Origin of the sequence: Streptomyces sp. WZ-12 (genome assembly GCF_028898845.1) — a bacterium.
Lineage (GTDB): Bacteria > Actinomycetota > Actinomycetes > Streptomycetales > Streptomycetaceae > Streptomyces.
This window is the reverse complement of record NZ_CP118574.1, coordinates 4,289,453-4,346,844: the sequence shown is the minus strand read 5'-3', so window position 1 is coordinate 4,346,844 and position 57,392 is coordinate 4,289,453. Positions and strand designations below refer to the sequence as shown.

Below are 57,392 nucleotides of genomic sequence, written 5' to 3'. Positions count from 1 at the left end.
CCGGTGTGACCAAAGGAGTTGGGGCCGGTCATGGGGGTTGGTCTCAAACGCTGTTGTCGTTCCAATCTTGAGGGGTACCGCCGAACACGCTCTGGATGGTCGGCTGCGATTCCGAACCGGTGCGCGACACAATCACACGACGGGGCAACGGAGTTGAACTCCACCGGCGCGAGCACGTACAACTGCGGCAACAGGTCTCCTGGATCTCGGTTGGCTTCGTAACCCCGAGCTACCAAGAGGCCCTGTTCCCATACCCGAAGCCAACGTCGATCACCCGATCGAGACTCCCGTTCGACGCACACCCCTCAAGATCGGAACGACAACAGCGTCTGATATTCCCCTTCTTGCTTGAGAAGCCACTCGGCCCTGCCGGACCTCCTGCTTCAACTGGACGGCATGATCTGGAAGTTCCTCTGAGGGTCGCCGCATGATGCGCGCGAACTGGTCATTGTTTTTGTCAGGCACACTGCTCTCCCTCGCCGTCTAATGCAGGGCTGTAACTAGTGGGGCTGGAAATTGCGTCCGTGATTGGTGTCTGGCGGCCCCAGGCCTCCCATCGGGCGTGGCTAGTTGAGGTGCTGTTCGAGGTGGGGCGCAGCGCTCTGGGGCCTCCGCGGCGAATCGTGTGCTGGGGTGCGCCTCTGGTGCAGGCCAACTGGATTGTTCCCGCGGTGAGTTGACTCTTACATGCTACTGTCGTTGCCGCCTGCGACGCGTGGAGCGGAGCATGGTCGCTTCAGGGTCCTCCTGGGGTAGGCAACGTGGAGGCATGCTTTCTCACGCCGCAGACCATGCCGAGTGCCGCGTTGCCGCCGAAGACCACGCTGAGGCTTGCCCCAGAAGAGTCGGAGGGGATGCGCCTGACGGCTTGAGTCGTCCGACCTCCCGGGCACGGACCACACTGGTGTGGCACTCCGGGAGCGGGCGGGACGATCAGTAATTTCACTGTTCGGTCCTCTTTTGGCGTGCCCAACTACGCCCAGGAGGGCGATAGAACATGACTGCGATCTTTGAAGAGACGGCCGCCCCGCACGATCATGTACCTCCGCGACCGGTGGACAAGCTCCCCGAACTAGCTCCGATCGCTGCCCGCCGCAAGGCGGCTGAGAAGCTCATCGACACGTTCGATCTGGCGCCAGATGCGGCCGCGTGCGTCGCCAACGCCGTAGTGGACCCGGCCGAACTCCGTCGGTCGATTGAGACTCCGACAGCTCTGGCCATCACGGGGGGCACCCTCCTCGCTGTTCGGGCGCGCGTGTGGACCCGCCGCACACTGCCCGACATCCGCAACCCCCGCATCGGCGACGCCCGCCGCCATCCCATTGCGATCGAACCGGGGACGGACGAAGAGTCCCGGTTCGCGCCCGTTGACGACCCCACCAGTAACGGCATCACGCCACACCTCGAAGTCGAGATCGAATCAGCCGAGCACATGGCGTGGGCCTCGGCCCTCGCTGCCCGCGCTGTGCTCGACGCGAACGACTGGCGATACTCGATCCGCAACCAGGGCGTGCTGACTGAGGTATGGCTTGTCGCCAACCGTTACAGGCACACCGGTGAAGTAAGCCCTGACCTCTGGGCTATGACCACTGCCGAGGGATCGTCCCGCACTACTGCGGCCCACGACCTCCTTGGAGACGGCAACAGCGTTGACGTCGTCGTGAAGGCCGAGTCCGACACGTTCATGAGGGGCCGCATCAAGGAGCTGAACACAGCGTTCGAGCAGGGGCCAACAGTCAAGCAGTCCGAAGCGCTGCGTTGCGAGACCATGCCAGCGCTTATTCTCGTCGGCTATCGGCCCCTGCCTGGAGGACCCGACCGGTTCTCCTCCGCGGTCAAGTCGCTCGTAGCACTCCGGCATGTCGACGCACCGAAGGAGTGGGGTGAGGGGCCGGAGCTTGAGTCACTTGCGGACGAGGCACTGACCGTGATGGAGGATCGGGGGATCCTCACCCCTCTGCGCCGTAAGTGGTTGGCTGGCGCCATCAGCCGTTCTCAGGCCAAGACGGCCCATCTGCCGACTGACCCGGCTATCCGGGCAGCCGAGATCATCGCCTTGTTCACCAGTAACGACCAGGCTGGCCGTGACGCGATCCGTGACGCTGTCACCCGTCAGTCGACCCGCAAGCGCATTACAAAGAATGTCCGGGTGAAGCTTGCGGTGGCTCTGATTGTGAGGTCCGTGGGCGGCGAAGGAGGCAGCCCTGACCGGGTGCGTCGTTACATGCAGCACGGGTTCGTCTCGGTGCGCGACAACCACTTCAAGCCCACCCACCGCGACGCTGATGCTGTACTAGCCGATGCCCTCAACGAGTTCGACGACGATCCGGCGGGAGCGCCCGGCCAGGCTCGTCTCGAACTTGCTGCCCGAGCTACGTATCCGCTCATCGCCACGTTGTCGTTGTGGGCTGACCGAGGAACCAGTAACAACCCGAACGTCGATGACCGGCGCCGTCCGGGCGAGGTCATCGACACCATGCTCACGTCGCGCCTGGGAATTCATCAATTGCACCGAGCCGTCGTCGACCAAAACGATGGTCGTTCCGCACTTCGGGCTGTGAACGAAGACGGCAGTATCCGCCTCACGGAGGATCGCGCCCAGGATCAAACCCTCAGCGACGTATACCTGCGTTCGACGTTCCCGAAGGCCGGGTCGCCGAGCAGGCCCGCCTCTATGGACACCCCTGACGATGCTCTACGAGATGCTGCTGCTGCTCTCGGAGCCGCTGTGCGTCAGCTCGAAGAGGCCATGACTGCTTTGCGAGGCGTCAAGGCACCAGACGGAACAGACCACGTCGAGACAGTCGGCATCGACCTTAGCCACGTCAACGAATGGAAGGGCACCCTCGACACCGCAGGTGCCGACCTCGATTTCTGGGGTCGCATCTGGGAGCGGCGTAATCGGAGGGGAGGCCGCGTGAAGGCTCAGCGGGACGATAGGTGGGTAACCGAGTATCTCGACAATCCCGATGAGGCGGTCGAGGCGTGGGAGGACGCGGACGCTGCCGAGGTCGCTTCGTGACCCCAGGAAAGCTTGCGTCTCTCGCGGCGTATGCCGGTGATTGGCTTCACAGCGACGGGCCTTTCGGGCCAATCCCGTTCGGCCCAACGTCTGCTTCCACAGCAGGTAATGCTGTCTACGTTGTCTGTAGTTGGTCGGACCGAATTCTCTATGTCGGCTCCACCACCGTCGGCATCGCCACGCGGTTTGTCCAGCATGCCAGGGACGTGAGCAAGACGCTGGACTGGACTACCGCTTACGTCATTCCGCTCAAGGACGACACGCCGCTTCAGGATGTCCGTCGGATCGAGGGCCGTGTTGGTCTGGCTGTAGGGCCGGAGCGCAACAAGGCACTGCCTCGCATCACCGTAGCTCGCTGAGATCGTTGCTTCTCCCCGGTGCACCACCGGGGAGAAGAACTTCGCGTGCGGCAACGCTGCACGCATCTGCCCGGCCAGGGATTCCTCTTTGGAGGACTGAGTGCGGTGTGCCCCGTCGGCCAGCACGATGATGTTGCCCCGGGGCGACAGGTTATTGCCGGCATCGGCGAACTTGTGGACGGTCGTGGAGATGACGCCGCGCACGTCGTCGGCCAGCAGGGAGGCAACTCCTTGCTGGTGGGCAGGCTTGCGGAAGTAGGCGTCCCCAGGGCGGAGGTGACACCCCGGAGGTCTGCCGCACGAGATCTGTTCGGTCTGAGAGCAGGATGATGGTGGGCGACTCGGGGCGAGTGTCAGCCAGTAGCAGCGAGGCGGCGAACACCATCAGCAGCGTCTTCCCGCTGCCTTGGTGGTGCCAGATGAGCCCCTTCCGGCCGTTAATCTCGCGGGCGGCGTCGGCCCAACCGGACTTCGCGGTAAGGGACTTCGCCTCGACCCTCACCAGGGGCAGACTGTTGACCCAGTACACGAGGTCGAACCTGCGGGAGGTCTTGCCGGGGACGGTTATGGTCACCTCGACCGACACGACCAGCGTGTTGGCGGTCGGCTGCTCAAAGTCGATGACCTTCAAAGCGTGCCACACGCCGTCGGTGTCCCTGAACTCCTTATGCTCGCGCGGCAGGTTCATTACCTGCGCGTTGGCTCGTACCAGGCCGCCTTTGACGGCGTTGACCGTGCCGACGATCTCCTCGACCATCGCGTCCGCGTCGAATCCATCGATCACGCCTGGGGTGAGCCGGACGGTGGGGTCCCGCAGCTGACCGACGACCATCGTCTGCGTCGTCTCACGCGACAGCGACCTGCCCGCTGTGAAGTCCCAGCCCATCGGGAGGAGCCACTGGATCATCAGGTACTGGAACTCGCGTTCCCTGATGCCCTTCGCCGCGGCTCAGACCTCCAGTTTGGCGGACTTGATGTTGTGGGAAGTGCCACCGACAGGAGCTGGTCGGGTTTGAGAGGCTTACGGCGCTGCACGGTCCCGACGACCCTGCTCTGCATTTCAGCCCACAGCTGAGGTGTCCGACAGGCTCCACTGCCATCAGTTGGGGGTGTCCTTGCTCGTGTCCGGGGGGCGGTGTAGAAGCCGTGGAGTGTGATCGATCTCTCTGCTGGCCGGTTCAAGGAGTCGACTTGGGGCTGGTGCGGCCCGCACGTTGCGCGGAGCCTCATGTTGGCCGCTCAGGAGGATCTTGGTCTCGATGAGGTCGATGATCACGACCCTGGTGATCTGATCGTTGGCAGAGAGCAGTCGAAGCCTGACCGTGAAAGTCCACGGCTGTCCGCTCCGTGCAACTGAGACCAAAACTGAGACCACGAACGTCGAAGGGCCCCACCGCGAACGGTGGGGCCCTTCGACATCGTGCCCGGTGAGAGCACTGGCGGAGGATACGAGATTCGAACTCGTGAGGGGTTGCCCCCAACACGCTTTCCAACTGTCCGCACGGTCGTTCGGGGGCGTCCGTGGGGGTTCGGGCGGCAGGTCCGACGGGGCGGGCGTACGGCGGTGAACGGTGGCGTCCGTCAGTGCACTGGACAAGGACCAGGACAACGAACGGCGCTGAACGGGCCCGGGGCAGTCGAGGCAGAGAGCCAAAGAGTCCCGGGCTATCCGGCCCTGTTCATAACCGCCCGTGCGAGGTCTCCCATAGAAGTAACCACCGCCACGGCTCCAGCCTCGGCCAGTGCCGCGTCTTTGCCGGGCTTGTTCGCGTACCCGATCGCCTCCATGCCGGCAGCGTGGGCTGCCTCGACGTCGCGCACCGCATCACCAATGAAGATGCAGTCGCCCGGTTTCGCCTCGGCCGCCGCCATGGCTGCGGAGAGGAGCCGGGGAGACGGTTTCATGGACTTCGGCTCACCGTTTACCCTGCCGAACTGGCCGGCAACAAGCCGGTCAAGCCCGTGGGCGCTCAGGTAGCGCTCAATGGCGACGGTGGCGTTGTTGCTGACCATCCAGACCGAGCGCCCGCTCGCTGCACACGCCTCAAGGAAGTCCGAGCCCCCCGGTGTAGGCCGCGCCCTGTCGACGGCTTCCACCTCCAACTGAGCCAAGGTCTCGTCAGCGGCGGAGACCAGGTCTTCCCGCTCGTCAGCGATCCGACGAAGCATCGCCAGGGGGTCGGACTCCTCATGCCCTGGGGGCGGCCCATCGGGCCCCGACAACAGCTCGACCAGACGCCGTGCGACATCAGCCGCCGGGAAGCCCGCGAAAACCGAGCACACGGGACCGTCGAAGTCGAGGAGCACGTGCCGTGCGGGAGCGAGGACGGAGGCCAGTTCCTCCGGGGTCGCGCCGCTCATGCTTCACGCTCGAACGCGATGGTGTTCCAGATGCTCTCGAACCACCTTGTGGCCTGCTGGACGTACTGCGATCCCATGGACTCGCCGTCGGGGCCTGCCGCGTGGTGGAACAGCGAGGCGTCCTTGCCGGTGACGTCGTAGAAGGTGCGCGACTCGCCCGCCACCTCCATCGTGCGGTCACGCAGCGGATAGAAGCCGAAGAACACGTCGCGGCGGTTGAGGATGTAGAGCTTGAACAGGGACGTGGCTCGGTAGACCTTCACGTTCACCGATGCCTTCTCGACCAGCCCGAGCTCAGCCAGCACCTCGACCGAGTGCCGGATGCCGGCCGCGTTCGTCAGCGCGATGTCCCGGGCCCTATCGCGCAGCGCAGGATCATCTGCAAGCCCGTCGACCAGTGTCGGCACGGCCATCGGCGCCGTGGTGTCCGGCAGAAGAAGCCGGACCTCAATCGACTCGGGCCGGAGCCGACCAGCCCGGATCTTGTCGAGAGGTTCCTGCATAGCGCTGTGCAGCGTCTCGCTGCTGAATCCGGCGAAGTCGACCGTGACGTGAGGGTCAGCGAACGCCATTTCCAGGTGCGGCCGGAGGCCGACCGGCCGTTCTGTGCGCTCGCGCACGAAGGAGCCGGACCCCTTGCGGGTCACGATCAGCCCTTCGTCCCTGAGCATGTCGAGTGCTCGGGTCACCGTTCCACGGGCCACTTCGAATCGCTTGGCCAACTCGGGTCCTGAAGGCAACTGCTTCCCGGGCTCGAACTTCTTCGTGAGGATTTCCGCGCGAAGCACGCTGCTGACCTGCAAGTACGGCGGGCGGTCGTCGTTCGGGTCGAGGCTCATACCCCCATGCTACCCACCTGCCCAACCTGAGCGGCCTTGCCAACCATCTTGACCTGCTTAAGCAGGTTGCCTATGTTGGACACGTCGCCACCAAGGAAACGCGGAGGCGGCCCGGAGGCCCTTCTTTGGGCTGCACGGATGCGTGACCTGCACAGCAATGGGCTCCGCTTCGGCGGGGTCATGAGGCCCCGCTTTGGCGGGGGCGAGGGACCCCGGGCCCTTTGCATCCGGGAGGGCTTAGACCGAAAGGTCACGTCTCCATATGCCTGAAACGGGAGCTCGCTCCCGAAGGAGACACCGCATCACCGCCCCGATGGTCGTAGGCAGGGTTCGACTCCCTGCCGGGGTGATCGGGCGACCGCTTCTTGCGGTGTCGGCCCTCATTCCCAGTGCGGCGGCACTCCCGGACAAGGACAGCCCGCCGTGCCTGGTCTCTCTATCCCGACGCAGTCAGGAGTTCTTTCGATGACCGAGCGCACGATCCCTGTGGACGCCATCGGCCCGATCGCCCTGGACCTGGCGATGAACGCGGGCAGCATCCGCGTCGCCGTCGATCCGACGCTGATGCAGGCGCGAGTGGTGCTGAAGACCAACGCCACCTCGGGTCCGTCGGCCGATGCGATCCGCGACACCGCAGTGAGCCTGAACGGGCAGAACCTCAGGGTCCGTGTCCCGGACGCGGCCGGTGGCGTGAGCGGCAGCACCACCATCCGCATGGGTGGCAGCACTATGACGTTCTCCGGCGGCAGCGGCGTGCAGATCGTGGGCGGCAACGTCTACGTCTCCGGCAACGGCGGCGGCAAGGTCTTCATCAACGGCCGCGAGGTCACCGCCACCGGCCCGGCCGGCGACGCGGTCACCCCGATCACCGCCGAAGTCCACCTGCCTGCCAAGTCGGTGGCGCTGATCAGCACGCACACCGCCGACACCGTCATCACGGGCACGCTGGCGCGGCTTGAGTACGACGGCACCTCCGGCTCTCTGATCGCTGACCGCGTCGGCGACTTGGACGTCACGGCTACCAGCGGCAGCGTCATCGTCAACGAGGTCACCGGCCCGCTGGACGCCAACCTGACCTCCGGCAACCTCGGCATCGGCGCCTACAGCGGCCATGCCGCCCGGCTGAACCTCACCTCCGGCAACGTCCGCATGGCCGCGACGGAGCAGGCCACCGGCCGCCTCACGGTCAACGCCACCTCGGGCTGCGCGCGCATCACGGGCGCCTCGCACCTGAACGTCCGCCGCCGGGTCACCAGCGGCTACGTCCAGATCAGCTAGCACCCGCCCCGCGCCGTCCACCCCTTCACTCGGACAGGAGTCCGCCACCGTGCACGCTGCCACGTTCGCCGCTGTCTTCATCGCCCTGTACGTCGCCCACAGCGTGGGTGACCACTGGGTGCAGACCTCGCACCAGTCCGCACACAAGGGCCGTCCCGGTTGGGTCGGCCGCCTCGCGGACGCCCGGCACGTCGCCACCCTGACACTCACCAAGCTCGCCGTCCTCATCCCGGCCGCCGCGCTGCTGGGGTTGCACCTGTCGGTTCTCGGCATCGTCGCCGGGCTCATCGTCGACGCCGTCACGCACTGGTGGGCCGACCGGCGCACCACGCTCGCGTGGCTGGCCAAGGTGACCGGCAAGGGCGAGTTCTACCGGCTCGGTGCCCCGCGCGCCGGCCACGACGACAACCCGCACATCGGCACCGGCGCGTACGCGCTTGACCTTCTCTGCACCAACTCGGTTGCCGGACGCGTCGTGCGCTAGCGTGATGATGCACTCGCGCACGACCACGAATTAGCTGGTCAGAACTGGCAAGATCGATCCGAAACGGCGTTGGCCAGCGTGCTGCTCTCCTTTGATCCTTCCTCGATGCCTGACGCCGATGCATCTACGGCTGGCGGGGTGGTGGAGCTCACCCTCGCGACCTCGTCGGTGACCTCTACGAGCTTCCTGTTGAGATCGATCGATGCGGTGAGAGCATCCTGGAACTCGGCTAGACCTTCCCGCACGAATCGATCCATCTCGGGCGTGTACTCAGGCTCGGACGCAGTCATGTCACAACATCCCGTTTTTCTTGATCAGTTGGGCCAGATTAGAGCGAGCTCGACGCAGGTTCTGCCGTACGTTCACAGCTGGTACCCCCATCACCTCTGCAGTTTCGGCCGGGCTGCATCCGTCGAACTCGAATGCCATCACAGCCTGCTGCATTGGCGGCAACTGGCGCAGCAGCTGAATGATCTGAGACTGGCCGACAACATCATTGGTAGCGTCCTTCGCAGGATCCTCCGGTAGGCAGAAGACCAGCTCGTCTTTGCGGGTTTTGTGCAGCATGCGCTTCCACTTGCGATAGGCCACCGTGCGCAGCCAGGCGGTCCGCTCGCTCACCGAGTCCCACACGCCTGCGAGTTCGACGAAGGCGGATTGGACGGAGTCCTCCGCGTCCGGCTGTCGGGCACCACCTCTGATGAGGAAACCCACCAACCGAACGAACCACTCGCGGAACAACATCTCAAAGTCTTCATCGAAGTCGGGCCCCGGGCGCTCACCGACAGAACGCTCGTACTCCAGCCGTGCGTGCCTAAGCAGGTTGGCCCACGACGTCACCGTGCGTCGTCTATGGAGCAAGTTTCGGCGCTCCCGCTCCGTCATCCCACCCCACACGCCGGACGTGACGCGGTTGTCGAGAGCGTCGGCAAGGCATTCCATGCGCACGGAACAGCCGGTGCAGACTGCTTTGTCAGGAGTCAGCTCCAGTTCGCCGATGTACAGCTCGCCAGGGTTCGAGGTCTTGCAGGCGGCCTGGCGCGGCCAGTCATTCACCCACATGCTCAGCCCTCTTTTCCCTTCCCTGGTAGCTGGGGCCAACCTCGATAGTCGTCGTACCTTCTGGCTTCTCGATGATCCGGCTGCCCGCAGGCAGGGTCCGCACCACATCACGCCGCACGGTGCCCCGGAGCCGTTCCACCTGGACGCGGCCACGCACTCGTACCCATGTACGCAACAGATGCATCACATACCCCGCAACCGTAACGATCGCGGCGATCTCCAACTCTGACAACGCCTGCTCCGATCTCCAACAGAAGGACCAATCGGAGGTAGTGGCTTTAGGCACCGCGCCGCGTGACCTCATGTACCAAGATTTTTTGCAGGCTGACGGTCTGGCAGACCGAGTCATCCCATGGCCGACGTTGTTCAGCCGGGGCGATCTCGTCGGGGTGGGCGGTCTCCCAGGCCAGCACGGCCAGCCGAAGCCGGTCCAGCGCTCCATCTTTCCTGGGCCGGGTTGGCTGCCGGGTTCGCCTTCTCGGCAGGGACCCACGCGTTCTTGGAACGCCGCTGGCCGGTGCGCTGGATCCTGGAGCACACCGGCGCGACGAAGTTCGCCGCGCTCCGCGCGGCTGGACTCAATGGAATGTATTTGGCAGATCAGGCCCTGCACTCCGGAGCACTGCTCGTCTCCGCGCTGCTGATCACCCGTCTGTGACCTGGGGCCCTTGATGAGGAACAGCGGGAAGCCCGAGCGAGACAGGACCCTTGCGCTGGAAGCGTCGCGCCTGCTCGCGTTTGCTCCGCAGGAAGGTGAGGGTGAGGTCGAGTCCTTCGATCTCACCCTGCCAGCCCTCGGCGGTCGCCCGCTCGCGTCGGGTGAGGAGATCCTGCTCCAGTTCATCGAGCCGCGGGATCATCTTCGGGTTGATCGAGAGCATCGGGCAGCGGATGCAGGCGTGCTCGTGAGCGCAGGGTGTCCCGTAGGGCCGGCCGCAGGAGCCGAGTTCGACTCGCCGCTTGTCGAAGTGCTCCTCGAACTCCGTCCATTCCTCGGGGCTGGGCCGACGGTATTCCTCCTCGGGCCGTTCGGCCCGGCGCCGGGCGAGGAACTGGTGGTAGTTGCTGATCACGTCCTCGTCGAAGACCGCGACGTAGCCACGGGTGGTCCGGATATCGAGATGCCCGAGCAAGGCCGCGCCGATATGGATCGGCAGGCCGTTGTTGACCAATTCGGTGGCGAAGAGCCTGCGGAAGTCGTGGGGCGCGAACCGTACGTCCTTGAACTGCGGGTGGGTGAGGGCGAGTTCGTCGCAGGCTCTTCCGATCACGCGCCAGAGGGTGGTGCTGGACATGCCTCGCTGTGTGCCTCCGTGGAAGCTCTGGAACAGGTAGGGCAGTGGGTCGCTCCAGGTCTTTTCGTGCGGGTCATAGCGGACGCAGACCGGGACGGTTCCGTGCTCATTGCGGTGGCGGCGGATGACCTGGGCGATGACGTGGAAGAGCTCGGCGGGCATGGGGATGATCCGTTCGCGGTCGCTCTTGGACGGGGTGACGACGAGCAGAGCCACGACTTCACCGTTGGGCCGTTGGTATTGCCGGACGCTGAGATGCGTCAGCTCGGTCAGTTCTTCGGCCCGCAGGCCCGCCAGTCGCAAAGTCTCGACGACGGCCCACTGCCAGAAGGCAAGGCCCTCGTCCCGGGAGAGATGGACCAGTTCACCCGAGACACGGTTGACCGCGCGGACCGGCGGGCGGTTGTGCCGTTGGTCCTTGGTAGAGACCCGAAGCCAAGTGGCACCCTCGGCGGTGAATTCCTCACCGAGCTCGACCATCAGGGCCGCGTCCAGAAGGGTCCGCAGGCGGTGCCACTTGTCGTTGACGTGCTTCGACAGGATCGGCAGGAGAGGCTGGCGATCGCGGGTGCGGTTGGCCATACGCTCTTGCAGTCTGCGTCTGCGGACCTGGAACCATCGCAGGTCGGCGTCGCGGATCGGGCAGGGAGCGACCCACTTCGCCCAGCGCTCCGGCTCGGCGGCAGCCCAGCTTTGCAGGTCGAGGTAGAGCGCGCGGACGGCCATCATCGGCCCGTCGACGTCAAGCCGTGGCTTGCCGTCGGGCAGCACCATCAGCCATTCCTTCCACTGCGTGAACGTCTCCTCCGACAGCTTCAAGTCCTTCTGGCCAGGGTTGATCTTCTCGATCTGCTTCCAGAAGACCCGGACCAGCAGATTCGTCAGCTGCCGCAGGGTCGAGTAGTCCAAGCCCGCGGAGCGGCGGCGGATGTACTCGACCAGCAGGTCCCTCATCGCGCCGTTGTGGAGTTGGTGGCGGTCCACGGCCTCTTCGACGGGGACCTGGCCGCGGGTGACGGCACCGCGCAGGCTGCGGGGTGCCGACGCGGGGAAGTGGCCCATCTCGTGCAGGATCGGCCAGGCCAGAGTGCCGGCGAAGCTGGTCTTTTCTCCGGCCAGCTCGTGCTTGCGGGACTCGACGGCGTAGTGCAGCAGGGCCTCTGGGGTCAGGTCCTTCAGATCGATGCCGAAGACGGTCAACGCGCAGCAGACATCGAACTTGGTCCGGGTCCGGCGGGCCTGGCTGAGCGGCAACTGGTCGGCGCGTCGGCAGAACGCCTCCAGCAAAGGGTCTTGGGCGACCCCACGGAACCAGGGCGAGTAGTTGGAGAAGCGGTTGGAGCGGAAGCCCAGCAGGGTGGGACGCACCAGCCGCAGGGCGAAGGACTGCCCAGCCGCGCAGTTCAGCTTCCTGCGCAGTGGGGCGTCGTCGCCCGCGGCGTCCCCGACCGGCCGCCCCTCGTCATGCCCGGAGGCTTCCCACCGCTCCTGCCACGTCTCTCCCGGGAACGTGGCGAGGTAGCTGAGGAAGGCCCGCATGGAACCCCGTTGAACCCACTTCAGGGCCTCGGACTCCGAGAAGTGGTCAGCCGCGACGTCGACGATCTCCTCTATCGGCGCCGTGTCGAAGTCGCCCAGCGAGCGTGGCGGCCTGGACGGTGGCGGAGGCGGGGCCGGCAGGATCGCGGTCGGTGTGAACTTGCCGTCCGGGACAGGCCCCTCGGCCTGATGGCGGCGGACCCGATTGGTCGTCGGGCCCTTCAGCCGCATGCTGTTCCCGACCTTACTGCCCGGCACCGAACGCCGCCTCGATGTCGTCCGCCGCGTACTGGGTCGGCCACGAAACCGGCTGAACCGGCCGGGCGTAGTAGGCCCCGAGCTTGTCCAGCAGGTCGTCCAGGCCGACCGCCGTGTAGAGCTCGGTGGTGCTGATATGTGCGTGGCGCAAGATCGTCTGTACTTCGTGCAGCTTCAGCTCCGGATCGCGGGCCATCCGCTTCGCGGCCGTGTGTCGCAGGTCGTGCAGGGTCCAGTTCGCCCCGAGTACCTCGCAGGCCCGCTGGAAGATGCGGCGGGCCGCCCAGTAGGTGAGCGGGCGGGGCTCGCCACGGCGGGTCCGCCAGACCGGTGTCCCCTCCGGCGGCAGTCCGTCCTCTTCCAGGTAAGCGGCCAGGTAGGCCAAGCCCTCTGGGGAGGTCGGGACCGGCTGCCGGGCCCGGGTGCCCTTGGAGATTACCCAGAGCTGGCCCTTGGTCCAGTCGATGTCACCGAGGCCGACCCCCAACAGCTCGGACGCCCGGGACGCGGAGGCGAGGTAGTTCGACAACAGGGCCTTGTCCCGAACGCACTTCATCTGCGTGAACAGCTCGTCCCACTGGTCATCCGGGATGGACCGCGGATGCCGGACAGGCACCTTCGGACGCAGCCGGGCCCGTCGGTGCTGCTGGCGGACCTCCAACGGCGACCGGTGGGCAAGCGCGGCTCGTCGAGCCGCGCTCTCCGGGACCGGGTTGACCAACGGACCACGGCCGAACGGCTGGTGAAAGGCGTAGAAGCCGTGGACCACCGTCAGGTTATGGGCGATCGTCGACGGCGCGTATCCGGCCCGCAGGGTGGGCTTGCCCGTCTTCGGGTTCACGGATCCGGCCGGGTGGCTGCCGGGGCGTCGCCGTTGACGTTGAGGGTTGCGGGCGTGCCTCAGCCAACCAACCAGGGCGGCGGTCTCGGCTTCGGTGACCTGTTCCCACCCCACATCCAGGGCCCAAAGCACGCGGTGCCAGCGCAGCAGGTCATAGCCGTAGCTCCGACAGGTCGCCGTACTGGCGTCGCCGAGCATCCGGTCCCGCAGGTAGGCGCTGACCGGCTCGATCTCACGGTCGGCGGCGTCCACCACCAGCCACGGCAGCGACGGCGTCGTACCTACGATCACGGCGCCGACCTGCGGCAGCCGTACCCGCCCGTCAATCAGATCGCGATGAAGCGAAGGAGTCTCGTGCATCCCAGCATGCTCACCAAACACCGCCCCCGGGGCGACCAGATCAACCAGATAGTGCAGTTAACAGACCAGTCCTTCCACCACCTGTGGCTGCTGGTCGCCGCGCTGGTCATCGCCACCGTCTGACCTCTGATTCTTCGTGGGGCGGTCGCACTCCCGGACAAGGACAGCAGACCGCCCCGCGCCATCCCGACGTACCTGACAAGGAGAGATCCACCATGCGCATGCGCACTTTCGTCGCCGGTCAAGAAGCCGCAGACGAGAACGAGTTCGTGGAACTGGCCCTCGGCATCGACGTCGACCTGTTCCGTGGCCCGCTGGAGCAGGAGACGGCCGAGGAGCGGCGCGCTCGCCGGGACGTGGCTCGCGAGGTGCTGCGGGACCTGCGGGAGTCGGCGGACGCCGGTGACGAGGTCGCCGGGTGGGACGCCCTGTACGCCGACGCGCTGACCCGCACGGTGCCGTTCATCCGGGCCGCCCGCGACCAGCGAGCGGGAACGGGGGCAGCAGCGTGAAAGGCAAGACGGTCCTGCCCGCCGTGGCGATGACGGCGGTGTCGATGGTGCTCACCTTGGCCGTGGTGGTGATGTGGCTGGGCACGGCCGTGCCGTGGATGGTCGCGCTGGTCGTTGGTCTCGGCATCGACGGCGGTTGGCTGGCCACCCTCGCCTACGAGCGGCGGCTTGCCGCGCAGGGCGACCACTCCACGCCCGTCACGGTCGTCGGCTGGGCGTTCGGCGCGGTGGCGACTGGCGTCCTGGTCGCCCACGCGCTCACCAGCTCGTCGTCCGCTGCGTGGCTGGCGGTCTCCTGGCTCCCCCTTGCTGCCAAGGCCCTGTGGCTCGTCCATGGGCTGTGGGAGCGCACGGCCCTGACTCCGAGGGCGCTGGAGTCGATCCGGGGGATCCAGCAGGAGGCCCGGGATGAGGCGGCCGTGGCACGGGCTCGACTCCGGGCCGATGCGGCTACGGAGGAGACTCGGTTGACGGCCGTGACGGGTGCCGGGGCACGCGTCGCACGCGTCCAGGCCGCGACCGCCGTGACGCTTTCCAAGGCGTGGTCGACGCTGGAGACGGCGCGGGCGGGCGAGGAGACCGGCAAGGCGCTGACCAGCGTGACGACCCCCGTCACGCCGGGCGTCACACCGCGTTGGGAGCTTCCCGTGTGGGGCCCTAGCGAGCCGGTGCGGGTGCCCGCCCTGGAGGCAGTCGCCACCGACTCGGATGACGCGCTCGACGTGCTGGTGGAGGAGATTCGCACCAGCCGGACCCCGCCCCTGTCCTATCGCGAGATGTCCGCGCGGTTCCGGGCGGCCGGGCACTCCGCTTCCGAGGTTCGCTTGCGTGCCGCGTGGAAGCGCGTGGCCGCCTGATGGGCGCGCTGCCGGTGTTCCGGTGGCGCCTTGCTCCGGACGGCTACGCCACGCGCCGCCAACTGCGCGCCCGTGGCCTGCGGCCCGGTGGGCAGCCGGTGGTGGCGCAGCTCGAACGGCCGCGACGCCGCCGGCCCCCGCTGGTCGCCTACCTCTACCGGGTCGACTTGGCCAAGCCGGTCCGCCCGATGACGCCCGCCCGGTGGGCGGCGCTGGCCAAGGCCAATCGCGCCCGCCGCATCTGCCCGCAGTGCCGCGCTGAAGCGGGCTACGTGATCCCTCCCTCGCTGGGCGCCTGCGTGCCCTGCGCCTTCCCTGATCCCTCCCGCGCTGTGAGGAGTGCCTGATGGGCAAGCCCGACACCCGTCGCCTGGACAAGGCGATACAGCAGATCACCCGCAAGCTCGAAGCCGTCCGCAACCGCGAGTTGTGGCCGCTGGAGGGGCGTGAGCGCCGTGCCGTGCTGGGCGCCCTTGCCTCCGGCTCCTACAGCACGCACCGGGGCAACGGCTCCGGCCGCGCTGAACGCAAGCTGGACACCGCTTGGACGAGTGCCGAGACCCGGCTCGTCAGCGAACTCGCCGCCTTGAACACCGAGCGGCAGCGCGTGGTCAACGAGGCCGCCGCTGACCGCGCGGCGAAGAAGTCCTCGGGGTGGTGGTGAGCATGTTCCAGGCCGGAGACATCGTGCACATCGTCGCCTGTGAGGACGACCCCCGCGCCGTGGGCCGACGCGGCCGGGTCATCGATGAAGTCCCGCCGGGTCCGCTCACCGACGGCCGCTGGACCGTCCACGGCGCTGGCCTGCTGATCGGTCCCTTGCTGTGCCACACGCACGAGCTGCGCAAGGTCAGCGGCCAGCGCTAGCCCCCGCGCTGCCTTCCTGCGGCGCGGGGCTCCCCACGTGATGGGTTGAGCCCCGCGCCGCTCCCGCACACCTCCCGCCCTGATCAGGGCAGTTCAGGAGATCCTGTCGTGAGCAGCAACGTCGTTCGCCTGCACAAAGACCCCACCCCCGACCCCGACCGCGAACCGGCCCCCGTGACCACGCTGACCGTGGTCCTCGACCAGCCCGCCGCACCCCCGGTCCCGCTGTGGGTCCGCTCCGGCCGTGCCCTCAAGACCGCCGTCACGCACGAGAAGACGCGCACGGCCGCCCGTGGGGTGGCCCGGCACTCCCTGTACGTCGCCGGTGGCACGCGCATCGTGGCGCGCCGGGCGTGGGACGGTCGCACTGCCGCCCGCTACGAGCGCTACATGCGCACGGCTGAAGCCGCGGGGAACATCGAGGCGGCGGCCGAGTGGGAGGAGCGCGGGCAGCGCTTCCGCGAGGCCCGTCACCGCCGCCGCATGGACCTTCTTCACTCCCCGGTCGACGCTGCCAAGAGCGTCCTGGTCGGCACCTGCATGGGCGTCGGTGGCCTGGTCGCCCTCGGGATCGTCCTCGCGATCGCCAACAAGGACGTCACCGACGTCATCACCCCCATCAAGGCGGTGATCGACTTCATCGCCTTGATGATCACCATCGTCCAGGTGGTGTGGCCCTACGTGATCACCCTCGGGCCGCTGTTCGCCCTGCTGGGGCTATGGGCGGTGGGCCAGCATCAACAGGCCGCACCGCAGTGGGCGCTGCCCGCCAACGTCCGCTCCAACGAGGGTGAGCCGATCACCCCGTCGATCGTGGTCAAGGCCCTGCGGGACCTCGGGGTGCCCGCGCTACGCAACGCCATCAAGGAGATGGGCGACTCCGGCGCCTCGATGCTCGGCCCGATCACCATCGCCGGGTGCGGCGTCGAAGTCGACGTCACCCTGCCCTCCGGAGTGTCGACGAACGAGGTGCAACAGCGCCGCCGCAAGCTCGCGGAGAACCTGAGCCGGCACGAGCACGAAGTGTTCATCACCATCCCGACCGCAGCCCGCACGGTCCGGCTCTGGGTCGCCGACTCCGGTGCGCTCGATGAACCGATCGGCCCCTCTCCGCTGGTCACCGACGACACGCTGACCGCCGACTACGCCAAGGGTCGCGCCCCCTGGGGTCAGGATCTGCGCGGGGACGCGGCCGCGCTGAGCCTGTATCAGCGCCACCTGCTCATCACGGGCCTGTCCAACCAGGGCAAGACCGTCGCCTTGCGCTCCCTGGCCCTGTGGCTGGCGCTGGACCGGTCGGTGCAGTTCCTCATGGGTGACCTCAAGGGCGTGGGCGACTGGAACATGTTCGACGGGCTCGCCACGACCCTGATTCAGGGGCCGACGGATGAGCACGTGATCCAGGTGACCGAGATGGTCGAGGGCGCGGTGGACGAGATGAACCGCCGCATCCAGGCGCCGCCCGGCACCGTGTTCCCGCCGCTGATCGTGCTGGTCGACGAAGCGCAGGTGGCGTTCATGTGCCCGGCCAAGGACGCCGAAAAGCGCCCGTACGGCGGGTCGAAGGCCAACTCCCGGTACTTCATGGCCGTCCGGAAGATCCACAACCAGGGGCGAGCCGTGAACGTCCTGATGTGGCAGGGCACCCAGGACCCGACCAACGAGAACCTGCCCAAGCTCGTCCGCGAGGGCGCCCACACCCGCGCCTCCCTCGCCCTGGGCACCGAGTCGCAAGCCCGCATGGCCCTGGGGGACAAGGCCGTTGACGGAGGCGCGGCACCGAACCTGCTGCGTCCGGGGCTGGACCGGGGAACCCTGGTCGTCGCCTCCGACGGCATCACCATCCCGGCCGGACAGTCCTCCATCACAGTGCGCACGCACTACATCGACGACGACGGCGCCGAGAACCTCACCAACCGGGCCAAGGCCCTGCGCGATGGCGTCACCACCCTGCACGCCATCGCGCGAGAAGAAGAGCACGACGCGCTCGCCGACATTGCCGCCGTGGTCGGCGACGCGCCCCGCGTGCGGACAAAGGACGTGCTGGCGCGGCTCGCCACGCGGAACACGAACGCCTACGGCGGCTGGTCGTTCATCGACCTCAAGCGCGTCCTGGACGCCGCCGACGCGGAGCCGTACAAGTCCGACGGCGTCATGGTCGTCGCCCGCGACCGCATCGCCCGCGCCCTCGCCAACCGCGACGGAGACGGTTCCGCTTCCACCGCTGGATGACAGGGAGCGCACCGCCGACGGGTCAGGGAGGCAGGGAGAACTCCCTGACCGCCTCCCTGACCCACCTCCCTGGACCTGACCTGCGCAAATGATCGTTCAGGGAGTCAGGGAGGCGCGCAGGTCAGGACGCCCGAAACCCCCTCCACAGCGCCCCCGGCAGGGGGCGCCGCTGCCTCCCTGGCCCTGCGCCGGAAGGGATTCCGCATGTACCCCGAGCACGCCCGCCGCCCGCCTGCCGAGTGGGCCGTGGAAGTCCACCAGCCCACCCCCATCACCCCCGTCGCCATGACGCCGGCACCGCTCGTCCCCATCCAGCCGGACGCCTTCCCGGCCGTGGCGAGCATCGCGCTGCCCGACGGCCGCGTCGTCACCGGCTACGCCCTCGAACCCACCAAGCCCGAACAGGCCGTGGCCAAGCCGCCGGTCTCCCGCGCGGCGGTGAACATCGCTCTCGGGGGCATCGGGTTCGGCGCGGTGTGCGGCGGGCTGTTCCTGCTGACCACGTTCATCGCGGCGCTGACCACGCTGATCACACAGCTCATCACCTTCGCCGCCGTCTGCTTCGGCGGGTTCGTCGCGGTCCAGATCTTCAAGCCCAACGACGCCAAGAGCGGGACCACGTTCCACATCCGCAAGGCCGTCTTCAAGCGCAACCACTTCAACGGCTGACAGGAGACCAATCACCCATGCTCCGACTCCGTTTCAAGGTCGTCGGCTGGACCCGGCGGGCGCTGGCCCTGACCGACACGCCCCGCCCCGACTGCCCCGACTGCCAGGGCGACGGTGGCACCGCTCACGACTATGGCGACCACAACGGCGAGTACGCCGGCACTGAGTGGGAGCCCTGCACCTGCTGGAACGAGAACCGGCGGTGGGTCTTGCTGCCGCTGCCGCGCCTGCCCCGCGCGCTGCGGCGGACCCCGCCCGGCGGCTACAGCGACGAACCGCCCTTCTAGCTATGCCGAGGGCGGCGGCTCCCGGACAAGGACAGCCCGCCGCCCTCGGTCTCCGTATCCCGACGTAGCAGAACAGGAGACCTACAGCATGACATCTGACTGCAAGGCCCGAGGCCCCCGCACTGGAGATCATCCGGTAGAGGGCCACCTGTGGACCGCGTTGGACCTCGCGGCGGCCGGCGTGCCGGCGCTTCCCCTGCGGGAAGGCAAGCTACCGTTCGGCAACTGCCGAGCCTGCACGAAGAGCGCGTGCGGGGACCGGCCGCACATGAAAGCCGCCGGCCCCTGCCAGTGCCCCCGGCCGTGCCATGCCTGGGCCGCCGCCACCACCGACCCCCGCGTCCTCACCTCGCCGGCATGGGCGTCCGCGTGGCGTGAGGCGGCGGCCGTCGCCTACCACCCCGGTGGGGCGGGGCTGACGGTGGTCGACCTGGACGACGCGGCAGCCGTCGCATGGGCCCGTGAGGCCCTGCCCGCCACCCGCACGGTGCAGACGACGCGGGGCGAGCACTGGATCTACCGGGGTGCGATGCAGTCCGCGAACGCGGTGCGGCCCGACGTCGACATCAAGTCGCTCATGTCCTACGCGCGGTGGCTGGGTCCCGGAACCGGCACCATGACCGATCTGCCCGGCGCCGTGCGCGCGCTCGTCATGAAGAAGCCCTCCGCTGTCCTGCCTGCACAGTCTGTCGTCACCGTGCCCGCGCTCGCCGGGGGCGGTGAGTGCCGTCACCGCAGCCCCGCCTACCTGGACCGTGGCATCGCCATGGCCGAGCAGCGCATCACCGACGCCCCCAGCGCGGTCCACACCACCGTCTACCGGACGTTCCTCGCTGTCCTGTCCGCCCATGGCCGGTGCGGCTGCCTCACCGACGCGCACATCGCGCGTCTGTTCGCCGCCGCGCACGCCAAGGGTGAGTCGCCCCGGCACTGCACCGACGCGTGGACCAACGCCCGCGCCGCGCTGGGGCTGTGAGGTGTGATGTCCGAGGAAGAGAAGACTCCGGCCCGCGAGATCATCACCGACTACGCGCAAGCGCACTTCCGGTACTTCCGGACCGCCGACGGAACCGTGTACGCGCAGAAGAACGGCCATCCTGTGGCCCGTCCGATCCGCTCCCAGGGCACGACGGGCAGCCACCGTCAGGAACTCATGGTCGGCCTGTTCAAGGACGGGTGCGGCGTGTTCAACGGGACCGCCCTGAAGGAGGCGTTGGACTTGATCGAGGCGCTCGCGCTGACCGAGGACGTGCAGCCCGTCCACATCCGCGTCGCCCCCGGGTTCGACGGAGCGACGTGGCTGGACCTGGGCCGCGATGACGGGCAGTCGGTCCGCATCCACCCCACCGGCTGGGACATCGCCATCCCCGACCCGCGCGAGGTCTGCTGGCGGCGCACCCAGCTCACCGGCGAACTCCCCCTGCCGGCCAAGGACACCGACGGCAAGGGCATCGACCTCCTCATGAGGCTGTGCAACTTCGCCAACGCCGAGACCGAGTGCTTGGCCATCGCCTGGCTGATCGGCTGCCTTGGGCCGTCCGTGCCCGTCCCCGCCCCGTTCCTCACCGGGCCGCAGGGCGCGGGCAAGTCCTCCGGGGGCCGCATGCTCATCAGGATCATCGAGGGCATGAGCGGAGACCTGCGCCGCGCTCCGAAGGACGAGGAGAACCTCCTCGCGGCGGTGGCCGCCGGATGGATCACTGCCCTGGACAACCTCTCCCACATGACCCCGGACCTGTCCGACGCCATGTGCTGCATCGTCACCGGCGCCGAGAACGTCAAGCGCGCCCTGTTCACCGACGGAGACGTGTTCCGCGTCGGCTACCGCCGCCCCCTGCTCCTGACCGGCATCGACGTGGGCGTCATCCGGCCCGACCTCGCCGAACGGCTCCTGCCGCTGCGGCTGGAACGCCCGCCCGTCCGGCGGACCGAGGCGGAACTGTGGGCGGACTACGCGGAGGTGCTGCCGGTCGTGCTCGGGTCTCTCCTGGACCTCACGGTCCAGGTCCGCGCCGCTGAGGCGGAGACCCCCACCGACCTGCGGATGGCCGACTTCGCGCACCTGTGCGCGCAGCTCGACGCGGCAACCGGCCTGGGAGCGCTGAGCGCCTACCGGGCCAGCCTGGATGACCTCAACGACGACGTCATCGAGGGCGATCTCCTTGCGCAGACGGTGCTGAAGCACGCTGACAGCATCGAAGCGGGCGCAGAGCAGCGCATGACCTCCACCGAGTGGCTGCACCTCCTCAACCGCCTCTACAGCGGCGACGAACTGCGCCCCCTGCCTAAGGGCTGGCCGACCACGGGCAAAGTCCTCTCCGACCGCCTCAAGCGTCTCCAGCCGACCCTTGCGGCTCGCGGTCTGCTCATCGACACGGGCCGCACCAGCGAAGGCCGCTACCTCGAAATGGCCCGCCGGCCCACCTCGCCCCCGCATGAGCAGAGGCCGATGCTCTGACCGCGACCACGCCATCGTCTGGACAAGCAAGAGGAGCACCACCGGCCAGGCGTGCTCCTCTTGCTGTTCGGCGGCTCGCCGCCGCCTGATGGTCGTGCCGCGCAGCGGCTCCTTCTTCACGCTGTGAGGCGCACCGAACTACAACAGGCACCCCCTCTTTTGTCCTAAGAGGGAAGACGCTGCGTCATCTGCGTCATGCGGGCCGAAAAACGGCCCCTGACCTGCGGCTACAGCCATGACGCAGACGACGGTCCCTGCGTCATCCTGCGTCATCTGCGTCATTCGATGACGCAGCCCATGACGCTGCGATGACGCACCCCCAAACCGCTGCGTCACGCAAAACAGCAGGTCAGAAGCTCAAGTGACGCTGATGACGCAATGACGCAGAAATCCGCACCTCGGACAGCTCGCCCTGATCGAAGGGGATCTCTACATGGACATGGTCGACATCGCCGCTGTTGATTCCACCCTCGTCCTACTCACTGTCGAAGAGGCCGCCCGCCGACTCCGCATCGGCCGCACCACGTGCTACGCGCTCATTCGCTCCGGAGAGCTGGAGTCCATCGACATCGGTCGTCTCCGTCGCGTCCCGGCCGATGCGCCGGCCGCGTACCTTGCCCGCCGACGCTCGGCCAAACGAGCCGCTTGACGACGCCCGGGGCGGCGGCACTCCCGGACAAGGACAGCCCGCCGCCCCGGTCTCCAACCCGACACCTGAATAAGGAGTCTGCCTGTGGCAGAGGAAAAGAAGCGCACCCGTCGCGCCAACGGTGAATCCGCCATCTACCTTGGCAAGGATGGTCGTTGGCACGGTCGTGTGCCGATGGGTTACAAGGATGACGGGACGCCCTACCGCCGTCACCTGACCCGCCCGACCCGCAAAGATCTGGTCGACGAGGTCCGGCGGCTGGAAAAGCAGCGCGACGAAGGATCGGCTCAACAGCCCGGAAAGCCTTGGACCGTTGAGAAGTGGCTCCAACACTGGGTCGAGAACATTGCCAAGCCGGTCGTCAGCGAGAACACCTACGACGGCTACGAGGTCGCGGTTCGAGTGCACCTCGTTCCTGGTGTGGGCAAGCACCGCATCGACCGTCTGGAGCCGGAACACCTGGAAAGCCTCTACCGGCGAATGCAGGGCGGTGGGAGCAAGGCTGGCACCGCTCATCAGGCGCACCGAACGGTCCGAACCGCACTCGGCGAGGCGGTACGGCGTGGTCACGCGGCGAAGAACGCCGCCGCGCTAGCTAAGCCCCCGCGAGTCGAGGAAGACGAGACCGAGGTAGAACCGTACTCGGTCGATGAGGTGCAGAGCCTGCTGCTTGAGGTCAACAAGCGGCGGAACAGCGCCCGATGGATGCTCGCGCTCGCGCTCGGGCTGCGACAGGGCGAGACGCTCGGACTGCGGTGGTCTGACGTCGACCTGGACAACGAGTACCTGAAGCTGCGCCGGAATCGCCTACGGCCGAAATATGAGCACGGATGCCCGGAGGTGGTGCCCTGCGGCCGGAAGGCCGGGTACTGCCCCGACCGCGTACAGGTACGTCGCGAGACCAAGAACACTAAGTCGCGCGCCGGCCGCCGCGCGGTGCCTCTGCCCGGCCCGCTGGTCGTGATGCTGCGATCACACGAGGAGACGCAGGCTCGCGAACGCGAGGCCGCCGGGAATCTGTGGGTCGAGTCGGAGTACGTGTTCACGAAGCCGTTGGGAGGGCCGCTAAGCCCGAACACGGACTACCACGATTGGAAGCGGCTACTTGAAGACGCTCAGGTCCGCGACGGTCGGCTTCATGACGCCCGTCACACCGCCGGAACGGTGCTGATGTTGCTGGGCGTCCCGGATCGGGTCATCGACCAGATCATGGGGTGGGAGCCGGGCGGCGCCGCGAGGATGCGAGCGCGGTACCTCCACGTGCCTGATCACTTGCTCAAGGAGGTGGCCAAGAAGATCGGCACAGCGATCTGGGGAGCCCCGGAGACACCCCTTGTGGACAAAGACCAGGACAACGAGGGCTGAGGAACGTCGAAGGGCCCCACCGCGAACGGTGGGGCCCTTCGACATCGTGCCCGGTGAGAGCACTGGCGGAGGATACGAGATTCGAACTCGTGAGGGGTTGCCCCCAACACGCTTTCCAAGCGTGCGCCCTAGGCCACTAGGCGAATCCTCCGCCGCAAACAATACAAGACGTTGGGGAGTGCTCGCGAACATGATCCGGGGGAGGGGGTCGGCGGGGGGATCCGGCGAGGGGGTCCGATGGGGGCGGGTCGTTTGTTGGGCGGGGGATCCGCTAATGTGGGGCGCAGCCCCTCACGTGGCGCTATCTGACTGAACTCCCCCAGGGCCGGAAGGCAGCAAGGGTAGGTCGGCTCTGGCGGGTGCGTGAGGGGCGCTTGCGTTCGCGGGTGCCGCCTTCCCCGCTCGTGAGCGGCCGGGAGCTCGGGGAAGCCCGGTTGTCAGTGGGGCCCGATATCGTCGTAAGCGTGTCGTCCCTTGCGCTGTACCGCCGCTACCGCCCCGAGTCCTTCGCCGAGGTCATCGGGCAAGAGCACGTGACCGACCCGCTGCAGCAGGCGTTGCGGAACAACCGGGTCAACCATGCGTATCTGTTCAGTGGGCCGCGCGGCTGCGGCAAGACGACGAGCGCGCGGATCCTGGCGCGCTGTTTGAACTGTGAGGAAGGTCCCACTCCGACGCCCTGCGGGACCTGCCGGTCGTGCGAGGACCTGGCGCGCAACGGGCGCGGCTCGATCGATGTGATCGAGATCGACGCCGCCTCGCACGGTGGCGTGGACGACGCCCGCGAGCTGCGGGAGAAGGCGTTCTTCGGGCCGGCCAGCAGCCGCTACAAGATCTACATCATCGACGAGGCGCACATGGTGACCTCGGCGGGCTTCAACGCCCTGCTGAAGGTCGTCGAGGAGCCGCCGGAGCACCTGAAGTTCATCTTCGCGACCACGGAGCCCGAGAAGGTCATCGGGACGATCCGGTCGCGGACGCACCACTATCCGTTCCGGCTGGTGCCGCCGGGGACGCTGCGGGAGTACCTCGCGGAGGTGTGCGGGCGGGAGGAGATCCCGGTCGAGGACGGGGTGCTGCCGCTGGTGGTGCGGGCCGGTGCGGGCTCGGTGCGTGACTCGATGTCGGTGATGGACCAGCTCCTGGCCGGGGCCGGCGCGGACGGTGTGACGTATGCCATGGCGACGTCGCTGCTGGGGTACACCGACGGGTCGCTGCTGGATTCCGTCGTGGAGGCGTTCGCGGCCGGGGACGGGGCGGCGGCCTTCGAGGTCGTCGACCGCGTCATCGAGGGCGGGAACGACCCCCGCCGGTTCGTCTCCGACCTGTTGGAGCGGCTGCGGGACCTGGTGATCCTGGCGGCGGTGCCGGACGCGGCGGAGAAGGGGCTGATCGACGCCCCGATCGATGTCGTGGAGCGGATGGCGGCGCAGGCGTCGGTGTTCGGGGCGGCGGAGCTGAGCCGGGCCGCGGACCTGGTCAATGCCGGGCTGACGGAGATGCGCGGGGCGACCTCCCCGCGGCTCCAACTGGAGCTGATCTGCGCCCGGGTGCTGCTGCCGGCGGCGTACGACGACGAGCGGTCGGTGCAGGCGCGGCTGGACCGCCTGGAGCGCGGCGCGGGCGCCGGGGCGGCGGCGCTGGCGCTGGGCGGCGGGCTGCCCGCGGGCGGCGCCGGTCCCGGTGGGGCCGTGCTGGAGTCCGGCGGGCCCGCGGTCGGGTACGCGCCGGGGCCCCAGGCGCATCCGCCGATGCCGGCCGGGCCCTCCGGACCTGCGGCGGCGCGCGCCGCCGTGCGGGGGGCGACGAGCGGCCAGGGCGCGGACGCGGGGGCCGGCGCCGGTGCCCCGGCTGCGACCGGTGCGCCTGCTGGTCCTGTTGGTTCCGGGGGTCCGGCGAGTCCTGCTGCCTCCGGTGCGGCGCCGGTCGGTCAGTCGGCCGGTCAACCGGTCGGGCAGGACGAGGGCGGCCCGCAAGCAGCGGCGGCCCCGGCCGCACCCCAGGGTGGGGCGGCGCGGCCCGGGGCGTGGCCCAGTGGCACCCGGGGTGCGACGGGTGCCGGGCAGGCGCCCGGTGCGCGGCAGCCCGGGGAGTTGGCCGTCGGCCGCGGCGCCGGGGCAGGGCGGGCAGCCCTCCGCCGCGGCGCCCAGCGCGCCCGCGGCGCCCACGCCGCCCCCCGCGCCCGCGCCCGCCCGCGCCCGGTCCCGCCGGCGGAGCTCCCGCGGCGCCGTCCGCCGCGGCGGCGCAGGGGGCCGCGCAGGCGCGGCAGCTCTGGCCGCAGATCCTGGAGGCGGTCAAGGGCCGCCGCCGCTTCACCTGGATCCTGCTGAGCCAGAACGCCCAGGTCTCCGGCTTCGACGGCACGACGCTGCAGGTCGGGTTCCCCAACGCCGGTGCCCGGGACAGCTTCGCCAACGGCGGCAGCGAGGACGTCCTCAAGGACGTGCTCGCCGACACCTTCCAGCTGCGGTGGCGGGTCGAGGCGATCGTCGATCCGTCCGGCGGGGCCAACCCGCCGTCCGGCGGCGCCCGCGGCGGCGGTGGCGGCTTCGGCGGCGGGGCGACCGGCGGCTATGGCGGTGCGCCCCAGCAGTCGGCACCGGCGCCGGCCCGGCCGAGCGCCCCGCCGGCCCCCGAGCAGGGGTCCGGCGGCGGCGGTAGCCAGGGCGCCCGGATGGCGCGCGAGGCGGTGGCCCCGTCGCCGTCCACGGGCGGCGGCCAGGGCAGCCCCGCGCCGGAGCCCTCGTACGCCCCGCCGGAGCCCCCGGTGTCGATCGAGTACGACATGCCGGCGGAGGACGACGCGGATCTCGTCGACTCCGCGCTCAGCGGCCATGAGTTGATCGTGCGGGAGCTCGGGGCGACGGTGCTGGAGGAGTTCGACAACGAGTGACGCGGGGGCGGCGACGAGCGACGTCGAGCGGTGCTGAGCGGCGCCGGGTGCGCGGCTGCGGCCCGGTGACCGCACCGCCGTCGCTGCCGTCCCGGGGGCGTACGGGGCACATCAGTGCTCCTCCCTGCGGCGTAGGGCGCCGGGCGCGCGGAACACGTAGGCTCGGGCTACCGCACAATCGTTGTCGTACGGCAGGAGTCATGTCGTGATCCCCGGTGGTCAGCCCAATATGCAGCAGCTGCTCCAGCAGGCCCAGAAGATGCAGGAGGATCTCGCGGCCGCCCAGCAGGAGCTGGCGGAGACGCCCGTGGAGGGTTCCGCGGGGGGTGGCCTGGTCAAGGCGACGGTGACCGGCTCCGGTGAGCTCAAGGGGCTGGTGATCGACCCCAGGGCGGTCGACACCGACTCCGCGGAGGACACCGCCGAGACCCTCGCCGACCTCGTTCTCGCCGCGGTCCGCGACGCCAACGCCACCGCGCAGAAGCTCCAGCAGCAGAAGCTGGGCCCGCTCGCCCAGGCGCTGGGCGGCGGCGGTGGCATCCCCGGTCTCCCGTTCTGAGGGACCCGAGGGGCCTCCCCTTCTGGGGAGTAGCCAACTAGCGTACGCAGCACGGCAGAAGAGAGAGAAGGCGTTCCGTGTATGAGGGCGTGGTCCAGGACCTGATCGACGAGTTGGGCAGACTGCCCGGCGTCGGTCCCAAGAGCGCGCAGCGGATCGCCTTCCACATCCTTCAGGCCGAGCCGACCGATGTCCGCCGGCTCGCGAACGCGCTGATGGAGGTCAAGGCCAAGGTCCGGTTCTGCACCGTGTGCGGCAATGTCGCGCAGGAGGAGCAGTGCCGGGTCTGCCTGGACCCGCGGCGCGATCCGGCGGTCATCTGCGTCGTGGAGGAGCCCAAGGACGTCGTGGCGATCGAGCGGACCCGGGAGTTCCGCGGCCGCTATCACGTCCTCGGTGGGGCGATCAGTCCGATCGAGGGCGTCGGCCCCGACGACCTGCGGATACGGGAACTCCTGGCCCGGCTCGCGGACGGCACCGTCACCGAGCTGATCCTGGCCACCGACCCGAATCTGGAGGGCGAGGCCACGGCCACGTATCTGGCCCGCATGGTCAAGCCGATGGGCCTCAAGGTGACGCGACTGGCCAGTGGGCTGCCGGTCGGAGGCGATCTGGAGTATGCCGACGAGGTCACGCTCGGGCGGGCCTTCGAAGGGAGGAGACTTCTCGATGTCTGACGCCACGCTGCACGACACGACACAGAACCCGGACGACTTCGCCGTTTCGATCTCCGACTCGATCGAGAGCTTCATCGTCGCGGTGACCGAGGTCGCCAAGGGCGATGAGCCGGACAGCGCGGTGCCCTTCCTGCTGCTGGAGGTCTCCCAACTGCTGCTCGCGGGCGGCCGGCTGGGCGCCCACGAGGACATCGTTCCCGACGAGCGTTACGAACCGGACACCGGCCCGGAGGCGGACGTGGACGAGCTGCGCGAGCGGTTCGCGCAGCTCCTCGACCCGGTGGACGTCTACTCCGAGGTCTTCGACCCGTACGTGCCGCGCAGCGAGCCGGTGGCCTGCCGGATCTCCGACGATCTCGCCGACATCATCACCGACCTGCGGCACGGGCTGGCGCACTACCGGGCGGGCCGGGTCTCCGAGGCCCTGTGGTGGTGGCAGTTCTCCTACCTCTCCAACTGGGGGCCGACCGCCTCCGCCGCCCTCCGGGCGCTGCAGTCGCTGGTCGCCCATGTCCGCCTGGACCAGCCGCTGGACGCGCTGGACGGGCTGGACACCGACACCGGCGCCGCCGGCGACGAGGAGCGGCTGGCCGAGGAGGCCGGCAAGGTCATGGCCGCGGAGATCGCCGGCCCGTTGGGGCTGCGCCGGGCGTGACTCCCGGGCCACGGGCCGTCCCGGGGGTGTGAGCTGGGTTACGTTTCCGTGTGCCGCTGGGCGGAACGGGAAGGTGCTCGCCGAGCCGGTGCGATGGAGCACCGCGCTGGACCGGAGAGGGACACGGTGTTCACGGACCGCGTTCGGCGCGCTCATCGGCCGCCGCCACCGGCGTCGGCACGAGGGCGAGTTGATCACGACGCGGGTTCGGTGTCTCACGATGCGGTAGTAGCGGGGCGGTTTCCGCCCGCTCGTTAGACTGAGCCGACCGCAGTACCCCCATATCAGGGGGTCCGGGAGGGATCCCCTCCCGCTCAAGACAGTTGCGAGGAGCGCACGTGGGCCTTGTCGTGCAGAAGTACGGCGGCTCATCCGTTGCGGATGCCGAGGGCATCAAGCGCGTCGCCAAGCGAATCGTTGAGGCCAAGAAGAACGGCAACCAGGTTGTCGTGGTGGTCTCGGCGATGGGCGACACGACGGACGAGCTGATCGATCTCGCTCAGGAAGTGTCCCCGATCCCGTCGGGGCGCGAGTTCGACATGCTGCTGACCGCCGGAGAGCGGATCTCTATGGCCTTGCTGGCGATGGCGATCAAAAACCTCGGTCACGAGGCGCAGTCCTTCACCGGCAGCCAGGCCGGCGTGATCACCGACTCCGTGCACAACAAGGCACGGATCATCGACGTCACGCCGGGCCGCATCCAGGCGTCCATCGACGAGGGCAACATCGCCATCGTCGCCGGCTTCCAGGGTGTGTCCCAGGACAAGAAGGACATCACGACGCTGGGGCGCGGCGGTTCGGACACCACCGCGGTGGCGCTGGCCGCCGCGCTGAACGCCGATGTCTGCGAGATCTACACCGACGTCGACGGCGTCTTCACCGCCGACCCCCGGGTCGTGAAGAAGGCCCGGAAGATCGACTGGATCTCCTTCGAGGACATGCTGGAGCTGGCCAGCTCCGGTTCCAAGGTGCTGCTGCACCGCTGCGTCGAGTACGCACGCCGTTACAACATCCCGATCCACGTCCGCTCGTCCTTCTCGGGGCTGCAGGGCACGTGGGTCAGCAACGAACCGCAAGGGGACCAGCCGATGGAGCAGGCAATCATCTCGGGCGTCGCGCACGACACCTCCGAGGCGAAGGTCACGGTCGTCGGGGTTCCGGACAAGCCGGGCGAGGCCGCGCGGATCTTCCGTGCCATCGCCGACTCCGAGGTCAACATCGACATGGTCGTCCAGAACGTGTCGGCGGCCTCCACCGGCCTGACGGACATCTCCTTCACGCTGCCGAAGGCCGAGGGCCGCAAGGCCGTCGCGGCCCTGGAGAAGACCCGGGCCGCGGTCGGTTTCGACTCGCTCCGCTACGACGACCAGATCGCCAAGATCTCGCTGGTCGGCGCGGGCATGAAGACCAACCCCGGCGTCACCGCCGCGTTCTTCGAGGCGCTGTCCAACGCGGGCGTGAACATCGAGCTCATCTCGACCTCCGAGATCCGCATCTCGGTCGTCACCCGGGCCGATGACGTCAACGAGGCCGTCCGGGCCGTGCACAGCGCCTTCGGGCTCGACAGCGAGAGCGACGAGGCGATCGTCTACGGCGGCACCGGGCGATGATTCCGGCCGAGGCGGGCCGTCCGTCCCTCGCCGACACGGCGGGGACGGGGGCCCGCCCGGTCACCAAGCCGCATCTCGCGATCGTCGGCGCCACCGGTGCCGTCGGCCGGGTGCTGCTCGGGATCCTCTCCGAGCGGGCCGACATCTGGGGCGAGATCCGGCTGATCGACTCCTCCCGTTCGGCCAGTCACGGGCTGACCGTGCGGGGCGAGGAGATCGAGGTCGTCGAGCTGAGCGAGGACGCCTTCGACGGCATCGACGTCGCGATGTTCGACGTGCCGGACGAGATCGCCGCGCGATGGGCGCCGGTCGCGGTGTCCAAGGGCGCGGTGGTGGTGGACAATTCGGGCGCGTTCCGGGGAGACCCGGACGTGCCCCTGGTCGTGCCCGAGGTCAACGGGTGCGCGGCGCGGATCCGGCCGCGCGGGATCATCGCCAATCCGCACTGCACCACGCTGTCGATGATCGTCGTGCTCGGTGCGCTGCACGCCGCGTACGGGCTGAGCGAGTTGGTCGTCTCCTCTTACCAGGCGGCGTCCAGCGCCGGGCGGGCCGGCACCGAGACGCTGCGGGCGCAGCTCGCGATGGTGTCCGGCGAGGAACTGGGCGCCGCGCCGGGCGATGTGCGGCGGGCGGTCGGCGACGCCCTCGGGCCGTTTCCGGCGCCGCTCGCCCTCAACGTCGTGCCGTGGGCGGGCTCGCTCCAGGAGGACGGCTGGTCCTCGGAGGAGCTGACGATCCGCGAGGAGTCCCGGAAGGTGCTCGGGCTGCCGGAGCTGCCGGTCACCGCGACCTGCGTGCGCGTCCCGGTGGTCACCGGGCACTCGATGGCGGTGCACGCGCGCTTCGAGAAGGAGATCACGGTCGCCGGGGCGCACGAGATCCTGGCGGTCGCCCCCGGGGTCGTGCTCTGCGACGACCCGGCCGAGGGCGAGTACCCGACCCCGTCGGACGTGGCGGGGACGGACCCCACCTGGGTGGGGCGGGTGCGGCGGTCGTTGGACGATCCGCGGGCGCTGGAGCTGTTCGTGTGCGGGGACAACCTCCGCAAGGGGGCGGCGCTGAACGCGGCGCAGATCGGGGAGTTGGTGGTGGGGGATACCGGGGCGTAAGGGACTTAAGGGTCTCCGGGGGTGGGTGGCGTTGGTCACGGCGTGCGCTCCGCGGGGGCTGAAGTGCGGGCCGGAGGCGGCGATTTGCCGTTTGCGTTTTGCGATGTGTGGGGCGTGATGGGTGGTTTGCGGACGCGGTTCGAGATTTGTGGGCTTTGTTTCGGAAGTCGGGATTTGGGTGGCACCGATACGGGGCGTTTTGGGGGCGGCGCGGGCCAGTTTCCGTTGCGGGGGCGGCAGTTGGCGGGAGTGGCTGCGGCGGGGTGGGGGCCTGCGACATAATTTGTGGGCCGTGTGAAGATTTGGTGTATGGAGTGCTGGTACGGACCACTTGATCTGGGCTGATGTTCTGTTCGATCATTCGCATCCCGTGACGCTGCAACCGGTGAGCCGGTGGGCGGCGTCTCTCCGGATCGCCCCCTTGGATGGTCCGTGGTGTGCGCGGGCCGCTTCCGGGGCCCTGGGGTGGCGGGACGATTGCGACAGGGCAGTCGTATCAGGGCAATTGGGGCGTTTGAAAGAGTTGGTGCGCATGAGGGCATTTGACGCATCGCCACAAGCGGGGCCTTGCGCGTACAACCCTTTTGGGGGGAAGCGTGTCCAACAGGCGTGGCAGAGGTACTCGGATTCACCATCGCCCCGGTGGCAGGGGCAGGCGCGGCAGTGCGCCCCCAGCGCCCACGGGTGCCCGGGGGGATGCCGGTGATCGCCCCCTGGTCCGCCGCGCGCCCCGCGCAGTTGTCGACACAGCGTGGGGACACTGACGACGCGATGGCAGCCGGCACCACAGTCGACCACCTCACCGAGACCTATCGCGCGCACTACCGCTCACTTCTCGGCCTGGCCGCCCTGCTGCTCGACGACACCGCCTCCTGCGAGGACGTCGTGCAGGAGGCGTTCATCCGCGTGCACTCCGCCCGCAACCGGGTGCGCGACCCCGAGAAGACGCTGGCGTACCTGCGGCAGACGGTCGTCAACCTCTCGCGCTCCGCGCTGCGCCGCCGGATCCTCGGGCTGAAGCTGCTCTCCAAGCCGATGCCCGACATGGCGAGCGCCGAGGAAGGCGCGTACGACCTGCTGGAGCGGGACCAATTGATCAAGGCGATGCGCGGCTTGCAGCGCCGCCAGCGCGAGGTGCTGGTGCTCCGCTACTTCGCGGACATGACGGAGGCTCAGGTCGCCGAGACGCTGGGGATATCGCTCGGCTCGGTGAAGGCCTACGGCTCGCGGGGAATCGCGGCGCTCCGCGTCGCCATGGAGGCTCCGGCGTGAGTGCGGCAGGTCCCAACAGCGGGAACGGCGGGCGTGACTGGGGGGACGAGACCGGTCGGGGGGCCGGCGGCACGGCGTACGACGGTGGTCGGGGCGCCGGTGGCCGTAGTGGCGTGAGCGACCGCGGTGACGCGGGCGTTCACGGTGACGCCGGTGATCACGGCGGCGCGGGTGAGCGCGATGCCAGCGGCCGGGGCGCGGACGAGCGGGACGCGTCCCGGGATGCCGGCTTCGGCGGCGAGGACGAGCTGAGACGGCTGCTGCGGTCCAGCGTCGCCGACCTGGAGCCCACGCCGGACGCGTTGGACCAACTGCGGCGGGCGGTGCCGGCCCGGCGCCAGCGGCGGCGGCACGCCGTGGTGGGCGTGGCCGCGGCGCTGCTGCTCGGCGGTACGGCGGTCCCGGCGATGGTGCACGTCGCCGACTTCAGCGACGACCCCGGCGACCGCCCGGCCAACGCCGCCAGCAGTCGGGACGTCACCCACGACACCAGCGGCGCGCGCGGCGAGGGCCCCGCACGGGCCAGCACCCGGCCGATCGGCGGGAACGACGCGAGACCGGGCCCGGATCGACCGTCCGGCAAGGCGGACAAGGGCGCCGAGCAGACCGGGACGGGCCTCGGCGCCGGCGACGACACACCCTCGCCTGACGCGACCATGGACGTCACCTCGCCGGTCTGCGGGCGCGAACAGCTCGGCAAGGGGACCGGGACGGTCGGCGCGGCCGACTCGGCGGGCCGCGTCTACGGCGCGTTCCGGCTGGTGAACACCTCCAACGCCGCCTGCACCGTGCAGGGCGGCGGGACCGTGGACCTCACCCCGCAGGGCGCCACCAAGGCCGACAAGATCCATGTCGTCGACCACACGTCGGGCGACGAGGCCACCGGCCTGCCGGACCCGGCGACCACCCCCGACCAACTGGTGCTCAAGCCCGGGCAGGCGTACGAGGTCAAGTTCGCCTGGATCCCGGCGGCCGGCGGCGGCAAGACCGGGTGCACCGGCCCGGGACCGTCGCCGACCCCCGATCCGTCCAAGCCACCGGGGGCCTCGCCGGCCGCCGCGGCGACGACGGGCGACGGCGGCACCGAGGGCCAGGCCGGCGGCGGCGAGGGAACCCCGAACGGCGGGGCGGCGGCCGGCGGGGTGCTCCTCACCCACACCCCGGAGGCGGGCGAGCCCGTGGCGGCCGACGCCAAGATCCCGGATGCGTGCGCCGGCACGGTGTACCGGACGGCGCCGGTGGCGATGCCGTAGCGGCGGTGGCGACGCCTTAGGCACGGCGGCGGCACGGTCGGCCGTGGCCGGTGCGGCCGGAGTTCGTACCGTGGTCCGGGGCGTCGCTGGCGGTGCCCGTCGTCACGGCAACCGGCCAGGTCCCGGGGGCCGAGCGGCGGCGGGGAGGGGGCGGTGCGGCCGTGCCGGGCGGGCCCCGTACCGTTGATGGGGTGTACCGGTTCCTGCTGACCCCGCGGTGGTGGGGAATCAACGTCTTCGCCGTACTGGCGATCCCCTTCTGCATCTTCATGGGGAGCTGGCAACTGAGCCGCTTCGACGACCGGGTCGCCTCGCACCAGCAGCAGGAGAACCGGTCCGCCGATGCCAAGGCCGCGGCGCCCCGGCCCCTGCAGAGCCTGCTGCCGGTCGACCAGGTCACCTCCGGCCGCCAGGCGAGCGCCCGCGGCCGCTACGACGCCGAGCACCAACTCCTCGTGCCGGGACGCACCTTGCAGGGCAAGCACGGCGACCGGCAGGGCTTCTACGTCCTGACCCTGCTGCGCACGGACGGCGGCAAGGCGCTGCCGGTCGTGCGCGGCTGGCTGCCCGGTGACGCCAACTCCACGGCCGATGCGGCGAAGGCGCCCGCGCCGCCGAAGGGCGAGGTCACGGTGGTCGGCGCGCTCCAGGCGTCGGAGAACCAGGGCACCGCCGGCGTCCAGGCGGGCGGCGGCCTGCCGAAGGGGCAGCTCGGCATGATCAGCGCGGCCTCGCTGGTCAACATCGTGCCGTACGGCGTCTACGACGCCTGGATCACGCTCACCGACCCGCCCGCCCCGCTGCACGCTGTCCCGCCGGCCGCTGCGGAGGGCAGCGGCCTGGACATGAAGGCGTTCCAGAACCTCGGCTACACCGGCGAGTGGTTCGTCTTCGCGGGCTTCGTGCTCTTCATGTGGTTCCGCCTGGTCCGCCGCGAGGCCGAGGCCGCCAGGGACGCGGCGTTGGGCATCGCCCCGGAAGAGCCGAGCGGCCCGGGGGGCCCTGGTGGCCCTGGTGGCTCGGGTGGCGGAGAGGCGGCCGAGGGGGCGGAGAGCCTGGAGGAGACGCGGGAGCCTCAGGGGGCGTAGCGGGCGGTAGGCGGGGGCGTGAGGCCGGCCCTGGGGCTTTCCCCCTCCCCCTCCCCCTCCCCCCCCCCCCCCCCCCCCCCCCGCGCCGCGTCGTCGCTAGTCGGCCCGCGCTTCCGTCTTCAGGTGGCGGCGGGCGAAGTCCAGTTCCAGGCTGACCTGCTTGATGCGCTCCTCCACCACGAGGGAGCCGTGGCCGGCGTCGTAGCGGTAGACCTCGTGCGGGTGGCCGCGCTCCTCCAGGCGCTGGACGTAGTTCTCCACCTGCCGGATCGGGCAGCGGGGGTCGTTGACGCCGGCGGAGATGTAGACGGGGGCCCGCACCGCGTCGACGTACGTCAGCGGGGAGGACGCCTCGAAGCGCTCGGGGACCTCCTCCGGGGTCCCGCCCAGGAGGGTGCGGTCCATGGCCTTGAGGGCTTCCATCTCGTCGTGGTACGCGGTGACGTAGTCGGCCACCGGGACGGCGGCCAGCCCCAGCGCCCAGGCGTCCGGCTGGGTCCCCATGCCCAGCAGCGTCAGATAGCCGCCCCAGGAGCCGCCGGCGAGCACCAGCCGCTCGGGGTCGGCGAGGCCGGAGGAGACGGCCCACTCGCGCACCGCGGCGATGTCCTCCAACTCGATCAGTCCGACGCGGTGCTTGAGCGCGTCCGTCCAGGCCCGGCCGTAGCCGGTCGAGCCGCGGTAGTTGACGCGGACGACCGCGAAGCCGTGGTCCACCCAGGCCGCCGGTGACGAGGCGAAGGCGTCGCTGTCGTGCCAGGTCGGGCCGCCGTGGATGTCGAAGACGGTGGGGAACGGGCCGGCGCCGGGCGGCTGTTGGACCAGGGCGTGGATGCGGCCGCCGGGGCCGTCCACCCAGGCGTCGGTCACCGGGACCGAGCCGGGGGCCTCCAGGCCGGGCGGGTCCAGGACCACCGTGCCGTTCGTCGACCGCACCTCCGGGGGCTGGGCGGCGGACGACCACAGGAACTCCACCGTCCCGTCGGGACGGGCGGTGGCGCCCGAGACCGTGCCGGCGGGGGTGTCGACGCGGTCCAGGGGGGCGCCCGGGGCACCGGCCAGGGCGTAGCGCCACAGTTCGCTGCGGGCCTGGTACTCGTGCTCCACCAGGAGGGCCGAGCCGTCCGGGTACCAGTCCGCGCCCACGTCGCCGGGCAGGTCGATCTCCAGCGGGGTCTCCACGCCCGTCAGCGGGTCCCAGAGCATCGGCTCCCAGCGGCCCCGCCGCTGGTGCCCCACCAGCAGCCGGCTGTCGCCGTCCACGGGGGCGAAACCCATGACCGACAGGCCCAGTTCCTCGGTGCCGCCGCGGGTGTCGTCGAGCTCGGCGACCGTCGAGCCGTCCGGCCGGACGACGCGGATGGCGGAGTGCATCGCGTCGCCGTGCTCGGTGTGCTCGATGGCGATCAGCGAGCCGTCGTGGGAGAGGTCCCCGACGCCCGCCGACTCGCGGTGGCGGTAGATCTCCACGGGCTGCTCCCCGGGCCGCACGACGTGGATCGTCGAGCCGTCCTCGTCCGTGGAGCGGCCGATGACCGCCGTGCCGTCGCGGTGCAGCGCCAGGCCGCCCGGGTAGGAGGCGGCGAGCCCGGGTGCGGCGGGCTCGTCCGGGCCGCCGGCGAAGGGCTGCCGCATCCAGACGCCGAACTCGTCGCCGTCGGTGTCGGAGAACCACCAGATCCAGGCGCCGTCGGGCGAGAGGGTGCCGTCCGTCGTGCCGTGCGGGCGGTCGGTGGCCTGCCGCTGGGCGCCGGTGGCGCGGTCCCACGCGTAGAGCTCGAAGGTGCCGGTGGCGTTCGAGACGAACAGGGAGCGGTCGGGGGCGTACTCCGCCCACTCGGGAAGCCCGATCCGCGGGGCGCGGAAGCGCTTCTCCCAGTCCGGCATGCCGGCCGTCGTCGCGTCGGTGGCTTCCTGCGTTTCCCTGGCGTCGGCGGAAGAGGAGGAGGCGGGGGTCGGGGCGGCGGGGGTGTGGCCGGGGCCTGTGGTCTCGTCAGTCATGGGGCCATTCTGCGCCCGGCCGCGGAAATCGCGTTGGCGAGGCCGGCGGGCTGTGGATAACTTCGGCCCATGGCAGATCAGATGGGGCCCGACGACTGGCGCGAGGTGAATCGCGCGCGGTGGGACGAGCGCGTTCCACTCCACACCGCCAGCGACTTCTACGACCAGGACGCATTCCGGCGGACCCGGGACGTGATCCGGGACTTCGAGGTCGAGGAGGTCGGGGACGTCACGGGTCGCAGCCTGCTCCACCTCCAATGCCACTTCGGCCAGGACACCCTGTCGTGGGCACACCGCGGCGCGGCCCGCGTCGTCGGCCTGGACTTCTCCGAACCGGCCGTCGAGGCGGCCCGCGAGCTGGCCGCCGAACTCGGCTACGGCCCGGACCGGGCGGCGTTCGTCACCGCCGACGTCTACGACGCCGCCGAGGCGGCGCCGGACCCTGCCTACGACATCGTCTACACCGGAATAGGAGCGGTGAACTGGCTGCCGGATCTGGTCGGTTGGGCCGAGACCGCCGCGTCCCTCGTCGCGCCCGGCGGATTCCTGTACCTCGCCGAATTCCATCCGCTGGGCGACGTGCTGGACGAGGAGACCGGCTCGAAGGTGGCGCACGACTATTTCCGCCGCGAGGCGTGGGACGAGGAATCCCCCGGCAGTTACACGGATTTCGAGGCGCACACGGTCCATAACAGGGGCGTCGAATGGCAGCACTCCCTGGGGGAGGTCGTCAGCGCGTTGGCGGGGGCCGGGCTGCGCCTCGATTTCCTGCACGAGCACGACATGACGCTGTTCCCGCGCTTCGGAACGCTGCGGCGGGGCGAGGACGGCTACTACCGCTTTCCGCAGGACCGGCCCCGTATTCCGCTGATGTATTCGCTGAAGGCGACGAAACCGGCCTGAGGGGCGGGGCGCTGGGCCGGGCGGTCAGGGCTGGCCGAATCGCCGCGCCCCGGCCCGGTTAGTGTGGCGGACGACCGGTCGGTTTCGGCCAACGGCGCTCCGTCACGCCAACCGTGCCAGCCGCGCCAGTTGTGCCGACCAGGCCGAGTGAGCCGGCCGGGCGGGCCACGTCGACCGCGGCACCCGTCCCAACGGGCCGGTCGGAACGGCCGGTTCGGCCGCCCCGGCTCGGGGCGGGCCTCGGGAGGGCGGCGCGGGTGCCGCCCGGAGACGGGACGGATGACAGTGCAACGGGGGATCACCGTGCAAAGACGCAGGCGGACGGCTGGTGCCGTGGGCGCGGGCGTGCTGATGCTGCTGGCCATGGGATGCGGCGGGCCGGCCGGAGACCAGGCGAAACCGGGGGCGTCGCCCGTGGCCACGCCCGCCAAGCCACTGCCGATGGAGTCCGCGTCCCGCGCCGCCACGTGGACCGGCGGCGACCACAAGGCGCACCCGCTGAAGCTGAAGCCCACCCGCCTGGCCCTCGGCCACCCACCGGACTTCGCGCACATCCGGCTCGACGACAACCTCAGGGGGACGGTCCCGTACTACCTGACCGTCTCGTACACCAACACCGGCAAGGGCACGGTGAGCGGGCTGGCCCCGGAGCGGAACTTCTCCCTCAACGGGGTGGACGGGCAGGCCGGTCAGCAGCTCTCACTGTTCCGCAGCAACCCGTTGGCCACCGACAACGGGTTGCCGCCGGAGTGCCGGGAGGCCGGCAAGACCCAGTTGGCGGCCGGCGAGACCGCGGTGTTCTGCCAGATCTTCATGCTCCCCAAGGGGCAGAAGCCGGGGAACGTCTCCTACAAGGACGACGGCGGCGACACCCTGCTCTGGCAGATCGGCGGCGCCCAGAAGGGCGCGACCGGCGTGCTGCCCGCCCATCAGCCCGCCGACGCGGTCACCACGGACAGCGAGCGCCGCACGGCGACGGTCCTGGCCACCCCGAAGACCGTCCGCACCGGCTCGCTCGCCGACCTGAGCCGCTTCGACCTGAGCGTGGACCAGAAGAAGCAGGTCCCGTATTACGTGACGGTCACGTACCGGAACACCGGGAAGTACGACCTGCTGCCGGACCTCAACGACAGCCTGCTGCTGAAGGGCGTCAGTGGTACGCAGGCGCGGAAGATGCTGCTGCTGGACATCGGCGGCCCCGGGGTGTCGCAGTGCCCCGAGGCGGTGCCGCACAAGATGGTCAAGCCGGGCGCCACGGTGACCGAGTGCACCATCCACATGCTGCCCAAGGGGGACCCGCCGGCCTCGCTGACCTTCCTCGGGAGCGGGGACGGCGCGCCCTCGGTGACCTGGCGGGCGCCGGCCGACGACGGGAAGTAGGGGCGACGGCCGGAGGCCCGGGGCGGGCCTCCGGCACCCGACGCCTACGGGGCGGCCGTGGCCCCGCGCCGTTCCAGCAGCGGCGCGAAGTCCGGATCGCGGCCGACCACCGCGCGGAACGCCGCCATCGGGTCGATGCTGTTGCCCCGGCTGAGCAGTTCCCGGCGGAAGACCTCGCCGCTCTCGCGGATCGTCCGGCCGTTCTCGCGGAACCAGCGCACGGTGTCCGCGTCCAGCACCTCCGCCCAGCGGTAGCCGTAGTAGCCGGCCGCGTAGCCGCCGCCGAAGACATGGGCGAAGTAGCCGGTCCGGTAGCGCGGGGGGATCGCCGGGTGCGCCAGGCCGTGCCGCTCCAGCGCGGCCGCCTCGAACGCCTCCGCGCCGTCCGCGCCGGGCAGTTGGTCGGCGGGCACGGTGTGCCAGGCCCAGTCCAGGACGGCGGCGGCCAGGTGCTCGACGCTGTCGAAGCCCTCGCCGAATCGTTCCGCCTCGCGGAGTCTGGCCGGCAGTTCGGGCGGCATCGGCTCCCCGGTGCGGTGGTGCCGGGCATAACGGGCCAGCACCTCAGGCCACTCTGCCCACATCTCGTTGACCTGTGAGGGGAACTCGACGAAGTCGCGCGGCACTTCGGTGCCGGCCAGCAGCGGATAGCGGACGTCGGAGAACAGGCCGTGCAGCGCGTGCCCGAACTCGTGGAAGAGCGTGGTGACCTCGCTCCAGTTCAGGAGCACGGGCTCACCCGGTGCCGGTTTGGCGATGTTCAGGTTGTTGACCACCACGGGGCGCTGTCCCAACAGGTGGGACTGGAGGACCAGTTCGTTCATCCAGGCGCCACCGCGCTTGGACTCCCGGGCGTGGAAGTCGCCGATGTACAGGCCGAGGGGGCCGCCGTCGGCGTCGTGCACCTCGAAGACCCGGGCGTCCGGGTGGTAGGCGGTCAGGTCGGGGCGCTCGGCGAAGGTGATCCCGTACACCAGGGTGGCGGCGTGGAAGACGCCGTCCCGCAGGACGGCCTCCAGCTCCAAATAGGGACGCAGCGCGGCCGCGTCGAGGTCATAGCGCCGCCGGCGGACCCGCTCGGCGTAGAACGGCCAGTCGGCGGCCCGGACTTCCCCGGTGCCGGCGGCCTCGGCCAGCGCCGCGGCCTCCCGCTCGGCGTTGGCCAGCGCGGGCCCGATCAGCCTGTCGAACATCCCCTCCACCGCGTCGGTCGTCCCGGCGGTCTGGTCGGCGACCTGCCAGGACGCATGGGTGGGATGGCCGAGCAGGGCCGCCCGCTCGGCCCGTAGCCGGGCGATGGTGACCGCGACGGCCCCGTTGGCGCCGCGGCCCCGCCCACTGGAGGCGTCCAACAGGCGCTCCCGCAGCGCGGGGTCCTCCAGGGCGGCGAGCTGCGGCTGGCTGGTGAAGTTCAACAGGCTGAGCACATAACCGTCGTCACGCCCCAGGGCCCGGGCGTTCTCGGCGGCGCTGGCGATCTCGTCATCGGGCAGCCCGGCCAACTCCTCGGCGCGGTCCACCACCAGGGCCGCGGCCGCGGTGTCGGCCCGCAGGTTCCGCCGGAACTCGGTGCACAGGCGGGCGATCTCGGCGTTCAGCTCCCGCAGCCGCCGCTGCCGCTCCGGGCCGAGCCGCGCCCCGGCCCGCACCCGCGCGGTGTACAGGCGCTCCAGCAGCCGCAGTTGCTCCCCGTCCAGCCCGAGCCCGGCCCGCGACCCGTGGAGGGCCTCCAGGCGGGCGAAGAGGGCGGGGTCGAGCAGCAGGGCGTCCTCGTGGGCCGCCAGCCGCGGGACGATCTCGGCCTCCAACTCCTGGGTGGCCGCGTCGGTATCGGCGTTCGCCTTGTTGAAGAACACCGCGCACACCCGGCGCAGCACCGCACCGCTGCGCTCCAGCGCCTCCACGGTGTTCTCGAACGTCGGCGGCCCGGGGGCGGCCCCGATGGCGGCCGCCTCCGCCAGTTGCTCGGCGATGCCCCGTTCGAAGGCGGGCCGGAAGTGCGCGTGGTGGATACGGGCGAAGGGCGGTAGCCCGTAGGGAAGTTCACTCGTGGAGAAGAAGGGGTTCGGGGGCGCGGGGTCCGGGTGCCGCCCCGCCGCGTCCGAAGCCGTCGCGGACCCCGCGCCCGCCCCCGGCTCCGGAGCCGTCGCTGTAGCCGGACTCGTCTCGGAACTCTTCGCAGAAGTCACGGAGACCGACCCTACGCGCGCCACCGCCGGATGGTCCGGCGCTTGCCCGGGCCGACCGGCCGGTGTCGGACACCGCGGCGCGAACGCCCCGGCGGGCGCCCGACGTCGCGCGGGATCCGGGGCGCGGGCCCCGCGCGGCACACGGAAACGCCCGATCGCTGGCGACGGGGGATGCACCAGCGATCGGGCTGTGATCAAGCGTAGCAAGGCTGCCGGCCCAACGGGAGTCAACTGGCCGATTGCGCGACAGAGTTGTGACCGGCGTCACGCGTCCTGGTCGATGAGCGGCGCCCGGAGGCCGGCCCTCACCTGCCGCACGGCGGGTCGTACGCGAGCTGCGGGAGGTACTCCTTCCAGTTCTCCGGCGTCAGCACGCCCCGGGTGGTCGCGCAGATGCGGCGGATCGCCCCCTCGGTGTCCAGGTCCCACAGCCGGACCGTCCCGGCGCCGCTGGACACCCCCAGCAGATGGCTGGTCGGGCTGAACGACAGGAAGTTGCCCGTTTTGGCGTTGGGGCTCGTCGACTGCCCGATCGGCTTCGCGGCAGACGGGAGCGCGACGTTCCAGAACCGCACGGTGTTGTCGTTGCCGCCGCTCGCCAGGGTGTGGCCGTCCTTGCTGAACGTCAGCGACACCACCGCCTCGGTGTGGCCCGTGAGGGGAGCGCCCAACCGGCGTGCCCTACCGGGGTCGGTGGTGTTCCACAGCCTGACGGTCTCGTCGTCGCTGCCGCTGGCCAGGGTGTGGCCGTCGGGGCTGAAGGCGAGCGCGTTGACCGGCCCCAGATGCCCCGTCAGGGGCGCGCCGAGCTGGGTGGTGTGCCGCGGGTCGGTGGTGTTCCACAGCCGGATGGTGGCGTCCGCGCTGCCGGTGGCCAGGGTGTGGCCGTCGGGACTGAAGGCGAGCGCGTTGACGTAGCCCTTGTGGCCGGTGAGGAGCGGGCCGAGGGGGCGGATGCGGGACGGTGAACTGACGTCCCACAACTGGACGGTGTAGTCGTCGTAGGCGGTCGCCAGGGTCCGGCCGTCCGGGCTGTAGGCGAGCGCCGCGGGGCCGGAGAACCGGATCCGCAGCGGCAGCGCCGGCCCGTAGGGGACCGGGTGCGCCGGGTCGGTGACGTTCCACAACTGCACCGCGGGGGAGGGGGTGCCGGTCCGCACCGCGAGGGTGCGGCCGTCGGGGGAGTACGCCAGCGCGTGCACCATGCCGTCCCCGGGCTGGAACGGCTCGCCCACCGGGACGGGCCGGTTGGGCGTCGTCACGTTCCACAGCCGGACCTTCTTGTCCTTGGAGGCCGTGGCCAGCACCCGCCCGTCCGGACGGAACGCGCCGGCCTGGCCGACCATGTTGGACGTCGGGATCGACCACAGGCGCACCTTGCTGTCGCCGCTCCCGGTGGCGAGGGTGTGCCCGTCGGGGCTGAACCCCACGGCGTACATCTCGCCGCTGCTGCCCGCCAGGCGCTCGCCGACCTGCGACGGGTACGCCGGATCGCTGACGTTCCACAGGCTCGCGGTGCTGTCCGCGCTGCCGGCGGCGAGCATGTTCCCGTCCGGACTGAAGGCCACCGACCACAGGGGGCCGGTGTGGCCGGTGAGCGGCGGGCCCAGGGGCGCCGGATGGTCCGGATCGGCCGTGTTCCAGAGCCGGATGGTGTTGTCCGCGCTGCCGCTGGCGAGGGTGCGGCCGTCGGGGCTGAACGCCACCGAGTGCACGGTCGCGGTGTGGCCCGTCAACACCGGACCGACCCGTTCCGGCGCCCGTCGGTCGGTCATGTCCCACAGCCTGATCGTGGCGTCGTCGGCGCCGACCGCGAGGGTGTGGCCGTCCTTGCTGAAGGCCACCGACCGCACGGCCGCGGAGGGGCCGGTCAGGGTGCGGTACGAGGTCGGCCGGCGCAGGTCGGACACGTCCCACAGCCGGACCGTGCGGTCTTCGTCGGCGGCGGCCAGGGTGTGGCCGTCCGGGCTGAAGGCGAGCAGGTAGACCGTGCCGTCGTGGCCGGTCACGGGCGCCCCGATCGGGCGCGGGTGACCGGGGTCGCGGATGTCCCACAGCCGGATCGTGCCGTCGTCCGAGGCGCTGGCCAGGGTGCGCCCGTCGGGGCTGAAGACGGCGGTGCTCACCCAACTGGTGTGGCCGGTCAGCGGCTTGCCCAGGGGGCGGGGGCGGGCCGGGTCGGACACGTCCCACAGCCGGACCGTCCGGTCGTAGCTGGCGGTGGCCAGCACCCGCCCGTCCGGGCTGAACGAGGTCAGGTAGACGGCGCCGGTGTGGCCCAGCAGGGGCGTGGCCAGCGGTGCGTTGACGATCGAGGCCAGCCGGTTGTTGGTGCCCTCGTCCTGTGGCCGCAAATGGTGTGCAACCAGATCGAGTTGGGCGGAAAGGGATGGATCGGTGTACTGGGCGCGGTCGGCCTCGGCGAGCACCTGCTGGAAGACGGTGTCGTCCCGCTGCTGCCAGGCGACCACCGCCGAGCCGATGGCCAGCAGCGCCATGACGACCAGGGCGGCCACCGCGCCGCGGCGCAGCCGGACGGTGCGCTTGCGCAGCCGCACCGAGGCGGCCAGGAACTCCACCGCGCTACGGGTCAGGAAGGTGTCCCCGGCCGACTGCGCCCAGGCGCGGGCCTGTTCCAACCGGGAGCCCCGGTACAGCAGCGACGGATCGCGGTGCGAGCCCTCCCAGGCCCGGCCGTCCTCCTCCAGCCGCTGGCGCAGCAGATTGCCGTTGCGGTCCTCGTCGATCCAGTCCCGCAGCCGCGGCCAGGCGTGCAGCAGCGCCTCGTGGGTGATCTCCACGGCCTCCGCGTCGAGCGTCACCAAACGGGCGTGGACGAGCGCTTCGAGCGACTCCTCCGTCTTGTTGGGGTCCGTGGACTCCTCCGCCAGTTGGCGCCGCGTCCCCCGCCTACGGGTGGCCTGGGTGTCCTCGCCGAGCCGGACCAGCCGGAGCAGCAGCAACCGGGCGGCGGTGCGCGCCGTCGGGTCGAGGCCGGTCCAGGCCCGCTCGGCGGTCGCCGCCACCGCGCCCTGTATGCCGCCCGCCGCGCGGTAGCCGGCCAACGTCAACCGGCCCGCCTTCCGCCGCTGCCAGGTGGCGAGCAGGGCGTGCGAGAGCAGCGGCAGCACCCCCGCGTCGTGCGCCCCACCAGGGCCGTCGGCGCTCACCTCCCGGACGATCAACTCCGCCAGCCCCGGCTCCAGCTCCAGCCCCACCGCCTTGGCCGGCCCGGTCACCGCCTCCCGCAACTCCGCGGTGGACAGCGGGCCGAGCACCATGTGCCGGTGCTGGAGCGCGTCGGCCAGTTCGGGATGGCCCAGGCACTGCTCGTAGAAGTCGGCGCGGATCCCCACGATGACGAGGACGGGCGCGGGGTCGGCCGGATCGGCGGGGGTGCAGGCGGCGTTGAGGAGCCGGATGAAGGCGCGCCGGTCCGCCTCGTCGGCGCAGAGGGTGAACGCCTCCTCGAACTGGTCGACGATCAGCACCGGCCGGCCGGCGCCGGAGGTCCGCGGCTTCGCCCACGCCGCGACGGCCGCCCGTACCGCCTGCCCCGCGCCGGGCTGCTCCGCCGCCGTCTCCCGGGCGGCCGCGACGACGGGTGCGAGCTCGGGTATCCGACCGGTCAGCTCCCCGAGCGGATCGCCGCCCGGCACCAGTTGCACCACCTCCCGCTCCGGGCCGTCGCCCGCGCCCGGGTCGCCGTTCCGCAGCGCCGGCACCAGCCCCGCGTTCAGCAGCGAGGACTTCCCCGCCCCCGAGGCGCCCACGAGCATCACCACGCCACCGGTCCCCTCCGCCGCGCCCAACTGCGCGACGAGGGCCTCGGTACTGCGCTCGCGACCGAAGAACCACCGGGCGTCCTGCCGCCGGTACGGAGCCAGCCCCCGGTAGGGGCAGACGCCGGTGACGGCCGGTGGCTCGGCCGGGACGCGCTCCTCAGGGGGCGCGGCGGCCGCGGCGCGCTCGGCGACCGGGTCGGCCACCGCGCGCTCCCACAGCCGCTGCCACTGGGCCAGGTCGTACAGGCCGGGGGACACCGGCGCCGGCCGCAGCCGCCGCGCCTGCGGGATCAACACCTGGAGCACCGCCGCCAACGCGGCGAACTGGGCCGGCACGTTCTTCGCCCGCCGCCAGTCGCTGATCCGCTGCACGGACACCCGCACGGGCCGCCCTCGTTCGTCGACCCGCTGGAGTCGGACGACCGCCTCCGCGACCTTCTTCAGCGGAGGGTTGCCGGCCTCCCTGTAGAGCAGCGCGAGGCGTTCCGCGAAGGTCGTGCGTGCCCCTGAGTCGGAACTCAAGGTCTCCACCCCTTACTTCCCCCGCCTTAGGACATCCGGACCGGAAAACTCACCTTAGCCGCCTGACCTGCGAGAAAGACCCCCGCCCGACTCCGGAACCTCCTCGTCCGGAGCCGTAGCTGGCAGGATCACCACCCAGCGGCACAGCAACCGGTTCCTACCCGGACAAGCCGCCGGTACAGCGCTCGGAGACACCTCTCTTGACGCCGTCGACCGCAGGTCCCGCCCTGCGATCCGCCGCTCCGGCGCGGATCGACGCCCGAGTGCCGTTCGGGACCGGTCCCCACGAGGGGAGGGACCGGCCCCGAACGGCCCGGGCCGTTCCCCGCCCCGCCGAGACGCTCAGGCTCTCCCGCCTTCTCCGCATCTTCTGCACCCTCTGCATCTTCCGCGCCGACGAACGCCCCTGAGGGCCCGTCAACGCCCGCCCCCAACGAAGCCCAGCACCAGACGCCCAACACCGGGCGCCCGCATCAGGCATCAGGCACCTTGCACCAGAAAATGCATCAGGCCCGGTTTCCGTTTCCGAAAACCGGGCCTGATTTGCTACTTCTCAGTCGGGGTGGCGGGATTTGAACCCACGACCTCTTCGTCCCGAACGAAGCGCGCTGCCAAGCTGCGCTACACCCCGAAGCAACGAGCTCTACTTTAGCGGACTGATCCCCGTAGGTGAAATCCGGTTTCGTTCGGTGGCGGAAACCGCTCTGACCTGGTGTTTTGTGAGGCTGGCAGGGAGGGTGCGAGGGGCGGGGAAGCGGCGGTGGGGGCGACTGGAGAGGGCAAAGTGACCGAGGTCACCACGGATTCGGGGTGTTCGGGGTGGGGTGGGCGGTCGTGGTGCTCCCGCGAACGGCTCGGCGCCCGGTCCCCGAGGTGAGGGGCCGGGCGCCGAGGGAAAACGGGAGCGGGGTCAGTCCCGTGCGGTCAGGGTCAGGAGGGTGGCCTCCGGGGGGCAGGCGAAGCGGACCGGGGTGTAGCGGTTGGTGCCGCAGCCGGCGGAGACGTGGAGGTAGGAGGTGTGACCGTCGGCGGTGTGGGCGGAGAGGCCCTTGGCGCGCCGGGTGTCGATGTCGCAGTTGGTGACGAGGGCGCCGTAGAAGGGGACGCAGAGCTGGCCGCCGTGGGTGTGGCCGGCGAGGATCAGCGGATAGCCGTCGGCGGTGAAGGCGTCCAGGGTGCGCAGGTACGGGGCGTGGACGACGGCCAGCGAGAGGTCGGCGCCGGTCTCCGGGCCGCCGGTGACCTCGGCGTAGCGGTCGCGCTTGATGTGCGGGTCGTCCAGGCCGGTCAGCGCGATCTCGGCGCCGTCCAGCTTGAGGTGGCCGCGGGCGTTGGAGAGGTTGACCCAGCCGGCCTGGTCGAAGGCGTCGCGGAGGTCCTCCCACGGGTTGTGGACGGCGCCGACGGCCGGGGCGTTGCCGTTGAGGCCGTGCCGGCCCTGGGCCTTTTCGAGGAGGTAGCGGGCGGGGTTCCGCAGCCGGGGGCCGTAGTAGTCGTTGGAGCCGAAGACGTAGGCGCCGGGGAACTCCATCAGGGGGCCGAGCGCGTCCAGGGTCTCCGGGACGCCGTCGGGGTCGGAGAGGTTGTCGCCGGTGTTGACGACGAAGTCGGGGCGGAGCCCGGCGAGCGACTGGAGCCAGCGCTGTTTCTTGCGCTGCCCGCTGACCATGTGGATGTCGGAGACCTGCAGGACGCGCAACGGCCGCATGCCACGGGGCAGTACGGGCACGGTGACGCGTCGCAGGCGGAAGGAGCGGACTTCGAAGCCGGCGGCGTAGGCCACACCGGCCGCGCCGACCGCGGCAATGGACAGGGGGACTCCGTATCGCGCGCGCATGGGTCCATGGTCGCAGAGTGCGGGTGGCCCGGGGGAGGGGTGATCTTGGTGGGCCGCGCGCTTCCGGTGAGGCGCGAGCGGGAAAAGGCGCGCCGGTTGTCAGTGGGTGGGGGCATACTCGACGGCATGACCACGCTCAAGGCCAAGCTCCAGGACGACCTCACCACCGCGATCAAGGCGCGTGACGAGCTGCGTTCCTCCACCCTCCGTCTGACGCTGACCGCGATCCAGAAGGAGGAGGTGGCGGGCAGCAAGGCGCGCGAGCTGTCCGACGGCGAGGTCGAGAAGATCATCGCGCGGGAGGCGAAGAAGCGTCGCGAGGCCGCCGAGGCGTTCGACAAGGGCGGCCGCGCCGAGCAGGCCGAGCGGGAGCGGGCCGAGGGCGAGTTGCTCGCCACCTATCTGCCCAAGCCGCTGACCGACGGCGAGTTGGAGGAGCTGGTCGCCGAGGCGGTCGCGGAGGCCACCGGCGCCGGGGCCGAGGGTCCGAAGGCGATGGGCGCCGTGATGAAGATCGTCAACCCGAAGGTGGCGGGCCGGGCCGACGGTGGCCGGGTCGCCGCGATGGTGAAGAAGCTGCTCGCCGGCTGACGCGAGGCGGTGGGCGGGCGGCGCGGCCGTCCGCCCCGGCCGGTGCGGACACCGGCGCACGCGGAAGGGGCGCCCTCGGCAGGAGGGCGCCCCTTCTTCTCGTTCCGGGACCGCGGTGCGGACGGGACCGCGACCGGACGGCCGGCTCAGTCGGTCACCAACCGCCGTCCCCGCCGCCCAGGATGTCCGGGAAGCCGGGGATGTGCCAACCGCCGCCGGGCTTATCGCCGTTGCCGGGCTTGGGCGGCTTGGGGGCGTGCGGCTTGCCCTTGTTGGCGTCGTCGCCCTTCCCCTTCGGGTCGCCGATCGGGACCGTCGGCAGGGCCGGGGCCGGGCGGCCGGCCAGCGCGCCGGACATCATGTCGCGCCAGATGGGGCCGGGGGTGTCGGCGCCGTAGACCTTGTCGTGCGGGACGCCGCCGATGGTGATGTTGTACATCTGGCGCTGGTGGCGGGGGTCGCCGACCCAGACGGCACCGGCCGCGTTCGGGGTGTAGCCGACGAACCAGGCGGCGTAGCGGCTGTCCGTGGTGCCCGTTTTGCCGGCGCTGTCGCGGCCCTTGAGGCCGGCCTGCTTGCCGGTGCCGTCCTCGACGACGCCCTTGAGGAGGGTGTTGACGGTGTTCGCGGTCTTCTTCGACATCGCGCTGTGGCAGCGCGACGTGGGGACGTTCAGCGCCTTGCCCTGCGCGTCGGTGATCGACTCGATGGCGACGGGCGAGCAGTAGGTGCCCTCGTTGGCGAAGGTGGCGTACGCCGCGGCCATGTTCAGCGGGGACATCTCCTGGCCGCCCAGCGCCATGGAGGGAACCTGCTTGAGCGGCTTGCCGTCGGCCCGTTGGAGCCCCATCTTCTGGGCCATCGTGACCGCGGGACAGATGCCCATGTCGCTGATCAACTGCACGTAGTAGGTGTTGACCGACTTCGCGGTCGCCTCCTTCATGTCGTACGGGCCGACTTCCTTGGGGTCCTCGTTGTTGACGGTGTCGTCGCCGTTCCAGGTGCCGGTGCAGGTCTGGACCGGCTTCGGGTACGCCATCTTGAACGGCGAGGAGTACTGCTGGTCCGGGCCGATGCCCTGCTCCAGGGCGGCCGCCGCGATGATCGGCTTGAAGGTCGAGCCGGGTTGGTAGCCGGCGCCGCCGCCCATCTTGCGGTTCACCGAGAGGTTGATCTGGGTCTGGTTGGTGCCGAAGCCGTACGGGCGGGACTGGCCCATGCCGAGGATCTTGCCGGTGCCCGGTTGGACGACGGCGCCGGTGCCGGCGACCGGGTCGTCCGCGTAGACGTGCTGGCTCAGCGACGCCTGGATCGCCTTCTGGGACTGCCGGTCCAAGGTGGTGCGGATGGTCAGGCCGCCCTGCATCCAGCGCTGCGAACGGACCTCCCGGGTCGCGCCGAACGCCTTGTCGTTGAGCAGGACTTCGCGCACGTAGTCGCAGAAGAAGCCGGCGCCGTCGGTGGCGGTGATGCAGCCGTTCTGCGGGCGGCTGATCTTCAGCTTGATCGGCCGGGCGGCCGCGGCGTCGGCCTCGGACCGGCTGATGGCCTTGAGGTCGGCCATCCGCTTCAGGACGGTGTTGCGCCGGGCGGTCGCCGCCTGCGGGTGGTTGACCGGGTCGTAGCGCGTGGGCGACTGGACGATGCCGGCGAGCAGCGCGGCCTCCTCCACGCTCAGGTCCTTGGCGTGCTTGCTGAAGTAGCGCTGGGCGGCGGACTCGACGCCGTACGCCTGCTCCCCGAAGAAGGTGATGTTGAGGTAGTTCTGGAGGATCTTGCGCTTGCCGAGCTTCTCCTCCAACTTGATCGCGTACTTCAGCTCCTTGACCTTGCGGCCGAGGGTCTGCTGGGTGGCCTGGGCGACCTTGTCCGGGTCGTCGCCGGCCTCCTCGATGAAGACGTTCTTCACGTACTGCTGGGTCAGCGTGGACGCGCCCTGGGAGACGCCGCCGGACTGCGCGTTCTTGTTGACCGCGCGCGCGATGCCCTTCAGGTCGATGGCGCCGTGCTGGTAGAAGCGGGCGTCCTCGATGGCCACGATCGCCTTCTGGATGTACGGCGACATGTCCTTGAGGGCGACGACGGTGCGGTCGCGGGAGTAGACCGACGCGATCTCGCCACCGTCGGCGTCGAGGATGGTGGTGCGCTGACTGAGCGGCGGGGTCTTGAGGTTGGCCGGAATGTCGTCGAAGCCCTCGACGGACGTCTTGGCCACGAGGCCGAGTGCCCCGGCGGCCGGCAGCGCGATCCCGGCGAGCACGGCTCCGGAAAGGACGCTGACACCCAGGAACTTGGCGGCCTGTTGGGTCCTTGACCGACCCCCGCCCTCGCGCTTCTTAGCCATGAAGGGAAGCCTACGTTCTCATTCGCCGGACAGGGGCGCACCTGTTCGCTTAGCCTGTTCCCATCTGCCGCAGCGGAACGGTTACACCTCGGTTCGTCAACCCTCACCCCCGACACGGGCACTGTCCCAGATGCCCGTTGTGCGCCAGAAGTCCCTTGCCATTACGGCGAAGTGTCCCGCTTGGGAGGGAAGCGACGTATGTCGCACGGTCACTCCGTTGGGTGATCTGCCGCGTACGCATAGTCCGTTCGGGCCATTCAAGATTGGGCCCGAAGGGGGTGTTGCGCCCTGCCTGGCTTCCGTAACGTCCTCAACTGGCAACGGTGAATATGCCGTTAGCCGCCGTGGGGGAGCCTCGATTCGGGAGAGGACGGCGCCAGCATGGGCTGGGTAACCGACTGGAGTGCACAGGCAGCCTGCCGCACTACCGATCCGGATGAACTGTTCGTGCAAGGGGCGGCGCAGAACCGCGCCAAGGCGGTGTGTACCGGGTGTCCGGTGCGCACGGAGTGCCTGGCCGACGCCCTGGACAACCGGGTGGAGTTCGGAGTGTGGGGCGGGATGACGGAACGCGAGCGGAGGGCGCTGCTGCGCCGCCGCCCGACAGTGACGTCCTGGCGCCGGCTGTTGGAGACGGCGCGGACGGAATACGAGCGCAGCACGGGCCTGTTGCCCGTGGAGTGCTCGGACGACGCCTTCGACGACGCGTACGCGGCGGTCGGCTAGCGCCCACCGTCCGACCGGCGACGGGCCCAACAGGGGCCGCTCGTCGGTCAGTCGACGCTCTCGTCCGGCCGCAGCGCCAGGCGGTCGCCGATGGCGCGCAGGCCCGCGAGGTCGTGGACGTCGCCGGGCAGCGCGGCGACCTGCGCCACCGGCACCTCGGGGTGCAGCGCGGTGAAGCGGTCGCGGGTGCGTCGTTCGCGGGCCAGGACCTGCATGCGTTCGGCGTGCAGGCGCAGTAGTCCGGCGGCGAGCCCGGCCGCCGAGGCCGGAGGGGATGCCAGGTGCTCCGCCGCGGCGGCGGGGGAGGGACCGCCGGGCGTACCTGCTCCAGTCTTCCCGCCGGTGAGATCCACAATGCCGTCCGCGGCAAGATTTTCCGATGCCGGTGAAGTGGCGTGGTGAGGGCGGGAGTTGGTGGCCTCCTCCGGGGTCTTTGGGGGCGCGGGATTCGCCAAGTCCTCGGCGTCCACCGGGTCGTTGGTGTCCGTCGAACCGTCGGTGTCCTCCGACGCGGGGTCGGCGAAGTTCTCCGTCAGCGCCTCCGCGGCGGCCAGCGCGCGCTCGGCGCTGAGTTGGGCCGCGCCGCTGCCGTGGACGCGGTTGAGCACCAGCCCGGCCAGCGGCATCTGCTCGGCCGCCAGCCGCTCGACGAAGTACGCCGCCTCGCGCAGCGCGTCCCGCTCCGGCGCGGCGACCACCAGGAACGCCGTGCCGGGCGCCTGGAGCAGGCGGTAGGTGGCGTCCGCGCGGGTCCGGAAGCCGCCGAACATGGTGTCCATCGCGGCCACGAACGTCTGGACGTCGCGCAGGAGTTGGCCGCCCATCAGCTTGCTGAGGGTGCCCGTCATCATCGACATGCCGACGTTGAGGAACTTCATGCCGGCCCGCCCGCCGACCTTCGCCGGCGCCATCAGGACCCGGATGAACTTGCCGTCCAGGAAGGAGCCCAGCCGCTTGGGCGCGTCCAGGAAGTCCAGCGCGGAGCGGCTCGGCGGGGTGTCCACGACGATCAGGTCCCACTCGTCGCCGGCGCGGAGCTGGCCCAGCTTCTCCATCGCCATGTACTCCTGCGTGCCGGCGAAACCGGCCGACAGGGACTGGTAGAAGGGGTTCTCCAGGATGGCGCGGGCCCGCTCGGCGTCCGCATGGCCCTCGACGATCTCGTCGAAGGTGCGCTTCATGTCCAGCATCATCGCGTGGAGTTCGCCGCCGCCGGCCTCGTCCACGCCCTTGACCTGGCGGGGGACGTTGTCGAGCTCGGAGATGCCCATCGACTGCGCCAGGCGGCGGGCCGGGTCGATGGTCAGCACCACGACCTTGCGGCCGCGCTCGGCGGCGCGCACGCCCAGCGCCGCGGCGGTGGTGGTCTTGCCGACACCGCCGGAGCCGCAGCACACCACGATGCGGGTGCCCGGGTCGTCGAGCAGGGCGTCGACGTCCAGCCCGGGGGCCGAGGCGTCCAGCGTCGTTACGTCCGAGGTCATATGGGCCCCTGTTTCCGCAGGTCTCTGGCCAGGCCGTAGAGCCCGGCGAGGTCCACTCCCTCGGGGAGCAGCCCCAACTCGTAGGTGGGCAGGCCGAGATCGGTCAGCGCGGCGTGCTGGGCGCGCTCCAGCTCGACCCGCTCGGCGTGCTCGCGGGCCTGCTCCAGCAGGGGGTCGATCAGGCGCTCGGCCAGGCCCCCGCGGCGGGCGCCGCCCAGGCCGGCCTGGGAGAGCGCCTTGGCGATGCCGGCCCGGGCGCCGCGGGCGGCGACCTCCAGATCGCCGTTGTCCAACAGGGCGGGGCGGGTCATGTTGATGACCACGCCGCCCACCGGGATGCCGGCCTCGCGCAGCTCGGCGATGCCGTCGGCGGTCTCCTGGACGGGCATCTCCTCCAGGAGCGTCACCAGGTGCACCGCCGTCTCGGGGGACTTCAGGACCCGCATCACGGCCTGCGCCTGATTGTGGATCGGGCCGATCTTGGCCAGGCCGGCGACCTCGTCGTTGACGTTGAGGAAGCGGGTGACGCGGCCGGTGGGCGGGGCGTCCATCACGACCGCGTCATAGACGAACGCGCCGCTTTTGTCCTTGCGGCGGACCGCCTCGCACGCCTTGCCGGTCAGCAGGACGTCCCGCAGGCCGGGGGCGATGGTGGTGGCGAAGTCGATCGCGCCCAGCTTCTTCAGCGCCCGGCCGGCGCTGCCGAGCTTGTAGAACATCTGGAGGTAGTCCAGCAGGGCGCGCTCGGCGTCGATGGCCAGGGCGTGCACCTCACCGCCACCGGGGGCCACCGCGATCTTGCGTTCCTCGTAGGGAAGCGCTTCGGTCTCGAACAGCTGGGCAATGCCCTGCCGGCCCTCGACCTCGACCAGGAGGGTGCGACGCCCCTCGGTGGCCAGGGCGAGGGCAAGTGCAGCGGCGACCGTGGTCTTGCCGGTGCCGCCCTTGCCGCTGACGACATGGAGCCTGCTCACGGCTAGGAGCCTAACCAGTCCGCGTCCGGCTCACGCACGGGATGCGCCTGGGAGCACCCGGAGATCCGCTCGCGGACGGTCGGGGACGGGGTCGGGGATGCCCCCTAGGGGTCGCGGGCCCAGGGCGCCCGGCGCAGGCATTACGCTCGGCCCATGACCAAGTGGGAATACGCGACCGTGCCGCTGCTCGTGCACGCGACGAAGCAGATTCTGGACACCTGGGGCGAGGACGGCTGGGAGCTGGTCCAGGTCGTGCCGGGCCCGAACAACCCCGAGCAGTTGGTGGCCTACCTGAAGCGGGAGAAGCCGTGAGCGTCGTAGAGGACAGGATCGCGTCGCTCGGCCTGAAGCTGCCGGAGGTCGTGCCGCCGCTGGCCACCTACCAGCCCGCGGTGCGCTCCGGCTCGTACGTCTTCACCTCCGGCCAGTTGCCCATGGTGGACGGCGCGCTGCCGGCCACCGGCAAGGTCGGCGCCGAGGTCACCCCCGAGCAGGCCAAGGAGCTCGCCGCGACCTGCGCGCTGAACGCGCTGGCCGCCGTGAAGTCCGTCGTCGGTGACCTCGACAAGATCGTCCGGGTCGTGAAGGTCGTCGGATTCGTCGCCTCCGCGCCGGAGTTCACCGGCCAGCCGGGCGTCGTCAACGGCGCCAGCGAACTGCTCGGCGAGATCCTCGGCGAGAAGGGCGTGCACGCCCGCTCCGCGGTCGGCGTGGCGGTGCTGCCGATCGACGCGCCCGTCGAGGTCGAGATCCAGGTCGAGATCGCCGACTGACGTCGCGCACGCGGTGCGCTCGCGCCCGGGGTGGGCCCGCTGTCCACAGAGGACCCCTCGAACATCCGCGCGCGAGCGCATAGCATCCGGCCATGGCGTCGACGACCAATGGCCAGTGGTACCCGCCGGAATGGCCGGCCCGCATCCGGGCCCTGACGAACGGCGAACTGACGCCGCCCGCGCCCCGCAGGGCCGCGACGGTCCTGCTGCTGCGGGACACCGACCGCGACGGCCCCGCCGTCCACATGCTGCGCAGACGCGCCTCCATGGCCTTCGCCGGAGGCGCGTACGCCTATCCGGGCGGATCCGTCGACCCGCGTGACGAACGTCCCGTGGGATGGGCGGGCCCCTCGCGCGCCGAATGGGCGGTGCGGATGGGCGTCGACCCGTCCACCGCGCAGGCCGTCATCTGCGCCGCGGTGCGCGAGACCTTCGAGGAGTCCGGGGTGCTGCTCGCCGGCGACTCCGCCCACACGGTCGTCGCGGACGCCACCGGCGCGGGCTGGGAGGCGGACCGGGCGGCGCTGGTCGCCCACGAGCTGTCCTTCGCCGACCTGTTGGCCCGCCGCGGCCTGGTGCTGCGCTCCGATCTGCTGGCCGCCTGGGCGCGGTGGATCACCCCGGAGTTCGAACCGCGCCGCTACGACACCTTCTTCTTCGTCGCCGCGCTCCCGGAGGGCCAGCGCGCCCTCGACGTCTCCACGGAGGCCGACCGCACGGTGTGGCTCCGCCCCGGGGAGGCCGCGGCCGGCTACGACCGCGGCGAGCTGCTGATGATGCCGCCGACCATCTCCACCCTGCGCTCGCTGGAGCCCTACGGGAGCGTCGCCGACGCGCTGGCCGCGGCCGGTGCGCAGGACCTGACGCCCGTACTGGCCCGCGCCCGCCTCGTGGGCGGCGAGATCGTGCTGAGCTGGCCCGGCCACGACGAGTTCACCAAGCACATCGCGACGACGGACGACGCCTCCGGAGGTACCCCCGCATGACCGAAGCCGCGGCCCTCCCGGGCCAGCCCCGTGGCGGGGTCCTCTCCGGGCCGGCCACGCCGCGCGCGCACTGCGTCCTGGCCCCGAACCCGTCCGCGATGACGCTGGACGGCACCAACACCTGGATCGTCGCCGAGCCGGGCTCCCAACTGGCCGTCGTCATCGACCCCGGGCCGCTCGACGAGGGCCACCTCCAAGCCGTCATCGACACCGCGGAGCGGGCCGGGCAACGGGTCGCGCTGACCCTGCTCACCCACGGGCACCCGGACCACGCCGAAGGGGCGGCCCGGTTCGCCGAGTTGACCGGCAGTCCCGTACGGGCGCTGGATCCGGGGCTGCGCCTAGGGGGCGAGGGGCTCGGCGCGGGCGACGTGATTACCACCGGGGGCCTGGAGCTGCGCGTGGTGCCCACCCCGGGGCACACCGCGGACTCGCTCTCCTTCCATCTGCCCGCCGACCGGGCCGTCCTGACGGGGGACACGATCCTGGGGCGCGGCACCACCGTGGTCGCGCACCCCGACGGTCGGCTGGGCGACTACCTCGACTCCCTGCGCCGGCTGCGCTCCCTCACCGTGGACGACGGGGTCTCCACGGTCCTACCGGGCCACGGACCGGTGTTGAACGACGCCCAGGGGGCGGTGGAGTTCTACCTGGCGCACCGGGCCCACCGGCTCGCCCAGGTGGAGACGGCGGTGGAGGCCGGCCACCGGAACCCCGCCGAGGTCGTGGCGAGCGTCTATGCGGACGTGGACCGCTCCCTGTGGCCGGCCGCCGAACTGTCGGTGCGGGCGCAGTTGGACTACCTGGGCGAACACGGGCTGATCTAGGGCCCGTACGCGCCGCTCCGGTCCTTACGGGACGGGCGCCTCGGCGCCGTCCCGAGGCGTAGTGCGGCGTCAGGGCTCCTCTGGGCGAGGGGCCTTGGCCCCGTGGACGGCCAGGTACTCGTCGGCCAGCCAGGGGGCGAGGTCCGTCAGCAACGCGTCGAGGAGCCCGGGGTGCGCGCCCGGGTTCCGGGCGGCGCGGGCCGCGGCGCGCATCTGCTCGGCGCGCGCCGGGTAATAGCGCCCGAACACCTCGGCGGATTCGGCGAGATCGCTGGTCCAGCCGCCCCAGCGCGGCATGACCAGGGTGAACCCGGTGCGGACGAGGTTCCTGGTCACCGCCCGGGTCAGCCGGGCGCGCTCCTCTGGGCCGGTGACCGCGGCGGCCCGCCGGCGCAGACCGGGCAGCCGCCGGAAGAGGTCGCCGTTGGTCTCCCGGGCCAGGAGCGAGGTCGGGCGGTAACGGGGCAGCGCCGCGGCCAGATCGGGCCCGCTCAGCGGCGTGCACAGGCAGGCCACGAACCACCCCAGGTCGTACCGCTCCAGCTCGCTCAGCAACCGGTCCGCGGTGACCAACAGGAGGCCGGCACCGTCGATCTGCGGGAAGGCGGCGTCCAACTCCGCCTCGACGGCCCGCGCGGCCGCCCGGTCGGCGTCGGTGGGCCCCGGCCGTCCCGCCCGCAGGACGAGCAGCGCATCGAGGTCGGACACCCCGGGGACGGCGGTGCCGCGCGGGATGCTCCCGAACAGGTAGGTGCTGACGACCCGGTCGGGCGGGAAGTGGGCGGCGAGCCGGTCGGCCAGCGCCGCCACGACGGGCGCGAACGGCGCGGGCACCTTCCCCAGGGCCCCCTCCCGTACGAAGCAGCCGTCCTGGTCGAGGCCCTTGCCCCCGGATTCTCCACCGGTCGTCATGGCGCCCACTATGGGGCGGTGGAACGGCGGGCCGCGAGCCAATTACCCGGCGGCCGCCGGGAGTTCCCGTGACGCGCCGAGGGCCCCGCCGCAGCGGGGCCCTCGGAACGGTCGTGGTGCGCGCGGCGTCAGCGCGAGCGCTTGGCCAGCCGCTCGACGTCCAACAGGATCACGGCGCGCGCCTCCAGGCGCAGCCAGCCGCGGCCCGCGAAGTCCGCGAGCGCCTTGTTGACGGTCTCCCGGGAGGCGCCGACCAACTGGGCCAGCTCCTCCTGCGTCAGGTCGTGCACGACGTGGATGCCCTCTTCGGACTGCACGCCGAAGCGGCGCGACAGGTCCAACAGGGCGCGCGCCACCCGGCCTGGCACGTCCGAGAAGACCAGGTCGGACATCTGGTCGTTGGTCTTGCGCAGCCGGCGGGCGACCGCGCGCAGCAGGGCCGTGG

The 57,392-nt window shown here is 70.6% G+C and carries 50 protein-coding genes, 2 tRNA genes, 1 other RNA gene and 2 pseudogenes (1 of these 55 cut by a window edge); 36 read left to right on the top strand and 19 right to left on the bottom strand.

From position 1 onward, the window contains the following. Positions 1–997 precede the first annotated feature (997 nt). Positions 998–3,022, top strand: coding sequence for a hypothetical protein (locus PV796_RS18525; protein ID WP_274914417.1), 2,025 nt, complete (start codon positions 998–1,000; stop codon positions 3,020–3,022). Between the two features lie 206 nt (positions 3,023–3,228). Beyond that, entirely contained in the window at positions 3,229–3,381 is a 153-nt protein-coding gene (locus tag PV796_RS18520) for a hypothetical protein (protein WP_274919406.1), read from the top strand. Between the two features lie 93 nt (positions 3,382–3,474). Here PV796_RS18520 and PV796_RS18515 read toward each other — a convergent pair. The 4 genes and pseudogenes from PV796_RS18515 to PV796_RS18500 all read right to left on the bottom strand — a co-directional run. Beyond that, positions 3,475–3,585 (bottom strand): annotated as a pseudogene (locus PV796_RS18515) (hypothetical protein); the annotation flags it as partial. Then, the gene (locus PV796_RS18510) at positions 3,533–4,288 is read right to left on the bottom strand and encodes a type I restriction endonuclease (protein WP_274914416.1); all 756 of its coding nucleotides are present in this window, start codon (positions 4,286–4,288) and stop codon (positions 3,533–3,535) included. The gene PV796_RS18510 and the pseudogene PV796_RS18515, both read right to left, overlap by 53 nt. A gap of 758 nt (positions 4,289–5,046) precedes the next feature. Continuing rightward, positions 5,047–5,742 (bottom strand): HAD family hydrolase, encoded by a 696-nt coding sequence (locus PV796_RS18505; protein ID WP_274914415.1) that lies wholly within the window; start codon positions 5,740–5,742, stop codon positions 5,047–5,049. Continuing rightward, entirely contained in the window at positions 5,739–6,581 is an 843-nt protein-coding gene (locus PV796_RS18500; protein WP_274914414.1) for a GntR family transcriptional regulator, read from the bottom strand. Before PV796_RS18500 ends, PV796_RS18505 begins: the two co-directional genes overlap by 4 nt. 465 nt (positions 6,582–7,046) lie before the next feature. Between PV796_RS18500 and PV796_RS18495 the strand changes: the two genes are divergently transcribed. Both PV796_RS18495 and PV796_RS18490 read left to right on the top strand, forming a co-directional pair. Next, positions 7,047–7,859, top strand: coding sequence for a DUF4097 family beta strand repeat-containing protein (locus PV796_RS18495; RefSeq protein ID WP_274914413.1), 813 nt, complete (start codon positions 7,047–7,049; stop codon positions 7,857–7,859). A 49-nt stretch (positions 7,860–7,908) separates the two neighbouring features. After that, positions 7,909–8,343 carry a transcriptional regulator gene (locus PV796_RS18490; protein ID WP_274914412.1) on the top strand — a complete coding sequence of 145 codons (435 nt, stop codon included), beginning with the start codon at positions 7,909–7,911 and terminating at the stop codon, positions 8,341–8,343. A 38-nt stretch (positions 8,344–8,381) separates the two neighbouring features. Here the strand turns inward: PV796_RS18490 and PV796_RS18485 are convergent, their stop codons facing one another. Both PV796_RS18485 and PV796_RS42385 read right to left on the bottom strand, forming a co-directional pair. Beyond that, positions 8,382–8,633, bottom strand: coding sequence for a hypothetical protein (locus PV796_RS18485; protein WP_274914411.1), 252 nt, complete (start codon positions 8,631–8,633; stop codon positions 8,382–8,384). Position 8,634: 1 nt separating this feature from the next. Continuing rightward, complete coding sequence (locus PV796_RS42385) at positions 8,635–9,405, bottom strand: sigma-70 family RNA polymerase sigma factor (RefSeq protein WP_446750604.1); 771 nt, start codon at positions 9,403–9,405, stop codon at positions 8,635–8,637. A gap of 457 nt (positions 9,406–9,862) precedes the next feature. Between PV796_RS42385 and PV796_RS18470 the strand changes: the two genes are divergently transcribed. Next, positions 9,863–10,063, top strand: a complete 201-nt coding sequence (locus PV796_RS18470) for a hypothetical protein (protein ID WP_274914410.1) — start codon at positions 9,863–9,865, stop codon at positions 10,061–10,063. Here PV796_RS18470 and PV796_RS18465 read toward each other — a convergent pair. Further along, positions 10,050–12,470, bottom strand: coding sequence for a tyrosine-type recombinase/integrase (locus tag PV796_RS18465; RefSeq protein ID WP_274914409.1), 2,421 nt, complete (start codon positions 12,468–12,470; stop codon positions 10,050–10,052). The genes PV796_RS18470 and PV796_RS18465 overlap by 14 nt on opposite strands. A 13-nt stretch (positions 12,471–12,483) precedes the next feature. Continuing rightward, positions 12,484–13,698, bottom strand: coding sequence for a tyrosine-type recombinase/integrase (locus PV796_RS18460; protein ID WP_342456919.1), 1,215 nt, complete (start codon positions 13,696–13,698; stop codon positions 12,484–12,486). Here PV796_RS18460 and PV796_RS18455 point away from each other — a divergent pair. The 13 genes from PV796_RS18455 (at position 13,693) to PV796_RS18395 (ending at position 23,594) form a co-directional block, all read left to right on the top strand. Next, on the top strand, positions 13,693–13,821 hold the full coding sequence (locus PV796_RS18455) for a hypothetical protein (protein WP_274914408.1): 129 nt from the start codon (positions 13,693–13,695) through the stop codon (positions 13,819–13,821). The two genes, PV796_RS18460 and PV796_RS18455, sit on opposite strands and share 6 nt — an antisense overlap. 98 nt (positions 13,822–13,919) lie before the next feature. Then, a complete protein-coding gene (locus PV796_RS18450) occupies positions 13,920–14,210 on the top strand; it encodes a hypothetical protein (RefSeq protein WP_274919108.1) in 291 nt (96 codons plus the stop codon). Beyond that, positions 14,207–15,067: a protein spdB gene (locus PV796_RS18445; RefSeq protein WP_274914407.1), complete on the top strand. Its 861-nt coding sequence runs from the start codon at positions 14,207–14,209 to the stop codon at positions 15,065–15,067. The genes PV796_RS18450 and PV796_RS18445 overlap by 4 nt, the downstream gene beginning before the upstream one ends. Further along, positions 15,067–15,414: an RRQRL motif-containing zinc-binding protein gene (locus PV796_RS18440; RefSeq protein ID WP_274919107.1), complete on the top strand. Its 348-nt coding sequence runs from the start codon at positions 15,067–15,069 to the stop codon at positions 15,412–15,414. Before PV796_RS18445 ends, PV796_RS18440 begins: the two co-directional genes overlap by 1 nt. Further along, positions 15,414–15,731: a hypothetical protein gene (locus PV796_RS18435; protein ID WP_055584015.1), complete on the top strand. Its 318-nt coding sequence runs from the start codon at positions 15,414–15,416 to the stop codon at positions 15,729–15,731. The genes PV796_RS18440 and PV796_RS18435 overlap by 1 nt, the downstream gene beginning before the upstream one ends. Positions 15,732–15,733: 2 nt before the next feature. Continuing rightward, positions 15,734–15,934 (top strand): hypothetical protein, encoded by a 201-nt coding sequence (locus PV796_RS18430; RefSeq protein WP_055584022.1) that lies wholly within the window; start codon positions 15,734–15,736, stop codon positions 15,932–15,934. A 108-nt stretch (positions 15,935–16,042) separates the two neighbouring features. Continuing rightward, positions 16,043–18,166, top strand: a complete 2,124-nt coding sequence (locus tag PV796_RS18425; protein ID WP_274914406.1) for an FtsK/SpoIIIE domain-containing protein — start codon at positions 16,043–16,045, stop codon at positions 18,164–18,166. A 204-nt stretch (positions 18,167–18,370) separates the two neighbouring features. Next, a complete protein-coding gene (locus PV796_RS18420) occupies positions 18,371–18,835 on the top strand; it encodes a hypothetical protein (protein ID WP_274914405.1) in 465 nt (154 codons plus the stop codon). A gap of 17 nt (positions 18,836–18,852) precedes the next feature. Next, positions 18,853–19,122 carry a hypothetical protein gene (locus PV796_RS18415; protein WP_274914404.1) on the top strand — a complete coding sequence of 90 codons (270 nt, stop codon included), beginning with the start codon at positions 18,853–18,855 and terminating at the stop codon, positions 19,120–19,122. An 88-nt stretch (positions 19,123–19,210) separates the two neighbouring features. After that, positions 19,211–20,098, top strand: coding sequence for a bifunctional DNA primase/polymerase (locus tag PV796_RS18410; RefSeq protein ID WP_274914403.1), 888 nt, complete (start codon positions 19,211–19,213; stop codon positions 20,096–20,098). A 6-nt stretch (positions 20,099–20,104) separates the two neighbouring features. Continuing rightward, positions 20,105–21,580: an ATP-binding protein gene (locus PV796_RS18405; protein WP_274914402.1), complete on the top strand. Its 1,476-nt coding sequence runs from the start codon at positions 20,105–20,107 to the stop codon at positions 21,578–21,580. A gap of 433 nt (positions 21,581–22,013) precedes the next feature. Continuing rightward, entirely contained in the window at positions 22,014–22,229 is a 216-nt protein-coding gene (locus PV796_RS18400; protein WP_274914401.1) for a helix-turn-helix domain-containing protein, read from the top strand. Between the two features lie 84 nt (positions 22,230–22,313). Further along, positions 22,314–23,594, top strand: coding sequence for a tyrosine-type recombinase/integrase (locus PV796_RS18395; protein WP_274914400.1), 1,281 nt, complete (start codon positions 22,314–22,316; stop codon positions 23,592–23,594). Between the two features lie 63 nt (positions 23,595–23,657). Here PV796_RS18395 and PV796_RS18390 read toward each other — a convergent pair. After that, positions 23,658–23,745, bottom strand: a tRNA-Ser gene (locus PV796_RS18390). A 131-nt stretch (positions 23,746–23,876) separates the two neighbouring features. Between PV796_RS18390 and ffs the strand changes: the two genes are divergently transcribed. The 10 genes and pseudogenes from ffs to PV796_RS18340 all read left to right on the top strand — a co-directional run bounded on the left by ffs (position 23,877) and on the right by PV796_RS18340 (position 34,713). Continuing rightward, an RNA gene (gene ffs / locus PV796_RS18385) (signal recognition particle sRNA small type) lies at positions 23,877–23,975 on the top strand. An 83-nt stretch (positions 23,976–24,058) separates the two neighbouring features. Beyond that, positions 24,059–26,487, top strand: a pseudogene (locus PV796_RS18380) (DNA polymerase III subunit gamma and tau). 205 nt (positions 26,488–26,692) lie between these two features. Next, positions 26,693–27,046 (top strand): YbaB/EbfC family nucleoid-associated protein, encoded by a 354-nt coding sequence (locus tag PV796_RS18375; RefSeq protein WP_274914399.1) that lies wholly within the window; start codon positions 26,693–26,695, stop codon positions 27,044–27,046. 77 nt (positions 27,047–27,123) lie between these two features. Then, entirely contained in the window at positions 27,124–27,723 is a 600-nt protein-coding gene (recR, locus tag PV796_RS18370; RefSeq protein ID WP_274914398.1) for a recombination mediator RecR, read from the top strand. After that, a complete protein-coding gene (locus tag PV796_RS18365) occupies positions 27,716–28,378 on the top strand; it encodes a DUF5063 domain-containing protein (protein ID WP_274914397.1) in 663 nt (220 codons plus the stop codon). Before recR ends, PV796_RS18365 begins: the two co-directional genes overlap by 8 nt. Positions 28,379–28,716: 338 nt before the next feature. After that, on the top strand, positions 28,717–29,988 hold the full coding sequence (locus PV796_RS18360; RefSeq protein WP_274914396.1) for an aspartate kinase: 1,272 nt from the start codon (positions 28,717–28,719) through the stop codon (positions 29,986–29,988). Then, positions 29,985–31,100 carry an aspartate-semialdehyde dehydrogenase gene (locus tag PV796_RS18355; protein ID WP_274914395.1) on the top strand — a complete coding sequence of 372 codons (1,116 nt, stop codon included), beginning with the start codon at positions 29,985–29,987 and terminating at the stop codon, positions 31,098–31,100. The genes PV796_RS18360 and PV796_RS18355 overlap by 4 nt, the downstream gene beginning before the upstream one ends. Positions 31,101–31,796: 696 nt before the next feature. After that, positions 31,797–32,372, top strand: a complete 576-nt coding sequence (locus PV796_RS18350) for a SigE family RNA polymerase sigma factor (RefSeq protein ID WP_274914394.1) — start codon at positions 31,797–31,799, stop codon at positions 32,370–32,372. 113 nt (positions 32,373–32,485) lie between these two features. Next, positions 32,486–33,625: a hypothetical protein gene (locus tag PV796_RS18345; protein WP_274914393.1), complete on the top strand. Its 1,140-nt coding sequence runs from the start codon at positions 32,486–32,488 to the stop codon at positions 33,623–33,625. A 191-nt stretch (positions 33,626–33,816) separates the two neighbouring features. Further along, positions 33,817–34,713, top strand: coding sequence for an SURF1 family protein (locus PV796_RS18340; protein ID WP_274914392.1), 897 nt, complete (start codon positions 33,817–33,819; stop codon positions 34,711–34,713). 96 nt (positions 34,714–34,809) lie between these two features. Here the strand turns inward: PV796_RS18340 and PV796_RS18335 are convergent, their stop codons facing one another. Beyond that, entirely contained in the window at positions 34,810–36,600 is a 1,791-nt protein-coding gene (locus tag PV796_RS18335) for a S9 family peptidase (RefSeq protein ID WP_274919104.1), read from the bottom strand. 183 nt (positions 36,601–36,783) lie between these two features. On the opposite strand from PV796_RS18335, the gene PV796_RS18330 reads away from it, so the two are divergent. Further along, entirely contained in the window at positions 36,784–37,617 is an 834-nt protein-coding gene (locus tag PV796_RS18330) for a class I SAM-dependent methyltransferase (protein ID WP_274914391.1), read from the top strand. Positions 37,618–37,920: 303 nt separating this feature from the next. Beyond that, positions 37,921–38,997, top strand: coding sequence for a hypothetical protein (locus PV796_RS18325; RefSeq protein ID WP_274914390.1), 1,077 nt, complete (start codon positions 37,921–37,923; stop codon positions 38,995–38,997). A 44-nt stretch (positions 38,998–39,041) separates the two neighbouring features. Here PV796_RS18325 and PV796_RS18320 read toward each other — a convergent pair whose 3' ends face one another. From PV796_RS18320 to PV796_RS18305, 4 genes are all read right to left on the bottom strand, one after another. Next, complete coding sequence (locus PV796_RS18320) at positions 39,042–41,186, bottom strand: M3 family metallopeptidase (RefSeq protein WP_274914389.1); 2,145 nt, start codon at positions 41,184–41,186, stop codon at positions 39,042–39,044. Between the two features lie 305 nt (positions 41,187–41,491). Further along, on the bottom strand, positions 41,492–45,502 hold the full coding sequence (locus tag PV796_RS18315) for an nSTAND1 domain-containing NTPase (RefSeq protein ID WP_274914388.1): 4,011 nt from the start codon (positions 45,500–45,502) through the stop codon (positions 41,492–41,494). Between the two features lie 548 nt (positions 45,503–46,050). Beyond that, a tRNA-Pro gene (locus PV796_RS18310) sits at positions 46,051–46,124 on the bottom strand. 279 nt (positions 46,125–46,403) lie between these two features. Continuing rightward, positions 46,404–47,330: a metallophosphoesterase gene (locus PV796_RS18305; protein WP_274914387.1), complete on the bottom strand. Its 927-nt coding sequence runs from the start codon at positions 47,328–47,330 to the stop codon at positions 46,404–46,406. A gap of 126 nt (positions 47,331–47,456) precedes the next feature. Between PV796_RS18305 and PV796_RS18300 the strand changes: the two genes are divergently transcribed. Further along, positions 47,457–47,921, top strand: a complete 465-nt coding sequence (locus PV796_RS18300; RefSeq protein ID WP_274914386.1) for a GatB/YqeY domain-containing protein — start codon at positions 47,457–47,459, stop codon at positions 47,919–47,921. Between the two features lie 154 nt (positions 47,922–48,075). On the opposite strand, the gene PV796_RS18295 is transcribed toward PV796_RS18300, so the two are convergent. Then, positions 48,076–50,265: a transglycosylase domain-containing protein gene (locus PV796_RS18295; RefSeq protein WP_274914385.1), complete on the bottom strand. Its 2,190-nt coding sequence runs from the start codon at positions 50,263–50,265 to the stop codon at positions 48,076–48,078. Positions 50,266–50,646: 381 nt separating this feature from the next. Here PV796_RS18295 and PV796_RS18290 point away from each other — a divergent pair, with 381 nt between their 5' ends. Next, entirely contained in the window at positions 50,647–50,991 is a 345-nt protein-coding gene (locus PV796_RS18290; RefSeq protein ID WP_274914384.1) for a WhiB family transcriptional regulator, read from the top strand. Positions 50,992–51,038: 47 nt separating this feature from the next. Here the strand turns inward: PV796_RS18290 and PV796_RS18285 are convergent, their stop codons facing one another. Both PV796_RS18285 and PV796_RS18280 read right to left on the bottom strand, forming a co-directional pair. Continuing rightward, a complete protein-coding gene (locus tag PV796_RS18285; RefSeq protein ID WP_274914383.1) occupies positions 51,039–52,475 on the bottom strand; it encodes an ArsA family ATPase in 1,437 nt (478 codons plus the stop codon). After that, positions 52,472–53,449 (bottom strand): ArsA family ATPase, encoded by a 978-nt coding sequence (locus PV796_RS18280; RefSeq protein WP_274914382.1) that lies wholly within the window; start codon positions 53,447–53,449, stop codon positions 52,472–52,474. Before PV796_RS18280 ends, PV796_RS18285 begins: the two co-directional genes overlap by 4 nt. A 153-nt stretch (positions 53,450–53,602) precedes the next feature. On the opposite strand from PV796_RS18280, the gene PV796_RS18275 reads away from it, so the two are divergent. The 4 genes from PV796_RS18275 (at position 53,603) to PV796_RS18260 (ending at position 56,035) form a co-directional block, all read left to right on the top strand. After that, positions 53,603–53,761: a DUF4177 domain-containing protein gene (locus PV796_RS18275; protein ID WP_019992579.1), complete on the top strand. Its 159-nt coding sequence runs from the start codon at positions 53,603–53,605 to the stop codon at positions 53,759–53,761. Next, positions 53,758–54,222, top strand: a complete 465-nt coding sequence (locus PV796_RS18270; RefSeq protein WP_274914381.1) for a RidA family protein — start codon at positions 53,758–53,760, stop codon at positions 54,220–54,222. Before PV796_RS18275 ends, PV796_RS18270 begins: the two co-directional genes overlap by 4 nt. Positions 54,223–54,314: 92 nt before the next feature. After that, positions 54,315–55,208 (top strand): NUDIX hydrolase, encoded by an 894-nt coding sequence (locus tag PV796_RS18265; RefSeq protein WP_274914380.1) that lies wholly within the window; start codon positions 54,315–54,317, stop codon positions 55,206–55,208. Continuing rightward, positions 55,205–56,035 (top strand): MBL fold metallo-hydrolase, encoded by an 831-nt coding sequence (locus tag PV796_RS18260; RefSeq protein ID WP_274914379.1) that lies wholly within the window; start codon positions 55,205–55,207, stop codon positions 56,033–56,035. The genes PV796_RS18265 and PV796_RS18260 overlap by 4 nt, the downstream gene beginning before the upstream one ends. A gap of 69 nt (positions 56,036–56,104) precedes the next feature. Here the strand turns inward: PV796_RS18260 and PV796_RS18255 are convergent, their stop codons facing one another. Next, complete coding sequence (locus PV796_RS18255) at positions 56,105–56,947, bottom strand: nucleotidyltransferase domain-containing protein (RefSeq protein ID WP_274914378.1); 843 nt, start codon at positions 56,945–56,947, stop codon at positions 56,105–56,107. 128 nt (positions 56,948–57,075) lie between these two features. Beyond that, positions 57,076–57,392: the 3' portion of a Crp/Fnr family transcriptional regulator gene (locus tag PV796_RS18250; RefSeq protein WP_003981529.1), read on the bottom strand. 358 nt of this gene lie beyond the right edge of the window; 317 of the gene's 675 nt are visible here — the last part of the coding sequence; its start codon lies off the right edge, out of view — the gene reads right to left on this strand; it ends in the stop codon at positions 57,076–57,078.

Excerpts from the sequence above, each read along its gene's own strand:
- PV796_RS18525 (WP_274914417.1), top strand. The coding sequence starts at position 998 with ATGACTGCGATCTTTGAAGAGACGGCCGCCCCGCACGATCATGTACCT.
- PV796_RS18510 (WP_274914416.1), bottom strand. The coding sequence starts at position 4,288 with ATGATCCAGTGGCTCCTCCCGATGGGCTGGGACTTCACAGCGGGCAGG.
- PV796_RS18505 (WP_274914415.1), bottom strand. The coding sequence starts at position 5,742 with ATGAGCGGCGCGACCCCGGAGGAACTGGCCTCCGTCCTCGCTCCCGCA.
- PV796_RS18500 (WP_274914414.1), bottom strand. The coding sequence starts at position 6,581 with ATGAGCCTCGACCCGAACGACGACCGCCCGCCGTACTTGCAGGTCAGC.
- PV796_RS18495 (WP_274914413.1), top strand. The coding sequence starts at position 7,047 with ATGACCGAGCGCACGATCCCTGTGGACGCCATCGGCCCGATCGCCCTG.
- PV796_RS18485 (WP_274914411.1), bottom strand. The coding sequence starts at position 8,633 with ATGACTGCGTCCGAGCCTGAGTACACGCCCGAGATGGATCGATTCGTG.
- PV796_RS42385 (WP_446750604.1), bottom strand. The coding sequence starts at position 9,405 with ATGTGGGTGAATGACTGGCCGCGCCAGGCCGCCTGCAAGACCTCGAAC.
- PV796_RS18465 (WP_274914409.1), bottom strand. The coding sequence starts at position 12,470 with ATGCGGCTGAAGGGCCCGACGACCAATCGGGTCCGCCGCCATCAGGCC.
- PV796_RS18460 (WP_342456919.1), bottom strand. The coding sequence starts at position 13,698 with ATGCACGAGACTCCTTCGCTTCATCGCGATCTGATTGACGGGCGGGTA.
- PV796_RS18450 (WP_274919108.1), top strand. The coding sequence starts at position 13,920 with ATGCGCACTTTCGTCGCCGGTCAAGAAGCCGCAGACGAGAACGAGTTC.
- PV796_RS18440 (WP_274919107.1), top strand. The coding sequence starts at position 15,067 with ATGGGCGCGCTGCCGGTGTTCCGGTGGCGCCTTGCTCCGGACGGCTAC.
- PV796_RS18435 (WP_055584015.1), top strand. The coding sequence starts at position 15,414 with ATGGGCAAGCCCGACACCCGTCGCCTGGACAAGGCGATACAGCAGATC.
- PV796_RS18430 (WP_055584022.1), top strand. The coding sequence starts at position 15,734 with ATGTTCCAGGCCGGAGACATCGTGCACATCGTCGCCTGTGAGGACGAC.
- PV796_RS18420 (WP_274914405.1), top strand. The coding sequence starts at position 18,371 with ATGTACCCCGAGCACGCCCGCCGCCCGCCTGCCGAGTGGGCCGTGGAA.
- PV796_RS18415 (WP_274914404.1), top strand. The coding sequence starts at position 18,853 with ATGCTCCGACTCCGTTTCAAGGTCGTCGGCTGGACCCGGCGGGCGCTG.
- PV796_RS18410 (WP_274914403.1), top strand. The coding sequence starts at position 19,211 with ATGACATCTGACTGCAAGGCCCGAGGCCCCCGCACTGGAGATCATCCG.
- PV796_RS18405 (WP_274914402.1), top strand. The coding sequence starts at position 20,105 with ATGTCCGAGGAAGAGAAGACTCCGGCCCGCGAGATCATCACCGACTAC.
- PV796_RS18400 (WP_274914401.1), top strand. The coding sequence starts at position 22,014 with ATGGACATGGTCGACATCGCCGCTGTTGATTCCACCCTCGTCCTACTC.
- PV796_RS18365 (WP_274914397.1), top strand. The coding sequence starts at position 27,716 with ATGTCTGACGCCACGCTGCACGACACGACACAGAACCCGGACGACTTC.
- PV796_RS18355 (WP_274914395.1), top strand. The coding sequence starts at position 29,985 with ATGATTCCGGCCGAGGCGGGCCGTCCGTCCCTCGCCGACACGGCGGGG.
- PV796_RS18350 (WP_274914394.1), top strand. The coding sequence starts at position 31,797 with ATGCCGGTGATCGCCCCCTGGTCCGCCGCGCGCCCCGCGCAGTTGTCG.
- PV796_RS18335 (WP_274919104.1), bottom strand. The coding sequence starts at position 36,600 with ATGCCGGACTGGGAGAAGCGCTTCCGCGCCCCGCGGATCGGGCTTCCC.
- PV796_RS18330 (WP_274914391.1), top strand. The coding sequence starts at position 36,784 with ATGGCAGATCAGATGGGGCCCGACGACTGGCGCGAGGTGAATCGCGCG.
- PV796_RS18305 (WP_274914387.1), bottom strand. The coding sequence starts at position 47,330 with ATGCGCGCGCGATACGGAGTCCCCCTGTCCATTGCCGCGGTCGGCGCG.
- PV796_RS18300 (WP_274914386.1), top strand. The coding sequence starts at position 47,457 with ATGACCACGCTCAAGGCCAAGCTCCAGGACGACCTCACCACCGCGATC.
- PV796_RS18295 (WP_274914385.1), bottom strand. The coding sequence starts at position 50,265 with ATGGCTAAGAAGCGCGAGGGCGGGGGTCGGTCAAGGACCCAACAGGCC.
- PV796_RS18290 (WP_274914384.1), top strand. The coding sequence starts at position 50,647 with ATGGGCTGGGTAACCGACTGGAGTGCACAGGCAGCCTGCCGCACTACC.
- PV796_RS18285 (WP_274914383.1), bottom strand. The coding sequence starts at position 52,475 with ATGACCTCGGACGTAACGACGCTGGACGCCTCGGCCCCCGGGCTGGAC.
- PV796_RS18275 (WP_019992579.1), top strand. The coding sequence starts at position 53,603 with ATGACCAAGTGGGAATACGCGACCGTGCCGCTGCTCGTGCACGCGACG.
- PV796_RS18265 (WP_274914380.1), top strand. The coding sequence starts at position 54,315 with ATGGCGTCGACGACCAATGGCCAGTGGTACCCGCCGGAATGGCCGGCC.
- PV796_RS18260 (WP_274914379.1), top strand. The coding sequence starts at position 55,205 with ATGACCGAAGCCGCGGCCCTCCCGGGCCAGCCCCGTGGCGGGGTCCTC.
- PV796_RS18255 (WP_274914378.1), bottom strand. The coding sequence starts at position 56,947 with ATGACGACCGGTGGAGAATCCGGGGGCAAGGGCCTCGACCAGGACGGC.